This window comes from Massilia sp. 2TAF26, from assembly GCF_052115005.1.
In the GTDB taxonomy this organism is placed as follows: Bacteria; Pseudomonadota; Gammaproteobacteria; order Burkholderiales; family Burkholderiaceae_D; genus Telluria.
Window position 1 is genome coordinate 388,419 of the sequence record NZ_JBFRFV010000001.1, and the last position, 55,440, is coordinate 443,858.

A 55,440-nucleotide genomic window follows, 5' to 3' on the forward strand; every position below is an offset into this window, starting at 1 on the left:
GGCCTACCTGCTGGCGCCGATGTTCGGCGACCATTTCATCACCATGCTGGTGGCGGGCATGCTGATGGCGGCCGCCTTCGGCTTCGTGCTCGAATGGGTCTTCTTCAGCTTCCTGTACGGGCGCGACCACCTGCAGCAGGTGCTGATGACCTATGCGCTCATCCTGGTGTTCGAAGAGCTGCGCAGCATCCTGGTCGGCAACGAGGTGCACGGGGTGCAGGCGCCATCCTGGCTGGCCGGCGGCATCTCGCTGGGCGGCATGATGACGTATCCGGCCTATAACCTGTTCGCCTCGGCGGCCTGCCTGGCGGTCGCCTTCGCGCTGTACTGGGTGGTCAACCGCACGCGCCTGGGCATGATGGTGCGCGCCGGCGCCAGCAACCGCGACATGACCCGCGGCCTCGGGATCAATATCCGCCTGCTGTACCGCGCGGTGTTCGCCGGCGGCGTGGCGCTGGCCGCCCTGGCCGGCATGATCGCGGCGCCCGCCGCCTCGGTCTATCCGGGCATGGGCGGCGGCGTGCTGATCATGTGCTTCGTGGTGGTGGTCATCGGCGGCATCGGCTCGATTTCCGGCGCCCTGCTGGCGGCGCTGCTGGTCGGCTTCGTCGATACCTTCGGCAAGGTCTTCTTCGCGCAACTGTCGGGCATTGGCGTCTATGTGCTGATGGCGGTCATCCTGATCTGGCGCCCCCAGGGCCTGAGAAACAAAGGATTTTGAGATGCATTCTTCCGTCCCCCTCGCGGCAGGCGCCGTCGCACCGCGTGCGCGCTGGCGCGGCGACTGGCTGGCGCCGGCCGCCGTCGCCGTCGTCCTGGCCTTCGCGCCGCTGGTGCTCGAGACCTATTACCAGGAACTGGTGATGAAGATCGTCATCTACGCGATCTTCGCCCTCAGCCTCGAACTGCTGGCCGGCACCACCGGCCTGGTCAGCCTCGGGCACGCGGCCTTCTTCGGCATCGGCGCCTACGCCACCGCGCTGGCCGCGCCCCAGTACGAGGCCGGCTCGCCGCTGCTGCTGCTCGGACTGTCGATGCTGGCCGCGGCCGCGTATGCGCTGCTGGTCGGCGCGCTCAGCCTGCGCACGCGCGAAGTCTATTTCATCATGGTGACCCTGGCCTTCGCCCAGATGGCCTACTTCGTGTTCCACGACACCCCGATCGGCGGCGGCAGCGACGGCATGTACCTGATGATGCGCCCGGTGCTCAAGGCCGGCGACACGGTGCTGGCCGACTTCGAACAGCCGCTCCACCTCTACTTCGCCGCCCTCGGCCTGCTGGTGCTGTGCTACGCCTTCCTCGCGCTGGTGCTGCGCTCGCGCTTCGGGCATGCGCTGGCGGGCATCCGCATCAACGAGCAGCGCATGCGCGCGGCCGGCTTCCAGACCTACCGCTACAAGCTGGCCGCCTTCGTGCTGGCGGGCGCGCTGGCCGGCGTGGCGGGCTTCCTCTACGTCTCGAAGAACGGCGTGGTCAACCCGGAACTGCTGTCCTGGCACGAGTCTGGCGCGGTGCTGATGATGATCATCCTCGGCGGCCTGGGCTCGCTGCGCGGGGCCGTGATCGGCGCCGCCGCCTTCGTGCTGCTCAAGGAATTCTATTCGTCCGAAGCGCTGCTCGGCCCGGCCATCGCCGGACGCTGGCAACTGACCCTCGGCCTGACCATGATCGCCTTCGTCGCCCTGTTGCCGAAGGGGCTGGTCGGCATCGGCCGGCGCTTCTCCCTCAAGCGGGGCCGCCCATGAGCGACCAGAGCATGAGCGCCACTCCCCTGATGCAGGCCAGCGGCCTGACGCGCCGCTTCGGCGGCCTGGTCGCCGTCGACGGCGTCTCGATCGACCTGCACCGCGGCCAGGTGCACGCGGTGATCGGCACCAACGGCGCCGGCAAGTCGACCCTGATCAACCTGCTGTCCGGCGAGGTCCCGCTGTCCTCCGGCGAGATCCGCCTCGACGGCAGGGACATCACCGGGCTGTCGCAGCCGCGCCGCGCGCGCTCGGGCGTCGGGCGCAGCTACCAGCGCACCACGATCTTCCCGGCCCTGTCGGTGCTGGAGAACTGCCGGCTCGCGGCCCAGGCCACGCGCCAGAAGCCCTGGAGCCTGTGGCAGGGCGCCCAGTCCTGCCGCGCCAGCCTCGAGGCGGCGCGCGCCGCGCTGGACGCCACCGGCCTGTCCGACGCCCTCCACCTGAACGCCGGCAGCATGAGCCACGGGAAGAAGCGCCAGCTCGAAATCGCCATGTGCCTCGCCACCGCGCCCCAGGTGCTGCTGCTCGACGAGCCGCTGGCCGGCATGGGCGCCGAGGAGAGCGAACGCATGCTGGCCATGCTGGAGCGCCTGCGCCCCGGCCACGCCATCCTGCTGGTCGAGCACGACATGGATGCGGTATTCCGCGTGGCCGACCGCATCACGGTGATGGTCAACGGCGCCGTGATCGCCAGCGGCTCGCCCGCCGACGTGCGCTCCAGCCCCGAGGTGCAGCGCGCCTACCTGGGCGACGCCCATGCCTGAAACGTCCACGCCCCGACACCGAGAGGTTTGCCTTGCTCCAGATTAGCGCACTGAACACCTATTACGGCGACAGCCACATCCTGCAGGGGGTCGACCTCGAGATCGCGCCGGGCACCGCGGTCGGCCTGCTCGGCCGTAACGGCATGGGCAAGACCACCCTGATCCGCTCGCTGATGGGCTATGTGCCGGCGGCGTCCGGCACGGTGAGCTGGCGCGGCCGCGAGGTAACGGGCAACGCGCCCGAACGCATGGCGCGGCTCGGCATCGGCTACGTGCCCGAAGGGCGCGGCATCTTCCCCAACCTGTCGGTGCGCGAGAACCTGGTGATGACGGCGCGCCGCGGCCCGGGCGGGCGCAATGACTGGACCTACGAGCGCGTGCTGGACACCTTCCCGCGCCTGGCCGAACGCCTCGGCCACGGCGGCCACCAGCTGTCCGGCGGCGAGCAGCAGATGCTGTCGATCGGCCGCGCGCTGATGACGAATCCGGACCTGATGATCCTCGACGAGGCGACCGAAGGCCTGGCCCCGCTGATCGTGGCGGAGATCTGGCGCGTGATCGCGGAGATCGGCAAGACCGGCATCAGCACCCTGATCGTCGACCGCAACTACCATGCGGTGCTCTCGCATACCGATTCCGCGGTCGTTCTGGAAAAGGGCCAGGTGGTGGCGCGCGGCGGCTCGGCCGGGCTGCTGGCCGAACCGGACACGCTGGCGCGCTATCTGGGGGTGTGATCGCTTCAGGGCTGCGCGGGTCCGACAGCGCCGCCAGCAAGGAGTCAGGCGCGGATCAGGAGCGAGGCAGGGCCCGCTCCTTGATGATGCCGCGGTACACGAGGAAGGTGGCGACCAGGCTGATCGCGCCGGCGAGCGCCATCCAGTAGCCGGGTGCCGCCTTGTCGCCGGTGGCTTCGATCAGCCAGGTCGACACCAGCGGCGTCAGGCCGCCGAACAGCGCCGTCGCCAGGCTGTAGGCCAGCGAGAAGCCGGTGGTGCGCACCTGGACCGGGATGATCTCGGTGAGCGCGGCGATGGTGGCGCCGTTATAGCTGCCGTACAGGAAGGACAGCCACAGCTCGACCATCACCATGTTGCCGAAGCTCGGATGGGCGATCAGCCAGGACAGCGCCGGATAGGCCGTCAGTGCCGCCAGCGCCGAGCAGACCGCCATCACCGGCCAGCGGCCGATGCGGTCCGAGAGCGCGCCCATGACCGGCAGCCAGATGAAGTTCGACAGGCCGACGCACAGGGTCACCAGCAGGCTGTCCGCGGTGCTCAGGTGGAGCACGCTCTTGCCGAAGGTCGGCGTGTACACGGTGATCAGGTAGAAGGCGACCGTCGTCATCACCACCAGCATGGTGCCGGCGGCGACCAGCGGCCAGTTCCAGGCGATGGTGCGCATCATCTGGCGGAAGGTCGGGTGCGACTTTTGCGCCAGGTAGGCTTCGGTCTCCTGCAGCGAGCGGCGGATATAGAAGACCACCGGGATGATCGAGCAGCCGATGAAGAAGGGAATGCGCCAGCCCCAGTCGGCGATGACGTCCTTCGGCATGGCGTTGTTGAGGCCATAGCCCAGCGCGGCGGCGAAGATCACGGCCACCTGCTGGCTGGCCGACTGCCAGCTGACGTAGAAGCCCTTGTTGCCGGGCGTCGCCATCTCGGACAGGTAGACCGACACGCCGCCCAGTTCGACGCCCGCGGAGAAGCCCTGCAGCAGGCGGCCGATCAGCACCAGCAGCGGCGCCAGCAGGCCGATGGTGGCATAGCCGGGCACGAAGGCGATCAGCGCCGTGCCGGACGCCATGATCCCGAGCGTCAGCACCAGGCCCTTGCGGCGGCCGATGCGGTCGATATAGCTGCCCAGGATGATGGCGCCGAGGGGACGCATGAAGAAGCCGGCGCCGAAGGTGGCGAAGGTCATCATCAGCGCGGCGTACTCGCTGGTGCTCGGGAAGAAGGCCTTGGCGATCTGGTGCGCGTAGAAGCCGAACAGGAAGAAATCATACATTTCGATGAAGTTCCCGCTCGTGACCTGGATGACGGCGCCCAGCCTGGACGGGGCGCGCGCCGGCGGGGACACGGCCGGCGCCGCATGGTGCGCGTTGACGGTGGATTCGATGGACATGATGAGCTCCGCGGAAGGTTGATCAGTGGGCCGCGGCGGCCGGTTCCAGCCCGGTCGCCTCGATGGCGCCGGCGTTCGACGGCGCGGCGAGGAAGCGCAGCAGGGCCCGGGCGGCGTCCGGATGGCGGCTGCCGCGCACCACGGCGCCGGAGAATTCCGTCTTCAGCTGCACTTCCTGCGGCAGCAGGCCGACGATGTCGATGCCCTGCACGGGTTTCAGTTCGCTGCGCTGCTGGCAGCCGAAATCGGCCTCGCCGTGGGCGATGATCTCGCCGACCGGGGTCGCCGGAATCTGGGCCGCCCTGCCCTCCATCTGCTTGCGGATGCCGAGCTTGTCGAGCAGCTGGCGCCGGATGTATTCGCCGCTCGCGCTGTCCGAATAGGCCACCCGGGGCGCGGCCAGGAAGGCGGCGCGCAGGGCGTCGACGCTGCCGATGTCCGGCCTGGCGGCGCCGTGGCGGACCGCGCAGGCGATCGGCGAGTTGGCGAGGACGACCTTGCTGCCCGGTTCGAGGCGGCCTTCGGCCATCAGCTTGTCGAGGGCGTCGCCGACCATGATGACGACGTCGATCGGCTCGCCGCGCTCCAGCCGCGCCGGGATCGCGTTCTTCGTCGCGCCCATCGAAGGGCCCCATGCCGAGACGAGGTGGTCGCCGCTGGCGCGCTCGTAAGGCGCGGCCAGGTCCTTGTAGGCCTGGGCGAAACCGCCCGAGCTGACGACGTGGAGATCGGTGGCGTGGGCGGCGTTGGTGGAAGTGGCGACCAGTGCAAGCGCGGCCAGTGCCGTCATTGCCGTGTTTTTCAGGTGATGTGATCGCATGGCGGTCTCCTTGTATCGGTTATTGGTTAAAACTTCTGCATGAGGCCCAGCGTCAGGCCGGTGCCGTGGCGGTCGTTGGGACGGGAAGCGGTCAGGCCCGCGGCGTCGCCGCGCCAGACCGTGTAATCGGCTTCGAGGTAGGCGGTGGTGCGCGGCGCCAGCGTCTCTTCGACGAACAGGAAGCCGCGGTCGAAGCCGTCGTCGGGCAGGCCGGTGGCTTCGCGCCGCACCGCGTACCAGGCGGTGGTCACGAGCAGGCTCTGTCCCAGGGCGCGGCTCAGGCCCGCGGACAGCACGCGCTGGTGCACGCTTTTATCCGTTCCCGTCACGGCCACGTTGCGCGCGGCGTTGGCCTTGAACTGCCAGGCGCCCTGCTTGAGCGCCGCGCCGATGGTCCAGGCGTCGAGCGGCATGCCCTCGCGGCTGCGGAATTGCGTGGTCGCCCCGGAGACCGTCCAGTCCGGGCGCTGGTAGGCCAGGGCCACGCCGTGGCTCGACGATGCCGCCGCGTCGCCCGGCACCTCGCCGAAGGAATAGGCGGCGCGCGCCTGCCAGGGACCGAGATTGCCGGTGTACTTGACCGTGTTGTCGAGGCGGTAGAAGTTGTCCGCGTAGCCGCTGGGACCATACTGGCGCCCGAAGGCGTGGGTACCGAAGGCGGTATTGCTCAGGCCCGCGATGTTGATGTTCGGGTTGAAGGAAGCGTCGCGCTTGCCGAGCGGGTCGACGGGAATGAGCGCATCGGACAGGAGGTTGGTCTGGCGTCCCAGTGCCAACGTGCCGTAGGGGGAATCGAGGCCGGCCCAGGCCAGGCGGTCGAACATGCGGTCGCTCTTGGCCGAGGTGCCGGTATCGGCATTGATGCCGCCTTCGAGCCGGAACAGGGCTTTCCAGCCGCCGCCCAGCGATTCCTGGCCCTTGAAGCCCCAGCGGCTGGTGTTGTCGACGCCGCTGCTGACCGCGGTCGCCGTGCCCGGCGTGGCGGGCGTGTTCTTGGCGCTCAGGCCGCTGGTGGCGCGCAGGCCGAGGTCGGCGATGCCGTACAGCTCGACGCTGCTCTGGGCCAGGCAGGCGCCGCTCGACACGAGCAGGGCCGCAAGGATGCATGATTGACGCACTTTGTCTCCGTATGAAAAGCCTTCTTGGCGAGGCTGGTTGCTTATTGCTTATTGCGCCAATCATGCTTCATACGGGTTCATTTGATAATTGCAATTTTCCAGCGTATTCTTGTGCCATGCGCATCAATTACGAACTCCACGACTTGCAGGCCTTCGTTGCCGTGGCCGAGCGCGGCAGCTTTCGCCAGGCCGCGGACGACCTGTTCCTGTCGCAATCGGCGCTCAGCCGCCGCATCGACAAGCTGGAGGACAGCCTGGGCGTGAAGCTGTTCGAGCGCACCACCCGCCGCGTGCGCCTGACCAATGTGGGCCAGACCTTCCTGGTGAACGTGCGCACCGCGCTCGACGACCTCGAAGACGCGGTGCTGGGCGTCGCCGACCTCGCGGCCCACCGCACCGGCACCGTTACCCTCGCCTGCGTGCCGACCGCCGTCTGGCATTTCCTGCCGGAGGTACTGAAACGCTTCAGCGCGCGCTTCCCGCGCATCCGCGTGCGCGTGCACGACGAGAGCGCGCAGGACGTGCTGAACCTGGTGCTGAACGGTGAGGCCGACTTCGGCATCAACTTCGCCGGCGCCGAGAACCCGGAGATCGTGTTCGACCCGATCTACGTGGAGAGCTATGTGCTGGCGATGCGGCGCGACCATCCGCTGGCGACGCGCAAGGTGCTGAGCTGGAAGGAGACGGTCGACGAACGCTATATCTCGGTCGCCAAGTCGAGCGGCAACCGCAGCGTGATCGACGCCGCGCTGGCCGGCGTGGAAAAGCATCCCCTCATCTTCTGCGAGGTCAACCACGTGTCCGGCGTGCTGGCCCTGGTCGAAGCGGGCATGGGCGTGGCCGCGGTGCCCGGCCTGTCCGTGCTGCCGGAGCGGCTGGAGGGCATCGTCGGCGTGCCGCTGGTGAATCCGGAAATCAAGCGCACCCTGGGCCTGATCAGCAAGCGCAATCACAGCATGGCGCCGGCGGCGCGCACCCTGTTCGAGATGCTGTCCGAAGCGCTGCTGAAGCGCCCGGCCGCAAGCTGATTCAGCCCGCCTCCACCGGCGCCGAAGCGGCCAGTGGATCGAGCGTGGAACCGTCCGCCGCCCGCACGTTGCTCACCTCGAGCGTGTACTCGCCGGGCGCGAGGTCGACCACGAGGGCGACCGCCGCCGGGCGCCGCGGATGGACCTGCACCGCCCGCACCGCCGCCGCCGGATGGATGCGGTAGTTGTGCGGATTGCCGGCACCGTGCGGATGCACCGCGTCGCTGAAGGAGATGTTCAGCTGTCCGCTAGCGCCGTCGTAGCTGGCCGACACCACCTGCAGGCCGCCGGGCGTCGGCCCGCCGACGCAGCGCGGCAGTTCCTCGCCCTCGACGGCGGCGCGCATCGCCTCCAGCAGGCATTCCAGTGACTCGACGTCGGCCGGCCGGTCCTGCTTGCCAATCAGCGCCGCGACCAGTTCGCCCAGCTGGCGCGTCCCGGCCTGCATGGTCTCGCGCCAGGCGTTGCCGCCCTGGAGCGCACTGCCGGCGACCACGGCGATGCCTTCGTACAGTGCGCGCCCGGTTCCCGGCGGTTTATCGAGCGGCCGCGAGCCGCCCTGGTCCGCCAGACAGGCGGCGCCGAAGGCCAGCGCCACCGCCATCGCGCCGTCGTACAGGGCTTCCAGGCGCAGGAGTCCACCGCCAATGACGACGGTCTTCTGGCCGTATTCGGTGAACGCGAACACGTTCGGACGCTGGCTGGTCCAGTCGACGTGAAAGCGGATGCCGGGACAGAAGGTCGCGTAAAGACGCGAGTAGTAGGCCGCCATCCAGCGGTTGGTGGCGTCCGACATCGGCCGCGCCGGCACGTCCGGCTCGAGCAGCCGCGCCTCCTGCCTGGGCGTGAACAGCGTCGCCGCGCGCGGCGGGATGACGGTGGCCGACTCGATGTCGGGCACGAACTCCGGATGCACGACCGGACCGGCGTCCAGGTCGACGGCGGCGCCGAAAGCCGAGCGGCACACCGTGGCGTGGCGGGATCGGTAGGCCGCGGTGCCGACCGCCGGATGGTCGGCGCTGGACGCCAGGTGAGGCTGCATCGACTCGGCATGCTGGTAGCGCTGGAGCGCGAAGTCGCCGCAGACGACGCCGTTGACGATGATGAAGTGCTTGTCCAGGCTGCCGCGGAATTCCCCATAGTCCGGCACCTCGGTCGCGATATGGTGCACGGCGCCGAAATAGCTGCCGCTGTGAATGCGCGCGACCGGCACCGCCCGCCCTTGCGGATCGACCAGGCAGTCGGTCCCCGGCACCAGCTGGTCGGCCCGCTTCAGGATGCCGCCGCCAGCCAGCAGGAACAGCTGGTTGGGCGACGCCACCATGGCCTGGCGGCGCTGGCCCGGCTGCTGGCCGCCGTACTCGATGTAGAACATCACGTTGCCGACGCCGGTGGTATTCGGCGGCGAGCCGGCGCTGAACTGCACTTCGCGGGCCGACCATTCCCATTCCACGCCATGCCGGACGGCGGTCAGCACCTGGTTGCCGATCACGATCTCGTCCATCGGCCGGTTGCCGCCCGGGACCGCGACCAATGCGGTGGAAGCGAAGTAAGGCCAGCCGCCCTCGGCGGATTTCAGGCTCCAGGCCTGGCGCTGGCGCTTGCGCTCGTCCCCGCTGTGCGGCGGCCGGTCGGTGGTCGATGTCATGCTGTTTCCCCTTGCTTGATTGACGGCGGACGAACTGTAGGGGAATCGCCGTGCAGATACCTTCCGGTTTCCTTCCGGATGCTAAGCGTTTGATTTCAAAGATTAAAAAAGACACGGGCCACGACAATGCGCGGCCCGTATTTCATGCTGGAAGAGCGAAGCTCAGTGCATCATGGCGGGACCGGGGTGTTGTCTTCCTGCGGATCGAAACGGACCACCGCGCCCGTCAGGGTGTTCGTGTACACGATGAAGAACTTGAAGGTCTCGGCGACGGGCAGGCTCGGGAACAGCGTCATCACCGACTGCCCGGCCGGGCCGGGGATGGTTTCCAGCGCCGGTGCGCCGGCCGGATTCGGCTCGACGCCGGTGATCGTCCAGCCGTTCAGGCTGGACTGGTAATCCAGCAGGAACAGCGTGTTGGTCGCGCGCGTCTGGTCCAGGTGGCACCTCGACGTGGCGGTGCGCGTGACGCCGTCGACCGGCGACCAGTAGCTGTACCTGACTTGGGCGTCGTCCGCGCTGCGGCCGCAGATCGCGATCGTGACGTTGCGTTGTGGTGTAGCCGTCTTCATGACTTCCCTTTCGTTTTGCTTTGTAAAGACAGGAATTGCAGATAGCCGCGGTCGGCGAAGCCGAAGCTCTTGAGGCGCCCGGCCGCCTGCCCGGCGGGACCGTCCTGGCCGAGACAGTAGTTGGCCCTGACCCAGGGCTCGAGCACATAGTAGTCGCGCGAGGACGGCGCGTCCGGCCCCAGCATGTCGACGACGCCACGGCAGGCCGTGCGCGCCGCGGCGCCGTCGCCCGCGGCATTGTCGACGTCGGCCGACACCAGCAAGGCCCGGATCAGGGCCTGGCCCAGGGTCTTGTTTGCCTTGTTGGCGGCGTGGAGTTCACGCAGCCGCGCCAACGCAGCCTGGATTTCTTCGCGTGCGGGCCCGGCCCGGCCGTCCTGCAGCAGCAGTTCCGCCAGCCAGGCCTGGGTCAGGCCCGCCGTTCGCGCCCAGGTGGCGTTTTTCGGATCCCTTGCCGCCAGGCCGGCCATGCGCGCATGCAGATCCCGCATCGCGGCGACGGCGCGGGCGCTGCCTTCGGTGCGCGCCATGATGACCAGCTCCTGCAATTCCAGCCCACCGGCTTCGGCCTGCCAGCCGAGATTCTTCTCGTCCGCCTTCGCAAGTCCTGCCATCAGCAGGCGCGCGGCCCGGTAGTCGTGCAGCGCCGCCTCGTCCTGACCCTGTGCCAGGCGGTTGGCGGCCCGGTGCTGGAGCGCCCAGGCCTCGCTCCTGGCCCACAGCGCCTCGCCCGGCGCCATTGCCCGCAGCCGCTGGACGATCGCCATCTCCTCTTCATACAGTGCGCCCGCGGCACTCAACTCGCCCAGCGCCTGTCTGGCGGCGCCCAGCCACGAAACGCTTCCCGCCAGCTCTTTCAACAGCGGCCAGTCGTTCGGCTGGCGCTCGAGCACACGGCGCTTGAGGGCGATCGACTGTTCGAATTCACGCGCCGCGGTCTGGGGATCGCCACCCGAAACCGCCAGCGAGCCGAGATTGTTGTGGGCGTAGGACTGCTCCATCCACCACGTCACGTTGCCGGGCTCGAGGCGGCTCAGGTCGTCGCTGAAGCGGCGGTAGTCCTGCCAGTGCGCGGCAGCCTTGTCGAAGTCGCTGCGGTCCTTCGCCACCTGCCCAAGCCAATACGCATTCACACCCAGGTTCTTGAGCACCTCGACGTTCGCCGGCGCGCGGCCATGCTGTTCCATGAGAATGCGCTGGCCCGCGTCCAGCGCCTGCACCGCGCCTTTGGAATCGCCGCGCGCGCGGCGCACTTCGGCGATGACCTGCAGCGCCTGCGCGCGCTGCGCCAGCGCGGTCATGCTCGACTCCTGTTCGCCCCTGGCGCCGAGGTAGTCGAGGGCCTTGGTGCTGACGCCGTCGAGCAGGTCGAGGCGGCCGAGAGGGCGCAGCTTGTCCGCGAAGTCGCCCAGCATATAGCCCATCAGGCCTTCGGCCTCGAGGCGGCGCTGCTCGGCCAGCTTGCGCGAGGCGGTGGCGCTGATGCCCAGCGCCAGCGCCAGCAGCGCAAGCACGACGATGCTGCCCATGGCCATCAGCCGCAGGCGCTCGCCCCTGCGTGCGCGGTGCAGCGACAGGCGGATCAACTGCGCCTGGTCTTCGCTCAGCGCGAACTGGCCGGACTCCTGCAACGTCCGCGCCGCTTCCAGTTGTTTACCGCGCGGCAGCAGCAGCTCGGCGCTGCGCCCTTCGCGCACCCAGCGCGCGGCCTGGTTGGCCAGCCGCGCATGCTCCAGCAAGGCGCTCTTGTGGACCTCGATCCATTCGCGCATGCGCGGCCAGCGCCGCAGGATGGCTTCGTGGGCGATGCCGAAACCGGGCACCTCGCCCAGCAGCTCGCTGACGAACAGGCGCGATTCGACCAGGGCGTCGACCACCCGGCGCTCGGCCTCGCCGCGCAGCGCCGACCACGGCGCCCGGCGGCTGGTCACGGTCTCCTCGTTGGCGGCGATGACCACCACCAGCGACATGACGCGCTCCAGCGCGGCCTTTTGCGCCTCGTCGAAGCGGGCGACCACCTGCTCGGCGCGCTGGGCGATCGCGCCCTCGACGCCGCCGAGCTGGCGGAAGGCGTCGAAACCCAGCTCGCCGCTGTCGCTGCGCAGGGCATACAGCTCTTGCAGGCAGTACTGCAGCAGCGGCAAGGCGTCCGGGCTGGCGGCGGCGCTTTCGCACAGCACGTCGTCCAGGCGCGCCTGGGTCTGCGGATCGGTACCGAAGGAGAGCCCGGCGGCGGCCACCGGCAGCCGGATGATCTGGGCGATCTCGGCGAAGGTGGGCGGCGCCAGGTCGAAGTGGGCGCCATTCGGCTTCCCGTCCATCAGCAGCGGGTGGCGGGCGATGTGCGGATAAAAATCGTTGCGGCAGCCGATCACCAGCAGGGCCGCGCCGCTGCGCGCCAGGGCCTCGATGGTCCCCAGCAGCGCGTCGCGTTCCGCGTCAAGACAGCGGCCCGGCGCGAACAGGGCCTCGGCGTGGTCGATGAAGATGCCGAAGCGCAGCTGGCCGTAGTCGCCCTGCCCCGCGGCCAGGGCTTGCGCCAGCTGGCGCAGCACGCCTTCGCGGTCCCGCTCCAGTCGGCTGGCGAGGGACATCGCGCTGTCGCCGGGGAACACGCCGTCATCGCCGGCCTGCAGGTCGAGCATGGCGCCGGCCAGGGCGACCAGCAGGCTCTGCTCGCCCTGCTCGGCGAGATCGAAGACGGTGGTGGACAGCAGGGCCGGTCCGCCGCCGCGCAGCGCCGGCGCCAGCGCCGGGAACAGGCCGGCGCGGACCAGCGAGGACTTGCCCGAGCCGCTGGGCCCGAGCACCAGCTGCAGCGCCAGCCCCGCCCCGATCTGGGCGTCCACCGACTTCAGGAGCCGGCGGATGGCCTCGTCGCGGCCGAAGAAGACCTGGGCATGCGTTTCATCGAAGGCGGCCAGCCCGCGGAACGGGGTCCGGTCCGCCCACCTGCCGGCCGTCCCCTGCCCCGATTTGCCGAAGCTGACCGGGGCCAGGGTGCGGTAGCCGCGCTTGCGCACGGTTTCGATGTAGCTGGGCGCACTGGCGGTGTCGCCGAGCAGGCGCCGCAGCTGGGCGAGGATCTTGTGGACGGGATTGTCGCCGTAGACGTCGGTGCGCCAGCATTGCGCCAGCAGTTCATCGGCGCTGACGATCTTGCCGGCCGCCTTGCACAGCACCACGAGCACTTCCATGGCCCGCGGCTCCATCTGCCGGCGTTCCCCCGATTGGTGAATGCTGTTGGTCGAGGGGTCGACCACCCATTCGCCAAAGAGAAATTGCTGTGATTCCATTACGGGGGACAGATGCAAAAAACAAAATAATGATTCTGAGCATCATATCATCCCGACATGTAAAATGGGAAAGGCGGCGTCGCACATTCCACACCCGGCTATAATAGCGGCTGGGTGATCGTACCGCCCGGTACGACAGGATTCGCGCTGGTCGGGCCGCCACGCGGTCAAATCACGCCCATATGACCCGCTTCCTCTCGAATACTTTCCAAGAATTTGCCGCATCCGGAAAAGCCGGCGGCACCGTCCTGATCCTCTGCACCCTCGTCTCCCTCCTGCTTGCGAACTCGCCGCTGGGCGGGCAATACCTGCATTTCTGGCAGCAGCCCTTGGCCGGCCTGACGGTGGAAAACTGGGTCAACGACGCCTTGATGGCGGTGTTCTTCCTGCTGATCGGGCTCGAACTGGAACGCGAGCTGTACAACGGCGAACTGTCCGAGCTGAAGAACGCCCTGCTCCCCATCGTGGCGGCGGCCGGCGGGATCGTCGTCCCGGCGCTCATCCATTTCGGCCTGAACCACGGCACGCCGACGCAGGCGGGGCTCGGCATCCCGATGGCCACCGACATCGCCTTCGCCCTCGGCGTGCTGGCCCTGCTGGGCAGCCGCGTGCCGGCCTCGCTGAAGATCTTCCTTACGGCCCTGGCGGTCATGGACGACCTCGGGGCCATCGTCGTGATCGCTCTCTTCTATACGGCGGAAGTCTCGCTCGGCTGGCTGGCCGCGGCGCTGGCGGTGTTCGTCCTGCTGGTGCTGCTGAACCGGATGGGACGCGTGATGGCCCTGGCGCCCTATCTGCTGGGCGGTGTCCTGATGTGGTTCTGCATGCTGAAGTCCGGCGTGCACGCGACCATCGCCGGCGTCCTGCTGGCCTTTGCGATCCCGTATTCCGCCAGGAGCGACGACGAGACTTCGCCATCGCACCGGCTCGAACACCTGCTGCACAAGCCGGTGGCCTTCCTGATCCTGCCAGTCTTCGCCCTGGCAAACACGGGCGTGACGATCGGCGCGGACTGGGTGCAGGGACTGATGACGTCCAACAGCCTGGGCATCGTCCTCGGCCTGGGCGCCGGAAAACCGGTCGGGATCGTGCTGGCGAGCTTCGCCGCCGTGTCGCTCGGGCTGTGCCGCCTGCCGCCCGGCCTGGCCTGGCGCCACGTGCTCGGCGCCGGCCTGCTGGGCGGGATCGGCTTCACCATGTCGATCTTCATCACCAATCTCGCCTTCACGGGCGAGGCCGGCATCGTCAACGGGTCGAAGATGGCGATCCTGGTCGCCTCGCTGGTTTCCGGCGTGGCCGGCTTCACATGCTTAAGGCTGGCCGGCGCGGCGGCCGGCGATCCAACGACCCCGCGTGCAGTTTGAACACGCCGACGGCGTCCGACAGGTGATGCGCCTCCTCTTCCAGGCTCGCCGCCGCCGCCGCGGCCTCCTCGACCAGCGCGGCGTTCTGCTGGGTGGATTGATCCATCTCGACGATGGCAATGTTGACCTGCTCGATGCCCGTGCTCTGCTCCGCGCTGGCGGCGGCGAATTCGTTCATCAGCGCGGCCACCTTGTTCACCGAGCCGACGATGTCGCTCATCGTGCTGCCGGCCTGGTCGACCAGGCGGCCGCCGGCGTCGACCTTGGCGACCGAGTCCTCGATCAGCGCCTTGATCTCCTTGGCCGCGCCGGCCGAGCGCTGCGCCAGGTTGCGCACCTCGGCCGCCACCACGGCGAAGCCGCGGCCCTGTTCGCCGGCACGCGCCGCTTCCACCGCGGCGTTGAGCGCGAGGATATTGGTCTGGAAGGCGATGCTGTCGATCACGCCGATGATCTCGACGATCTTGGCCGAGCTTTGCTTGATCGCCCCCATGGTCGAGACCACCTCGGTGACCACCTCGCCGCCCCGGCTGGCGTGGTCGGCGGCCGACACGACGAACTGTCTTGCCTGGCGCGCGTTGTCGGCGTTGGTCTTGACGATCGAGGTCAATTCTTCCATCGACGAGGCGGTTTCTTCGAGGCTGCCGGCCTGCGCTTCGGTTCGCGAGGACAGGTTCAGGTTGCCGGCGGCGATCTGCGCCGAAGCCGTCGCGATGGTGTCGGTGCTCGAACGGACCGCGCTCACGGTGTCCGTGAGGCTGGCCACCATGGTCTTGAGCGCCTCCATCAGGCGTCCGGTTTCGCCGCGCGTGACCTCGATCCTCATCGTCAGGTCGCCCTGGGCGACGGTTTCGGCGAGCGCCACCGCTTCGCCGATCGGCCTGGTGACCGACTTCGTGATCAGGTAGCCGGCAAGGGCCGAGACGACCGTCGCCAGGGCCAGCAGCGCCAGCATGAGAACGGTGGCGTCGTGCGACGCTTCGGAGGCCTCCTGGCCCAGCCGGTCCACGCGTTCGGTTTCGTGCTTGAGCAAGGCGTCGAGACGGCCGAAATAGGCGTTTTGCAGCGGGATCACGGTGGCGAACAGGAAGTCGATGGCGGCCGCGCGATCGCCCTTGTTGAACTGGTCGATGGCTAGCGCGCGCTTGGCGGTGAAGGCCGCGAAGGCACTGCCCTGGTCGCCGAGCAGCTTCCTTTCTTCGTCCGAACTCATCAGCTGGCCGAGCTTGCCGGCGGCTTCGCTGCCGACGCGGTCGGCATCGAGCACGGCGTCGAAGAACTTGGCCGATTGCGCCGGGTCGGTTGCCAGCATGGCATTGCGCAAGGCCTGCGCGCCGCGGTTGGCGTAGCTGCGCATGACGTTGGTCTGCTCAACCGCCACATAGCGCTGCTTGACGATCTGGTCGGTGAGCGCGCTGGTGTGACGGATGCGGTTAATGCCGATCAGCGACATCAGCAACATGATGGCGATCGTGATGCTGAAGCCGATCGCCAGGCGCGAACCGATACGGAAATTCGAAAGCATAGGGTCTTTCTTGAGGTGAAGCAGTTCGGGACAAAATGCAACACTTGCCCCGCTGCCGGTACGCGCGGATTTGTCATGATGCTCACATTTTTGCATCGCGCGTATCATGTTGGCATGGTGTCCACTTCCATGAGAGGCCCAATGAACAGTTTGCTGGTCTTCGATTACGAAACGACGGGCCTGGATCCGAGCCGTGACCGGCCGATGCAGTTCGCCTGCGTTCGCACCGATATGGAACTGAAGCTCATCGGCACGCCGATGACCCTGTACTGCAAGCCTTATCCGGACCTGCTGCCCGACCCCGATGCCTGCGTCATCACCGGCATCACGCCGCAGTTGTGCGAGGAAGCGGGCCTCCCGGAACTGCAGTTCGTGGCGGAAGTCCGCCGCCAGATGACGATGCCGGGAACGATTTCTTTCGGCTACAACTCGATCGCCTTCGACGACGAGATCACGCGCTTCATGTTCTGGCGGAACCTCATCGATCCTTATGCCCGCGAATGGAAGGATGGATGCGGCAGGTGGGACCTGATCGGGCTGGTGCGCGCCGTCCACGCCCTGCGCCCCGACACGCTGGAGTGGCCGCGCGACGACCAGGGCAAGCCGTCGTTCAAGCTGGCGCGCCTCAGCAAGGCGAACGGCCTGCCGCACGAACTGGCGCACGATGCGCTGTCCGACGTCGGCGCCACCATCGGGCTCGCACGGCTGATCCGGCAGCGGCAGCCGGCGCTGTACGCGCATTGCTTCTCGATGCGCGACAAGGCCTTGGCGCTACAGGAAATGGACCCGGAACGGCAGGCGCCCTTCCTCCATGTCGGACGCGGCTCGCCGGAAACCGCCGGGGTCAGGATCATGATGCCGGTCGCGGCCCACCCCACCAACAGGAACGAAGTCATCGCCTGGGACCTGGCCGGGGATCCGCGCCAGCTGCTCGACATCGACGCCGAGACCCTGCGCAGGCGCCTGTTCACCAGGCAGGAGGACCAGCCCGAGGGCTTCAGCCGCATGCCCATCCACTGCATCGCCGCGAACAAGTCGCCGGCCGTGTTCAGGAAGCTGGATCTCCTGTCGCCGGAGCGGGCGGCCGAGCTGGGCATCGATCTCGATGCGGCGCTGGCGAACGTCCCCGACATGCGGGAGGTGCTGCAGGCGGTCGACCTGCCCCGGCTGCTGCAGGTGGCGTTTACGCCGCCATCCTTCGACGGCGATCCCGAAGAGGCCCTGTACGCGGGCTTCATCGGCAACGACCGCCGCACCCTCGACCAGCTGTTGACCCTGGATCCGGCCAACCTGGCGTCGGTCAGGCCGGAGTTCAGCGATCCCAGGCTGACCGCCCTCTTCCTGCGCTACAAGGCGCGCCACTATCCGGCCTTCCTGTCCCAGCGGGAGCAGGACAAGTGGGAAGAGCACCGCTTCGACAAGCTGATCTCGGGCTATCCCGGCAGCCGCACGGTCTCGATGGTCCGGGCCGCGGTCGCCGATTGCCGGCGCAGGCTGGGCCAGGCGGGCGAGCCCCTCGATGCCGCCAAAGTTGACATCCTCGACCAGGTGCTGGCGTATGCGAACGGCCTGGCGGCCGCGATCGATCCTTTCGATACCGCCGGCCCGGCCGAGCCTCCGTCCCCTGCTCCGCCGGCGCCCGCCGCGCCCGTACCGTCCGCGACGCCGGTCCAGCCCGACCTGTTCGGCGGCGCGGATGTGACGCCGTCCGCGGGCCGGACCAGGAAACGTCGATAGGCGGATGGCGCCGGCCCATTCGCTCAGGTATTGCGCAGGCGGGCGAGCTCCGGGCTGGCGGCGTAGGCCGATGCGAGTTGTCCGGTCAGCCGCTGGACGTCGAAGCGGCCCGCGTAGCGGCTGCCCTCCCGCAGCTGGTAGCGGATGGTGAGGCGCCCCTGGTCGTCGGCCTCGAGAAGGTAATGGTCGGCCAGCCCTTCGGGCGGCGGCGGAAGCGGCATGCCGATGCGCTCCATGAAGCTCGTCAGCTCGCCCGTCGCCCGCACGCGCACGGAGAAGGCTTTTGCGCGCACCATGGGATCGTCGGGATCGAGTGCGGCAAGGGCAAGCGCCTGCGCGCGCACTGCCGCGCCGAGGCGCAAGCTCAGTTCGTCGTGAGCATGCGCCGGTAGTCCGGTGGCGTAGCGGACCGCGCCCGGGCCGGCGTTGCCTGGCAGTGTGATGGTGTCGAAGAGTGTGGCGACATCTTCGTCCTGCAGGGTTTCGCGGTAGCCTGGATGCAGCGCCGATATGCTTACTTCAGCGTGGGGATCGTCGGCCAGGCAGCGCTCGCGCAGCGCCTGGTAGGCGGGGTCGGCTTCGAGTGCCGGGCCGGGAAAACGCAGCTCGCGCTCGAGCCGCGTGCCGTCGTACTCCGGCACGCGCGCGGCGCGGAATTCCTCGCGGGTCGACCCGGGCGTCGGCCAGCGCTTGTGGTAGGCGGCGAAGGCCTTGCAGATGCCGAGGTAATAGCCCAGGTTGCGCAGGGTTTCGGGCTGGACGAAGGGCAGGTCCAGTTGGGAGGTCGAGGCATTGTTTCGTCTGGTCCTTGGTTTCGTTTGCATGGCGGCTGATTTCAGGACTTGATGGGATATGACGAATCATCCTCCCGATTGCAGACCGCCCGCGCACGAGCGTGCGCGCGGTGGGCGGCTCGGAGACGCATGCCGGAATCAACCGTCCGGCAATGCGGCTTGCGCGAGCTGCCGGATCATGTTCTTCACGGCCGGAGCGCGCTCATTGCGGCGGAACACGGCCGCCAGATCGGAGGTAATCGCGTCTCCGGCGAGCGGCTTGAACACGACGTCGGGCAACAGGACGGTCGTGACCAGCACGTCCGGCACCACCGCGACACCGGTGCGCATCGAGACTTTGGCCAGCACCGCCACCAGGCTGCCGGGCGTGGCGACGATCCTGGGGCTGAATCCGCCGCGCCGTCCCACCTCGCGCGTGCCCAGCTCCTGTTCGGGCACGACGAAGCTCTCGTCGGCCAGCTGCTGCGGCAGGATCGGCGACACCGCCGCGGCAAGCCGGTGATCGGCAGGCAGGGCCACGCAGAACCGGTTACGCTGCAGGACATGGACGCCGAGTTCGTCCGGCAGCGCGATCGGCAGGCGCACGAAGCCGATGTCGACCTGCCCGCCCGCGACCAGGTCGGGCAGCCGCCCCATCGGCACTTCTTTCGCTTCCAGCTGGACTTCCGGCCATGCCGCGCGAAAGCGCAGCATTTGCTGCTGCAGGATGCCGGCAAACACGGCCGAGCCGACATAACCCAGTTTTATCCAGCCGAGCTCGCCGCGGCCGGCGCGCCGCCCGACGTTCAGCGCCCGGTCGAATTGCGCAAGGCTGGCGCGCGCTTGCTCGAGAAACAGCTGGCCGGCCGCCGTCAGGCTCACGCTGCGCTTGGTCCGCTGCAGCAGCCTTGCGTCGAGCACCCTTTCGACCTCCTGGATCTGTACCGTCAGCGTCGACGGCGCGATGCCAAGCCGCTCGGCGGCGCGCGCGAAATGCAGCTCCTCAGCCACGACCACGAAATATCGGAGGTGTCGCAGGTCCATATGCGCTTCCAGCTTTCAGTATTCGATATTAGCGAATTATTTCATCTTTTTGCGTGATTGAAGCTAATTGAATCCTCGGTTGTAATGGCGATTGACCCAAGCAAACGGAGCCCATCGCCATGCCCTCTCGACAACTCGCCCTCGATCTACCGGTGAGCCGCGCCCGTGCTTCTTCCACGGCACTGCTGTTGACCGCATCGCTGGGCTGCGCCGTGACTGTCCTCGACACCAACCTGGTCGGCATGGTCCTCCCAGCCATCGCAAGGGACCTGAACGCCACCTTTGCCGACATCGAATGGGTCGTCAGCACCTACCTGCTGTGCTTTGCAGCCCTGCTCCTGCCGGCCGGCGCGATTGCCGACCGTTGCGGACGCAAGCTCGTGCTGCTTACAGGCCTGACGGGGTTCGCGATTGCTTCGCTGGCCTGCGCCGTGGTCTCCACCGCGCAGGGCCTCTACCTCGCGCGCGCGGCGCAGGGCGTGGGTGCGGCATTCCTGCTCGCCCCTTCCCTGGCGGTGATCGGCCACGCCTTCCACGGCGAGGCGGACCGCGCCCGGGTATGGGCGGTGTGGGGCGCCATCATGGGATTGACGATGGTGCTGTCGCCTCTCGTCGGCGGCGTCATCAGCCATGCGCTGGGCTGGCGCTGGGCCTTCCTGATCAACCTGCCGGTGTGCGCGGGGCTGGCGCTCGCCGTGCTGCGCTGGGTGCCCGAATCGCGCTACCCGGAACGGCGCAGCGTCGACTTCCCGGGCGTCCTGCTGTTCTCGGCAGCGATGTTTGCGTTTACCTGGGCCTTGATCGGCGGCCCGGCGGAAGGCTGGACCAGCGCCCCGGTGCTGCTGCGCTGCCTGGCCGGCGCCAGCCTGTTCGCGCTGTTCGTCGGCGTCGAACGCCGGACGCCGGCGCCGATGCTGGATCTGGCGCTGTTCCGCAACCGCCGCTTCATCGGGGGCATCGTCGCGATGCTGGCGTATGCGGCGTCGGCACAGGTCATGGCCTCCCTTTTGCCCCTCTATCTGCAGAACGCGCGCGGCGCGGTGCCGCTCGCGGCGGCCGTACGCATGCTGCCGTTCGCACTGTCGATGCTGGTGTTTCCCCAGGTGGGGCGCTGGCTCGCGGCGTCCATGCCCGCTTACCGGATCCTGACGCTCGGACTGCTGGTCGTCGGCGCCGGCAACCTGGTCATGGCGTACTCGGCACGCACGACCGGTGCGGGCGTCCTCGACGCCGTCGGGATGGCGATACTGGGGGCCGGCGGCGGCCTGCTCAACGGCGAAACGCAGAAAGCCATCATGGGTGCGGTGCCGGCCGAGCGCGCCGGCATGGCATCGGGAATCAGCACAACCTCGCGCTTCTGCGGCATCCTCCTCGGCTTCGCAAGCCTCGGATCGGTGCTGGCCAGCGGCGTACGCGGCCTGCTGCTGGAAGGCCTGCCGCGGCTCGGCCTGCCTGTGGCGCCCGCCATGGTCGAACGGTTGGTGGCCGGCGACCTCGGGCACGCTGTCGGCGCCGCCAAGGGCCTGCCGGCTCCCGCCCTCGAATCCCTGGTCCACGCCGGCTTCGGCGCCGGATTTGCGCACGCCTTCATGCTTGCCGCCGTGACGGCCGCCGCGGCCGGCCTGCTTGTCCATGGCTGCATGCGGCCGGCTTCACGGGGCCGCGCGGCTGCATGAGTCGGTGTGCAGGGCGGCGTGTATGCCGCGGAAAACGAAAAAGCGACCTGGCGGTCGCTTTTTTGTTTGAATCTCTGGCGGAGGCGGTGGGATTCGCCTACATTCCGCAGGCCGCCCGCGCGCAAGCATGCGCGCGGCTTCGAATCCCACCCGCAGGGCGCGCAGGCGCCCTGCTCGCCTGTTCTGCCGCGGAAAACAAAAAAGCGACCTGGCGGTCGCTTTTTTGTTTGAATCTCTGGCGGAGGCGGTGGGATTCGAACCCACGATACAGGTTTAAGCCCGTATGCTTCCTTAGCAGGGAAGTGCCTTCGGCCACTCGGCCACGCCTCCAGTCAGCTCTTAACAGTGTTGCTCGTTGTCGCTGAGTGCACGCATATTAATGGCCACACTTCATTTGGTCAAGGAAGCACGGCCAATTTTTTTGAAAAAGTTAAGCTTTCTCCAAGTCAAACGCTTTATGCAGGGCGCGTACCGCCAGCTCCATGTATTTCTCGTCGATCAGGACCGAAATCTTGATCTCGGAGGTCGAGATCATCATGATGTTGATGCCCTCTTCCGCCAGGGTGCGGAACATCTGCGAGGCGACGCCGACGTGGCTGCGCATGCCGACGCCGACCGCCGAGACCTTCGACACTTTCGCATCGCCCAGCAGGCGGGTGAAGCCCAGTTCTTCCTTGTTCGCTTCGAGGACGCCCAGGGCGCGCTGGTAGTCGTTGCGCGAGACCGTGAAGGTGAAGTCCGTTTTACCGTCTACCGACACGTTCTGTATGATCATGTCGACCTCGATGTTCGCGTCCGAGACGGGGCCGAGGATGTGGTAAGCGACGCCCGGCTTGTCCGGGACGCCCAGGACGGTGATTTTGGCTTCATCGCGGTGGAAGGCGATGCCGGAGATGACGGCTTGTTCCATGTTGTTTTCTTCCTCAAACGAAATCAGGGTGCCCGAGATGGCTTCTTCTTCGAGCGGCATCAGGGGATCGGTCAGCGACGACAGCACGCGGGTCGGGACGCGGTAGTTGCCGGCGAATTCCACGGAGCGGGTCTGCAGCACTTTCGAGCCCAGCGAGGCCAGTTCCAGCATCTCCTCGAAGGTGATCTTGTGCAGGCGGCGCGCCTCGTCCACCACGCGCGGGTCGGTGGTGTAGACGCCGTCGACGTCGGTGTAGATCAGGCACTCGTCGGCCTTCATCGCGGCCGCGATCGCCACCGCCGAGGTGTCCGAGCCGCCGCGGCCCAGGGTCGAGATATTGCCTTCGTCGTCCACACCCTGGAAGCCGGTGATGATCACGATCTTGCCGGCCTCGAGGTCGCCGCGCACGCGCGAGTCGTCGATCGACTGGATGCGCGCCTTGGTGAAGGCGGAATCGGTCTTGATGCCCACCTGCCAGCCGGTGTACGAGACCGCATCCTTGCCGCGTGCCAGCAGCGCCATCGCCAGCAGGCCGACGGACACTTGCTCGCCGGTCGAGGCGATCATGTCTAGCTCGCGCGGATCCGGCTGCGCCATGATCTCTTTTGCCAGGCCGATCAGGCGATTGGTTTCGCCCGACATGGCGGAGGGGACGACGACGATCTGGTGGCCGGCGTCGTGCCATTTGGCGACGCGCGCAGCGACGTTCTTGATGCGGTCCGTCGATCCCATCGACGTGCCGCCGTATTTGTGGACTATTAAAGCCATGACAGTGGGGATTTCCGCTTGTAAAAATAGAAGGGGTCTTAAACTCTACATGCTGCGGTGCAGAATCACAATACGTGGTAATGCGAAATCTATACCTTATTGGAATAAGGTAATGCAGAAAGTGCATATTAGCGCTTTCCGCCCACCTTCACAGGGCTTGCCAGCGCAGGGCGATGCGCCCTTCCCCTTGTTCGACGTGCCGGCAATCCATCCCCAGCCCGGCGGCGAACAGCAGGTCGAAGCCGGTGCTGACGATCGGCAGGCGCGAACGCTCCCACACCGGCACATTGGCCGCCTGGAACAGTTGCTTCAGGCCGCGGGTCGGACGGTTCGGCGCCAGCTTCAGGCGCTCGCCGCCCTTGCGGAAGTCGATCTCCAGCGGGCGGCCGCGCAGCCAGTCCGGCTGGAGCCCGGTATCGGCCACATCGAAATGCAGCACCCCGCCGTAGTCCGGGAAGGCGATGCTGGGCTCGCCGTTCCAGCGGAAGGCCTGGGCATGCTTGACGATGATGCCTTCGTCGTCGGGATCGCGCAGGCCGGCCAGATCCTTCTGCTTCGGCACCAGGTAGAGACGGTCGCGGTAGCGGCGCGCATCGACTTCCGGATGCGACACCAGCGGCTGCGCATCCTCGCGCGCCGACAGCAGTTGCGCCACCATCTGCTCCAGCCAGGCGGTCGAGGGCATGCCCAGGCGGCGCACCGAGAACCAGTGGCGCAGCAGGTTGTTGACGCGGTCGCGGCTGAAGTTGCGCAGGCGCGCCAGGTCGAGGCCCTCGCCCACCAGGCAGGCCGCCAGGTCCTGCCCGGCCAGCTCGTCCAGCAGGCGCTGGGCGGACTGCGCATGGGCGCCGCTGCGGGCGATGCGGCGCTGGAAGCCCGGGAAGGCCTGGGCCAGCACCGGCATCACCTGGCGGCGCAGCGCGTTGCGGGCGTAGCGCGGATCGCTGTTGGATTCGTCCTCGACCCAGGCGATCTGCTGCGCCGCGGCAAACGCTTCCAGTTCGGCGCGCGCCACCGCCAGCAGCGGACGCGCCATCACCAGCCGCTCGTCGCCGAGCAGGCCTGGTGCGCGGTTGGATGCATCCATGCCGGACAGGCCGGCCGGCCCGGAGCCGCGCATCAATTGCAGCAGCACGGTCTCGGCCTGGTCGTCGAGATGGTGGGCGGTCAGCAGCAGGTCGACGCCATGGGCGCGGCACATCTCGCCCAGCGCCGCGTAGCGCCGTTTGCGGGCCGCTGCTTCCAGCCCGCTCCTGCCCTTCTCTACCATGACGTCGCGATGGTCGAAAGGCACGCCCAGCGCTGCCGCCGCGTCCGCGCAATGCGCGCGCCAGGCATCGGCGTTCGGGCTCAGGCCGTGGTGGACGTGGAAGGCGAACAGCGGCAGGCCGGCGGCACTGGCGGCTTGGTGCGCCAGATGCAGCAGGACCATGGAATCGAGGCCGCCGCTGAGGGCGACCGCGATGGAGGATGGGGAATGTTCTGCGCGCAGCTCATCGCGTAACTGAGCGAAAGCCTGCGCAAAGGATGCCGCGGCAAGGGCGGCCGGACCGGCGTCGTCGTCCGGTCCGTTCTTACGGGAGCTCACTCTTCGCGCGGCAGGGTTTCCTTGAATTTACCGTAAGCCATCAGCTTCGCGTGACGGGCTTCCAGCAGATCCTTGGTCTTCATGCCCTGGAACTGGCGCAGGGTGTCGGCCAGCGCGCGCTTCAGGCCCTGGGCCATGGCGGCCGGGTCGCGATGGGCGCCGCCCAGCGGTTCGCTGACGATTTTGTCGATCAGGCCGATGGCCTTCAGGCGGTGGGCGGTCAGGCCGAGGGCGTCGGCGGCGTCGGCCGCGCGCTCGGAGGTTTTCCACAGGATCGAGGCGCAGCCTTCCGGCGAGATCACCGAATAGGTCGCGTACTGCAGCATCAGCACGGCGTCGCCGACGGCGATCGCCAGCGCGCCGCCCGAACCGCCTTCGCCGATGATGGTGGCGATCAGCGGCACTTTCAGCTCGGCCATGACGTACAGGTTATGGCCGATCGCTTCGGACTGGCCGCGCTCTTCGGCGTCGATGCCCGGGAAGGCGCCCGGCGTGTCGACGAAGGTGAAGATCGGCAGGTTGAATTTCTCGGCCAGCTTCATCAGGCGCATCGCCTTGCGATAGCCTTCCGGACGCGGCATGCCGAAGTTGCGCATCGCGCGTTCCTTGGTGTCGCGGCCCTTCTGGTGGCCGATCACCATGCAGGCCTGGCCGTTGAAACGGGCCAGGCCGCCGATGATGGACTGGTCGTCCGCGAAGGTACGGTCGCCGTGCAGCTCATGGAAATCGGTGAAGATCGCGTTCACGTAGTCCATCGTATACGGACGCTGCGGGTGGCGCGCGATCTGGGAAACCTGCCATGGCGTCAGCTTGGCGTAGATGTCTTTCGTCAGTTGCTGGCTCTTCTTGGCCAGGCGGTCGATCTCTTCCGAGATGTCGACAGCCGAATCGTCCTGCACGAAACGCAGCTCTTCAATTTTGGAATCGAGCTCGGCGATCGGCTGTTCAAAACTGAGGAAAGTTGTTTTACTCATTGTACCTCCGGGTTGTTCGTGGCCGCGACCGGGATCGACCGGTGCTGCGGCGGCAAGGGCGCTATTCTAACCGGAAATTATCCGGAAATCGGGTCCAAACTGCGCCATAAATACCAAGTGGCAACGGTCCGCCAGGGTTCCCAGTTGGCCGCCACTTCGCGCGCATCGCTGCGCGATACGGGTTCGCCCGAAAAATAATTCTGGCTGATGCCCTGGATCAGGCCGGCGTCGTCGAGCGGTAGGACGTTCGGCCTGAGCAGATTAAATATCAAAAACATCTCCGCTGTCCAGCGGGTGATGCCGCGGATACGGACCAGCTCGGCGATCACCGCCTCGTCATCCATCTGCGACCACAGGTCGGCATGGACCCGCTTGGCCTTGAAATGGTCGGCCAGGTCGAGGATGTATTCGGTCTTGCGTTTCGAGAGTCCGCAGGCGGACAAGGGATCAAAGCCGGCCTTGATCACCTGGGCGGGCGTCATCTTCGGACACAGTTCGCGCAGCTTGAGCCAGGCGCCTTCCGCGGCCTTGACCGTGACCTGCTGGCCGACGATCGAGCGGGCCAGGGTCGTAAACGGGTCCGGATGGCCGCGCAGGTGCATGTCGCCGAACTGCGGGATCAGCTTGTTCATGATGCGGTCCCGCTGCATGAGCTCGGCCTTCGCCTCCGCCCAGTAAGGCGGGACGTCGGGCAATGTCGATGCCGAGCCCATGAGGTCCTTGGAAAGTGCCATTCCGGATCGTGCCGCTCAGGCGCGGCGCCAGTTGGTCGTGCCGTCGGGCTTGTCTTCGAGCACGATGCCGGCGGCCGTCAGCTCGGCGCGGATGGCGTCGGCATCAAGGAAGTTGCGCGCCTTCTTGGCGGCGGCGCGGCGGGCGATGGCCTCCATGATCGCGGCTTCATCCATGCCGCCTTCGCCCGGGGTGCCGGCGCGCAGGAATTCCTGGGGCGAGCGTTCGAGCAGACCGAGCACGGAGGCCAGCGCCTTCAGCTGGCGCGCATCCTTGACCGATTTGCTGCGATTCACTTCCGAAGCCAGGTCGAACAGCTCGGCTACCGCCAGCGGGGTATTGAAATCGTCGTCCATCGCTTCGCGGAAACGGAGCGCATGCGCCTCTTCCCAGTCGACCTCGACCTTCTCGCCGCCGAGGTCCACGTCCGCCAGGGCCGTGTACAGGCGGGTCAGCGCGCCCCTGGCGTCGTCGATGTGGACGTCCGAGTAATTCAGCGGGCTGCGGTAGTGGGCGCGCAGGATGAAGAAGCGGATCACTTCGGCATCGTATTTCTTGAGCACGTCGCGGATCGTGAAGAAATTGCCCAGCGACTTGGACATCTTCTCGTTATCGACGCGCACGAAGCCGTTGTGGACCCAGTAGTTCGCCATCGGCGGGCCAAAAGCGCCTTCCGACTGGGCGATCTCGTTCTCGTGGTGCGGGAACTGCAGGTCGGCGCCGCCGCCGTGGATGTCGAAATGTTCGCCCAGCAGCGCGCAGGACATGGCCGAGCATTCGATGTGCCAGCCCGGGCGGCCGATGCCCCATTTCGAATCCCACTTGGCTTCCGCCGGTTCGGATTCCTTACCGGCCTTCCACAGCACGAAGTCGAGCGGATCGCGCTTGCCGGTATTGACGTCGACGCGCTCGCCGGCGCGCAGGTCGTCCAGCGACTTGCCGGACAGCTTGCCGTAGCCGGGGAATTCGCGCACGGCGTAGTTGACGTCGCCGTCCTCGCCCTGGTAGGCCAGGCCCTTTTCTTCCAGCTTCTCGATAATCGCCAGCATGTGCGGCACGTGCTCGGTGGCGCGCGGCGCGAAGTCCGGCGGCAGGATGCCGAGGGCGGCGGTGTCCTCGTCCATCGCCTTGATGAAGCGGGTGGTCAGCTGGGACATGGTTTCGCCGTTGTCGACGGCGCGCCTGATGATCTTGTCGTCGATGTCGGTGATGTTGCGGACATACCTGACCTCGTAGCCCGAGGCCTTGAACCAGCGGTAGATGACGTCGAAAGCCATCATCATCCGGGCGTGACCGACGTGGCAGTAATCGTAGACCGTCATCCCGCACACGTACATGTTGATCTTGCCGGGTTGCTTGGGAACGAATATCTGCTTGTCACGCGCGAGCGTGTTGTAAATCTTTAGTTGGCTCATCGGATGGTGTTCTGGATGGTTGGAGCTTGACGCTCGGACGCACTTGCAGCTAGGCAACGTGCCGGGGATGACCCAAGTCGCGACCGTCAGGACTTGATTTCGCTGTTACTTTGATAAAATCAACAGTCCATCGCAAAGTATAGCATTGATAAAATCCTGTCTGGCCGCATATGCCACAGGTTTATTTTTCTGCAAAAGTCTTGACATCACTTTGCGTTTGCCCACAGAGAGGAAGCCACGATGCACATCATGAAACCGTCCCCTACCCGCCTCCTGGCCCGCATGGCGGCCGCCGCTGCCGGCGCCCTGCTGCTGTCGACGGCGGCCTGGGCGGCCGACCCGCAGGTCTCGCTGAAAACCACGATGGGCGAGATCGTGCTGGAGCTGAACCAGGAAAAAGCGCCGAAGACGGTCGACAACTTCCTCAAGTACGTCAAGGCGGGATTCTACAAGGACCTGATCTTCCACCGCGTGATCGACGGCTTCATGATCCAGACCGGCGGCATGGACGCCAAGCTGAACGGCCGCAAGACCCGTCCGCCGGTCAAGAACGAATCGGACAATGGCTTGTCGAACGCTGCCTATACCGTCGCGATGGCGCGCGAATCGAACCCGGACACCGCCACCTCGCAGTTCTTCATCAACGTGGTCGACAACCCCGGCCTTGACTATCCGAACATGAACGGCTCCGGCTATACGGTGTTCGGCAAGGTCGTGAAGGGACAGGAAGTCGTCGACAAGATCAAGGGCGTGCTGGTCGACGACGTGCGCGGCATGGAGAACGTGCCGGTGACACCGGTCGTGATCAAGTCCGCGACCATCCTCAAAGCGCAGTAAAATACGGAACTCTTAACAATAAGGCACAGGACAAACCATGACCACCGTACTCATGACCACCAACAAGGGCAACATCAAGATCGAACTCGACGACGCCAAAGCGCCGAAGACCGTTGCCAACTTCGTCGAATACGTCAACCAGGGTCACTTCACCAACACGATCTTCCACCGCGTGATCAAGGACTTCATGATCCAGGGCGGCGGTTTCGAGCCGAACATGAGCCAGAAGCCGGCCGACAAGACCGTCGAGAACGAAGCCAAGAACGGCCTGAAGAACGACAAGTACACCATCGCGATGGCCCGCACCATGGCCCCGCACTCGGCCTCGGCCCAGTTCTTCATCAACACCAAGAACAACGACTTCCTGAACTACCCGGGCCAGGACGGCTGGGGCTATGCCGTGTTCGGCAAGGTCGTCGAAGGCCAGGACGTGGTTGACCAGATCAACACCGTCAAGACCGGCCGCTCGGGCATGCACTCGGACGTGCCGGCCGAAGCCGTGATCATCGAGAAAGCCGAAATCGTTTAATCAAGTAGTCTATTCAAGCAAGGCGCGTGGGGCACGTCCACCGTTAATCCGATGAACAGTCCCGCGCGCACGCTTGCGCTCTTCATTTCCGACCTGCACCTGCAGGAATCGCATCCGCACACGGCCGAAGCCTTTTTCCGCTTCCTGGCCGAGCACGCGTCTCATGCCGAATCGCTCTACCTGCTCGGCGACATCTTCGAATACTGGGCCGGCGACGACGATATCTCCACGCCCTTCCACCAGCGCGTCGCCGACGCGCTGCGCGCCCTGTCCGACGCCGGCGTGGCCGTGTACTGGATGGCCGGCAACCGCGACTTCCTGGTCGGCCGGGACTTCGCCCGCGCCGCCGGCCTGAGCCTGCTGGCCGAACCCCATGTGGCTAGCTTCAAGGGCGAAAAAGTTGCCCTGATCCACGGCGATGCGCAGTGCACCGGCGACCTCGAATACATGGCTTTTCGCGCCCAGGTGCGCGACCCGGCCTGGCAGCAGCAGTTCCTGGCCATGCCGCTGGCGCAGCGCAAGGCCATCATCGCCGGCCTGCGTGAAGGCAGCCGCCAGGCCCATGGCGAGAAGTCCTACGAGACCATGGACGTCACGCCGGATGCGGTGTCCGCCCTGCACGACGCCACCGGCGCCGACATCATCATCCACGGCCATACCCACCGCCCCGCCCTGCATACAGACCCGGCGACCGGCCGGCGCCGCTACGTGCTGCCCGACTGGGAACTGGATGCCGAACCGGCGCGCGGCGGCTGGATCGCGATCGATGCGCACGGCCGCATCACCCGCTACGGCCTCGACGGCCAGCCCCTCTACCCCCCCAATCCGGGCTGAACGACATCGTTCAAATTCTGTCTTGACGCGTTGCGAACAGGTGTTATACTTCACTACAACACCACTTCAATACCTCACCGAAGTAGTGCCCCATCAACGAGGAGGCAGGCATGGATGTCCAGGCTGCACCGCAAGAACAAGGAGCCGGCAATGACAATCGGCTGGAATGACAATGCGCCGATTTATCGGCAATTGAAGGACCGGGTGATCGGGATGATGCTCGACGGCGTGCTCAAGGCCGGCGATCCGCTGCCCTCGGTACGGCAGATCGCCGCCGAGTACCAGCTGAACCCGATCACGGTCTCGAAGGCTTACCAGGAACTGGTCGACGATAACTTAGTAGAAAAAAGAAGGGGGATCGGCATGTATGTCACTGAAGGCGCCAGCGAAAAACTGCTGGCAAGCGAAAGGGAGCGCTTCCTGCGCGAGGAATGGCCGGCGATGCTGGAGCGCATCCGCCTGCTCGGCCTGGACGTCGAGCTTTTGATGCGCGCCCAGCCGCTGAACAGCGGGCACGGAGGCCAGGCATGAACGCCGTCCTCTCCGCCCGCGGCCTGTCCAAGCGCTACGGCAAGCGCGTCGCCGTCGACGGCATCGACTTCGAGATCCCCGCCGGCCGCATCGTCGGCCTGATCGGCCCGAACGGTTCGGGCAAGACCACCACCCTCAAGGCCGCCCTTGGCCTGATCCCCTTCGACGGCGAGCTGTCGGTACTGGGCTTCGACCCACGCACCCAGCGCGACGACCTGATGCAGGACGTCTGCTTCATCGCCGACGTCGCCATCCTGCCGCGCTGGATGCGCGTGAAGGATGCGATCGACTTCGTGCAAGGCGTGCACCCGCGCTTCAACCGCGCCAAGGCCGAGCGCTACATCGCCGCGACTTCCCTGAAGCCGTCGATGAAGGTCAAGGAGATGTCGAAGGGCATGATCGTGCAACTGCACCTGGCCCTGGTGATGGCGATCGAGGCCAAGCTGCTGGTGCTGGACGAACCGACCCTGGGCCTGGACATTCTCTACCGCAAGCAGTTCTACCAGAACCTGCTGGAAGATTATTTTGACGAGCACAAGACCATCGTCATCACCACCCACCAGGTCGAGGAAGTCGAGCACATCCTGACCGACCTGATGTTCATCCGCGAAGGCAGGATCGTGCTGGCCGCCTCGATGGAAGAGATCGGCGAGCGCTATGTCGAGGTGATGGTCTCGCACGACAAGATCAGCGCCGCCAACGCCCTGTCGCCGATCGACCGCCGCACCGTGTTCGGCAAGGCCGTGATGCTGTTCGATTCGGCCGCGCCGGGCAGCGCCTCGCGCCAGCAGCTCGCCGCCCTCGGCGAAACCCGCAATCCCAGCGTCGCCGACCTGTTCGTCGCGACCATGAAAGGAAGCTACGCATGAACACCATGACCATGAAATGGCTGCTCCGCCGCGAGTTCTGGGAGCACAAGGGCTCGATGTTCTGGGCGCCTGCAATCGTCTCCGCGCTGCTGGTGCTGCTGGTCGGCGGCACCATGGTCTACGGGATGGCCGTGCACGGCGCGCCCGGCATCGTCCACGTCAACGGCCAGGCCGTGAGCAGCGGCGCCTTCGCCGCGGCAATGCCGGCCGAGTCGCGCGCGATGGTCGCGAAAGTCGCGAGCGGCATGTACATCGCCGCCGGCTCGCCGCTGTTCCTGATCCTGACCTTCGTCGTGTTCTTCTACTGCCTGGGCGCGCTGTACGACGAGCGCCGCGACCGCAGCATCCTGTTCTGGAAGTCGCTGCCGGTATCGGACGGCATGACGGTGCTGTCGAAGGCCATCACCGCACTGTGCGTGGCGCCGGTGATCTCGATCGCCTTCGCCGTGGTCGCCTCGCTGGCCCTGCTGCTGATCGGCTGCGTCGCCATGGCGATCGGCGGCGTCCACCTGGGCGGCACCATCCTCACCCAGCCGGACCTCTACCTGCAGCCGCTGCGCCTGGCCGCCCTGCTGCCGGTCTACGTGGTGTGGGCACTGCCGACCATCGGCTGGCTGCTGCTGGTGTCGTGCTGGGCCAGGACCAAGCCCTTCCTGTGGGCCGTGGGCGTACCGCTGATCGCCCTGCTGCTGGTGAAGTGGATCAGCTATACGCTGGAGAACTTCTCGGGCTCGCCGCTGAACATCATGCCGCTGGCCCAGGAGATCGTCGCCCGCCTGCTGACCGGCATCGTGCCCGGCATCTGGTTCAGCTTCACCGGCGGCATCCCGCCCGGCATGCACCAGAACGCCCAGGGTCCGGACGTGCAGGTCCTGTTCGAAGCCTCGTGGATGACCCTCGCCACCGCCCAGGCCTGGATCGGTGCGCTGTGCGGCGCGGTCATGATCTTCGGTGCGATCCGCCTGCGCCGCTGGCGCGACGAGGGCTGAGGCGATGATGCGTTCCGCCATCCTCCTGCTGCTCGCCATGCTGGCCTGCGCCGCCGTCCCCGCCGGGGCGGCGGAACCGGACAAGGACGACACGCGCACCGTCCACGTCAACGCCATCAGGAACCCCGAGCTGCACAGCTACCGCGCCGTGGTGGCCGGACTGGACAAGTTCGACGAACTGCACGCGCTGGCGCCGAACGTGCCGCAGCTGCGCTTCCAGGTCGAGGCGCGCAGCGGCAAGGTGCTGGGCGACGAGCCGCTGGTGGCGCGCATCGCCGCCGACGAGTTCTCGATTCCGCTGAGCCTCGACCAGGACCTGCGCTTTACGGTGCCGCGCAGCGAGGCGGCCTACGACGCCAAGGCCGAGATGGTCCTCAACCGGAAGAAGCGCCAGGCCCGCTTCCAGACCTGGGTGCGCAGCCCGGGACTGGCCGACAACCGGTACCGGATGGGCGACGTCCGCCTCGATTGCCAGGTCAAGATCGCGATCGCCAAGGAAGAGATTCCGTTCTGGGTCAATGGCCTGATCAACGGCTTCATGCTGACCACCGACTGGTGCTCGTGGTTCAAGGGCGAAACGCCGAAGGGCGGCGATCGCACCTGGTCGCACGACGCGCCGGCAAAGCTGAGCGCGGCCACCCTGCGCGACGGCGAGCGCAGCATGGCGCTGAAGATCGAAGGCAAGCGCTTCAAGCTGCCGATCGGCGACACCAGCTGGAGCAATGACGCGCTCGTCGAGCTGGAATTCGCGCCGCCGGCGGAACCCGCGCAGCTGGCCCAGGCGGCGGAGTCGGCGCCGGCCGCGAAGGAAACGGCGCCGTAAGGTCCGGCCTTACTCGAACTGCTGGCGGAAGGCGGCGAACTGCGCCTTGAGTTCGTCGATCTCGCCGCGCAGCGCCGCCACTTCCTGCTCCAGCTGGCCGATGCGGCCGCCGGACGCCGCGCTGGATGAGGCCGGGGCGCCGCCCGCATCCGCTTGCGCGACGTCGATCTCGCCGCCCAGCAGCTGGCCGTAGCGCGGTTCCTTGGTCCCGGGCGCACGCTCCAGGCGCGCCACCAGCGGCGGGTATTTATCGATCAGGAACTGCAGCGCGCTCTCCGCCTCGGCCACCGACTTGAACTCGTGCAGGCGGCCGCTGCGGGTGCGGATTTCGCCGGCGGTCTGCAGGCCGCGCAGCATCAGCACGGTCAGCACGGCCAGCTTGTCCTGCTCCAGCGACCACTTGACGCGCATGCGGTGCTCGTACTTGACCACGCGCGCGCCGGCCTGGGACATGCTGCCCACCAGCTTGCGCTGCATGAGGCGCTGCAGGGTGTCGTGGACCACGTCCTCGGACAGCTGCATGACCGGATCGCGGCTGGACAGCTGGTTACAGCCGTTCATCACCGCGTTCAGCGACATCGGGTAGTTGTCGGGCGTGAGCGCTTCTTTCTCGGCAAGCACGGCCAGTACGCGGATTTCGTTGGGGTCCAGATCGGATGCGGGGTCGAAGCTGCCGGGGATGTCGCTGTTTTCGCTCATCTGCTCATCTGCTCATTTGAGTAGTTTCAGTTGCTCATTCGACCAGGCGATTCAACTGCGCCTGGTCGAGCTTGTCGTTCTCTGCAATGCCGGCGCAGGAAATGCCGGCCGCCTTGATGGTCGAGCACAGGCGCTCGATCTGTTCGTCCTGCTGGGCCACGTGGTTGATCAGGTTGCGCAGGGCCTTCGACAGCGGATCGTCGCCGTTCGGGGTGACGCCATAGGCCGCGAACATCTGCGCGCTCCTTACCTGGTCTTCCTTGCGCACGATGTGGGCCGGGTTGCCGACCGCGGTGGCGCCGCCGGGCACCGGCTTGACCACCACCGCGTTCGAGCCGATCTTCGCGTACTCGCCCACCGTGAAGGCACCCAGCACCTGGGCGCCGGCGCCGACGATCACCCCGCGCTCGAGCGTCGGGTGGCGCTTGGTGCCGGCCACCAGGGTGGTGCCGCCGAGCGTGACGCCCTGGTAGATGGTGCAGTCGTCGCCGACCACGGCGGTTTCGCCGATCACCACGCCGAAGCCGTGGTCGATGAAGACCCGGCGGCCGATGGTGGCGCCGGGGTGGATCTCGATACCGGTAATGATGCGGGCGATGTAGGAGATGAAACGGCCGAGCCACTTCAGGCCGGCCTGCCAGCAGGCATGCGCCCAGCGGTGCATGACGACCGCATGCAGGCCGGGGTAGCAGGTGAGCACCTCCCAGCCGTTGCGGGCGGCCGGGTCACGTTCGATGATGCTCTGGATGTCTTCGCGCAGCTTGGAAAAAAACATAGGCCGAATGGTAGCCTATCCAGGCGGTGTTTGCTGATGGCGGGGTGATTCCAGCCGCCTCGTCGTTCCCGGCATTGCCGGAAACGACTTCCCGGCATTGCCGGAAACGACTTCCCGCGAAACGGGAACGACGGGTGCGCTTATTGCTTGGCTTCCAGTGCCAGGCGCTGGCGGCGCGCCTCGTACAGGCAGACGCCCGAGGCGACCGAGACGTTCAGGCTCTCGACCGAGCCGAACATCGGGATGCTGACCAGCACGTCGCAGGTTTCGCGGGTCAGGCGGCGCATGCCCTCGCCTTCCGACCCCATGACCAGCGCGGTCGGGCCGGTGAAGTCGCCTTCGTACAGGCCCTTGTCGGCGTCGTCCGAGGTACCGATCAGCCAGACGCCGCGGTCCTTCAGGTCGCGCATGGTGCGCGCCAGGTTGGTCACGGTGATGTAGGGCACGGTTTCGGCAGCGCCGCTGGCGACCTTGGCCGCGGTGGCGTTCAGGCCCACCGAGCGGTCCTTCGGCGCGATCACGGCATGCGCACCGACGCCGTCGGCCACGCGCAGGCAGGCGCCCAGGTTGTGCGGGTCGGTGATGCCGTCCAGGATCAGCAGCAGCGGCGGGCCTTCCACCGCATCCAGCAGCTCGTCCAGGTTGCGCGCCAGCGAGAGCTGGCTGGCGAAGGCGATCACGCCCTGGTGGCGGCGGGTACCGACGATCTTGTCGAGGCGCTCGGCATCGACCGGCATCACGCGCACACCGTGCTGCTTGGCGTGGGCGATCAGGTCGGTCATGCGGCGGTCGTTGCGGCCGGCGTCGACGAAGATCTCTTCCACCGATTGGGCTTCGTGGCGCAGCCGCGAAGTGACCGCGTGGAAGCCGAAAATCATTTTATTTTTCATTGATGCTTACTTCTTTTTACTGGTTTTGGACGTGGCCTTGGGGGCCTTGGCGGCGCTCTTGCGGGGAGCGCTCTGTTTTGCTGCGGCCTTCTTTGCGGCCGGCTTTGCAGTCGGCTTCGCAACCGGCTTGTCAGCCGCTTTCTTCGGCGCGCGGCTGGCGTTCCGGCGCGTCGGCGGCACGAAGACGATGTCGTCCTCGCTCTCGTCGCTGGCGCTGAAATCCGGCGGCACCGGCGGATCGCCCTTCATGCCGTGCACCTGCTGCGGCGAAGCCGGCACCGCGCCTGCGCTTGCCGAGGTCGCGGCTTGCTTTGCCTTCCTGCGGCGCGGCGGCTTCGGCTCCAGGGCTTCCAGCGCGGCGCTGCGGGCCCGCTCCAGCGGCGCCGGCACCTCTTTTCCGGCCTTGGTCTCGGCCAGCACCAGGTCGATCTTGCGCGCCTCGAGGTCGACGCGCGCCACCTGCACGGTCACCTGGCCGGTCAGCGCGAACACCTGGCCGCTGTTCTTACCGCGCAGCTCGTGGCGGGCTTCGTCGTACTCGAAATAATCCTGGCCCAGGCCGCTCACGTGCACCAAGCCCTCGACGAACAGCTCGTCGAGCTGCACGAAGATGCCGAACGGGGTCACGCCCGAGATCACGCCGGTGAATTCCTCGCCCAGGCGGTCCTTCATGTAGTAGCACTTGAGCCAGTTTTCGACGTCGCGCGAAGCTTCGTCGGCACGGCGCTCGTTGGCCGAGCAGTGCACGCCCAGCGCGTCCCAGACCGTCAGGTCCTTCGGATCCTTCTGCGTGCCGGCGGCCTTGTCCTTGGCCTGCTGCTTGCGGGTCGCGTTCGACACCGTGGTGTTCAGCTTGGACAGGTCGATGCCGGTCGGCTCGTACCTCTTGCCCTGCAGGACAGCCTTGATCGCGCGGTGGGTCAACAGGTCGGGATAGCGGCGGATCGGGCTGGTAAAGTGGGCATAGTGCTCATACGCCAGGCCGAAGTGGCCGACGTTGTCCGGGCTGTAGACCGCCTGCTGCATCGAGCGCAGCAGCATGGTCTGCAGCAGGGTCGCGTCCGGACGCTCCTTGATCTTCTGCATCAGCTCGGCGTAGTCGCGGGCTTCCGGCTTGTTGCCGCCACCCAGGTTCAGGCCGACCTGCTTCAGGAAGGTGCGCAGCTGGTTCAGCTTTTCCTCGGTCGGCACCGCGTGGATGCGGAAGGTGCTCGGCTGGTCGTGGCGGATCAGGAAGTCGGCCGCGCAGACGTTTGCCGCCAGCATGCACTCTTCGATGAGGCGGTGCGCGTCGTTGCGGGTGCGCGGGATGATCTTTTCGATCTTGCCCATCGCATTGCAGACGATATAGGTCTCAGTGGTCTCGAAGTCGATCGCGCCGCGCGCCTGGCGTTGCTGCAGCAGCGCGCGGAACACCTCGTTCAAATTCAACAGGTGCGGCACGATGCCGGGACGGCGGCCGGCTTCCGGCCCTTTCGTGTTGCCGAGGATGGCGGCGACCTCGTTATAGGTCAGGCGCGCCGCCGAGTGCATCACGGCCGGGTAGAACTGGTAGGCCGTGACTTCGCCTTGGCTTGTCACGACCATGTCGCACACCAGGCAGAGGCGGTCGACGGCCGGATTCAGCGAGCACAGGCCGTTCGACAGCTTCTCCGGCAGCATCGGGATCACGCGGCGCGGGAAGTAGACCGAGGTCGAGCGCTCGATCGCATCGCCGTCGAGGCCGTCGCCCGGCCGCACGTAGTGGCTGACGTCGGCGATCGCCACCAGCAGGCGGTAGCCGCGGATAGCGCCGATCTTGACCGGTTCGCAGTAGACGGCGTCGTCGAAGTCGCGCGCGTCTTCGCCGTCGATGGTCACCAGCGGCACGTCGCGCAGGTCGACCCGCTCTAGAAGGTCGCTGTCGCGCACTTCGTTCGGCAGCTTGTTGGCCTGCTTCAGCGCGGCCGGCGAAAACACGTGCGGCACGCCGAACTTGCGGACCGCGATCTCGATCTCCATGCCGGGGTCGTCGAGCTCGCCCAGCACCTCGACCACGCGGCCGATCGGCTGGCGGAAGCGCGAAGGCTGCTCGACCAGTTCGACGCTGACCACCTGTCCCGATTTCGCCTTGCCCGGCGAGCCGTCCACCAGGATATCCTGGGAGATGCGCTTGTCTTCGGGGGCGACGATCCACACACCGTTTTCCTGCAGCAGGCGGCCGATGATGTGGGTATTCGCGCGCTCGGTGACTTCGACGATCGTGCCTTCGGGGCGGCCGCGGCGGTCGGTGCCGACCACGCGCGCCAGCACCTTGTCGCCGTGCAGGACCTTCTGCATTTCCTTATCGGGCAGGAAGAGGTCGTCGCCGGGTTCATCGGGGATCACGAAGCCGAAGCCATCGCGGTGGGCGCTGATGCGGCCGGAGATGAAGCTCGAATGGTCCGTCAGTGCGTACTGGCCGGCGGGATTGGCGCGGATCTGGCCGTCACGCTCCATCGCATTCAAGCGGCGCGTGAGCACGCCTTCCGCTTCGGGATCGACTTGCAGGGCACGTGCCAGTGCGCCGCTGTCGAGCGGCCCCTTGGCATCGCGGAAAACGCCGAGAATCTCCTCGCGGCTTGGAATGGTATAGGTTGGGTGCTTCAAATCGTCTTCTATTCTTGTTGAGCCTGTGTAACGCGCCGCTTGCATTGCAAGCGGCGCAATATTGGTTGGATTGACACCTTGACAGGCGTAGTGTAACGGAGGACCGGGGGATTCGCCTAACGCCGCCCTTCCAAGCGTGCTGCGGAATCCTGCCGAGGGGACTTTGACTTTTGCCATTCATCCGCTATACTTTCGCTCTCTTCGCAAACGGCACAGCCGAAAGCGAAGCTACTGCGAAGGATGCGGTCGGCGCAAAAGCCAAACGAAAGTTGGTCTAGCGCAAATCGGCAAAGCCTGATATCGTAGCGGAATTCGACGGCAACGTCGAGCGATGATTGCAAGACCCGGCCCACGTGGCGGAATTGGTAGACGCGCATGGTTCAGGTCCATGTGCCGCGAGGTGTGGGGGTTCGAGTCCCTCCGTGGGCACCAAAGCCGGTCTTGCAGGATTCATGGTGGTTGTTATGCCCACGTGGCGGAATTGGTAGACGCGCATGGTTCAGGTCCATGTGCCGCGAGGTGTGGGGGTTCGAGTCCCTCCGTGGGCACCAAAAGCTACCTTGTTGTTGGYTGTACYGTTGTACCKGTTGTTTGAYATGCCCACGTGGCGGAATTGGTAGACGCGCATGGTTCAGGTCCATGTGCCGCGAGGTGTGGGGGTTCGAGTCCCTCCGTGGGCACCAAATGCTACCCGACCTTCAAGAAGGTCCCCGGAATACCGGCGCAAAACGCCGCAATCTTTGCAAAAGGATTGCGGCGTTTTGCGTTGTGGCGTTCAGGGACTGGCCAGCGCCTGCCCCGCCAGATGGTGGGCAAGGAAGCCATCGATGCGTCGCTCGTACTCGGCCGGCGCGTATTCATGCAGGTCGACGTGTTCCGCACCCTCCACCACCCACAGCGATTTCGGCTCGCGCGCGGCGGCGAACAGGCGCATGGTTTCGGGCAGGGTCGTATGGCGGTCGGCGCTGCCGGCGGCGATCAGCACCGGCGCCGGCAGCCCGGGCAAGCGCGCGATCGGATGCAGCTGGGCCGGAGCGATGTCCAGCCGCAGCGGCAGTTGCCACAGCAGGAGGTTCGCGAGCGGCCTGCCGAACGGGCCGAGGCGCATGCGCAGCCTGTCCTCGATCGCTTCCTCGATGGTCGGATACATCGATTCGCGCACCACCGCATCGACCGGCGGGCAATCGCGGCACAGGACCAGCGAGGCCGCGCCCTGGCCGGGCAGGTCGACAAGCAGCACCGCATAACCCTGCGCGTGCAGGAAGCGCGCCCGCGCGAGCATCGAACGGCGGTCGCTCCCGATCCCGTGCAGCAGCAGGACCGCGGCGCGGCCGGCTGCGCCTGCGGCCATGGCGCCGGACCGACCTGCTGGCGCCGCACCGCGATCAGCGAGGACCCGGCCAGCCAGCTCGCGGCGGCACCGAGCAGGATCAGGGCCAACAGCGGGACGAACAGCGCCAGCAGCAGGGTCTGGATGCACATCGGCCGCCCCGCAGTAGCTGCTCAGTGGGTCGCCAGGTCGTCCAGGATCGGGCAGTCCGAGCGCTGGTCGCCGTGGCAGGAGTGGGCCAGCGTCTCGAGGGTGCGTTTCATCGCCTGCAGTTCCTCGATCTTGCGATTCAGTTCGGCGATGTGCTGCCGGGCCAGGACGCGCACGTCGGCGCTCGCGCGGCCCTGGTCGCGCCACAGGGCCAGCAGCTCGGCGATCTTCTCCAGCGGGAAGCCGAGTTCGCGTCCGCGGTGGATGAACTGCAGCATGCGGACTTCCTGCTCGCCGTAGACGCGGTAGCCGGAGGCCGTGCGCTTTGCCGCCGGCAGCAGGCCGATCGATTCATAATGGCGGATCATCTTGGCCGATACGCCCGATGCCTGCGCCGCTTCGCCGATATTCAACATCTCGCCTCCTCCCATGTTTGCCACAGAATACACCTTCCCATCGTGGGAAGGTCAAGCGCCGCTTCCATGCTTGACTTGAGGCGCCGGGCAGGTCAAGCTCGGCATATGTCGAAGACGCTCATTATCCTGCTTGGCCTGGCCCTGGCCAGCCCCGCCGTCCTGAACGCCGCCCCTGCGCCCTGGTACCAGTGGCGCAGCAAGAGCACCGGCGCCCTGGCCTGCTCGCAGACGCCGCTCGGCCCGGGCTGGGAGAAGTTCGCCGGGCCCTACCGCGACGCACGTTGCGAAATACGCAAGACCGAGAAATAATGTAAAAAGCAAAACATTGAGTACGCCGCAGGAAAACCAACCGAGGAGATACCGATGTTCACGAACCCCGAACAATTCGCCAACGCCACCAAGACCCTGTTCGATCTGCAGGTAGAGACCTTCAATGCCCTGGCCAGCAAGGCCGTGCAGGGCGTCGAACAGGTGGTGGCGCTGAACATGGCCACCGCCAAGAATTCGATGGACAACGCGCTGGCCGCCGGCCGCCAGATGAGCCAGGCCAGCGATCCGAAGACGGCCGTCGACAACCTGCAGGCGCGCCTGCAGCCGGGCGTGCAGAACGCCCAGGCCTATGGCGAACAGCTGCGCCAGATCGTCGCCGACATCCAGAACGACTTCCAGCAGGCCGCCGACACCCACCTGGTCGAAGCGAAGAATACCCTGTCGGCGCTGATCTACGACGTCACCCAGAACGTCAAGCCGGGCCAGGAAAACGCGGTCGAGATCATCAAGGCCGCGATCGACAACGCCTTCAAGGGCTATGAACAGGTGACCATGTCGACCCGCGAGGCCATGCGCCGCGTCGAGGAGCAGGTTTCACGCGCCACCGCGCAACTGGCCGCCGCTTCCGGCCAGGCCCCGAAGACCTGAGTCCCGCTCCTTTCGCGCCGTCAGCCCTTCGGCTGCGGCGCGACGCCCAGCATCTCCTCGATGTGGGCGAAGGAGGCATCGTCCTTCACCACCGACCGCAGCCACACGTGCAGGGGCTGTTCGCCCCAGTGCGCGGCCTTGTCCGCCAGGTAGGCGACCGGGCTGTGCGGCTCGGTGCGGCGGAAGAACTCGGCAACCTCGCGCAGCTGGGCCAGGGCCTGGGCGCGCGATTGCAGCGGCCCGCCCAGTGCTTGCTCCGCCGGCGCCGGTGCCGGTATCAAGGCTGAGCCCGGGGCCGGCGCAACGGACGCCGCCGGTTTTGCGGCCGACGGCGCAGCCCCGCCCTCCTTCGCCATCGGCTTCACGAACAGCATAACGCTCTGCAGGCCGGACTTGGCGGCGCTGAAGCTCGGTCCGTCCACGCCCAGGCGCGCGTCGACGCTATGCTCGATCCGCTCGAGCGCCCCGGCGCAGTGCTCGCAGTCGCGCAGCAGGGTCTCGTGGAAGGCGGGACTGGTGCGCGCCCTGGCCGTCTCCAGCCTGGCCAGCTCGTCGCCGCCGTGCATGCGGGCGACGTCGAAATCGCGCAGCGCATGGCCGGGCTGGCCGCCCTGGCCCTCCGTCAGCGGGATCTCGCGCAGCAGCGGCGCGATGCGCGCTGCCATCCAGGACAGGTTGCCGATGCGCCGCTCGTGGCCGTCCTCGTCGGGCAGCGGATACAAGCCGTCCCAGTAGCGGTCGCACAGGGCCGCGATCAGGACCAGGCTGTCGGCCAGGCCGCCCAGGCCGCTGGTGCGGGCCTCGGCCTCGGCCAGCCAGACCGCCAACTGCAAGTCCTTGCTGCGCTTTTCGATCAGCTGGGCGCACTGCTTGGCAACGAACTTCCAGTCGGCCTCCTTCAGCTCGGTGACCCAGGCGCCCTGCTCGATCGACGGGTCGTCGGCCTGGCGCGCGCGCACGATGTCGTCGATCTCGCGCGAAAAGGCCAGGTCCTCGCCGCAGGGCCGGCCCTCGCTCACCGGCGCCAGCAGCATTTCCATGTTCAGCATGCCATCCTCCTCAAGCCGGTTCGACGGCGTACTTGATCTTGCCGCCCCTGGTGGCGCCGACCTTGATCGCCCTGACACCGCCGCCGGCCGCCATCGCCGCCAGCACGTTGTCGGCGATCTCCGGCAGCAGCGTGCCGTTCAGGATGGTGTCGACGTTGCGCGCACCGGAGTCGACCTCGGTGCAGCGCGCCAGCACGGCGGCCACCAGCGCCTCGTCGTACTGGAAGCTGGCGTTGTGGTTGGCGGCCACCCGCGCCTTGATGCGCTCCAGCTTGAGGCGGATGATGTTGGCCAGGACCTCGTCGTCGATCGGATAGAACGGCACCACCGTCAGGCGCCCGAGGAAGGCCGGCTTGAAGTGCTTCATCAGGCCGGGCCGGATCAGTTCCGACAACTGCTCCGGCGTCGGGCGCTCGGCCGCCGGCTTGTTCAGGCAGGCCTGCATGATCTGCGGGGAGGCCGCGTTCGAGGTCAGGATGATGATGGTGTTGCGGAAGTCGATCTGGCGGCCTTCGGCATCGTCCAGCACGCCCTTGTCGAAGACCTGGAAGATCAGCATCCGCTTCTCCGGTTTGTTTCTAATTGGCATTGGTGTCCAATCTTAGGAGGTACACGGTGCGCCCTACAGATGAAGATCAATCCGGCTCGCGGCGTCCGAACCTGATGTCCTCGACGCGGCGCTCGGCGAACGAGATCAATATTCTCGCCATGCTCGACCGCCACGAGTCAGCCGGACTGCCGCAGCGCATGCTGCGCTGCCTGCGGCGCATGCCGGCCCTGTTCTGGTACGGGACCGCCGGCGTGCTGGTGGTCGGCCTGGTCGGCACGCTGGCCTGGCTGGCGGGGGATGGCGGCGCGCCCTCCCCGACCGCTGCCGCGCTGGCCGGTGCCGGCGCGGAGGGCAAGTCGGCCGCCGCCGTCGCCGCGCCGCCTGCCCCGGCGCTCCCAGCGCCCGGAAGGACAGGCGCCGCCGAACCCTTGGCGGAGACCCTGCCGGCCGGCGGCGCGACCGTCGTCGAGGTCGCCCCCGCGCCCGTGACCGACGCGCCGGCGCCGGCCCCGGTACATACGCTGCCGCCGCAGCAGCACGCGGGACGCATCGCCCCGCGCGACGCCCAGCGCGATCCGCCACGCCTGGCCGCCCACGCCGCTGCCAAACCGGCGCCGCGGACCGTGGCGGCCAGGGCGCCTGCCCACGCCGAAACGCGCCGCGGCCGCCAGGCGCCGTCCGCCAAACCGGCCCAGGACGCGGTCGATACCGACGTCGCCCTGATCTCGGCCATCATCCAGCACGCCAGCAAGCGCCAGGAAGCAGAGGACGCCGCCAGCAAGCCTTAGCAAGCTTGGCAAAAGAGCACGCCGCGGTAAAAAAGCCACACAATGGCTGGGTAAAGTCATGCCGCGTCGCTATACTGTACAAAGCCACAGTATGGTGCGACATGAACAGGGTTCTGGAAAACGAGTTTTATTATCTGGATAATTTCCAGCGCGTCCTCGACTGGATCGCCCAGCGCTACGCCGATCTGCTCGACGACGGCGAGCAAGCCTTCATCCAGGCCTTCGCCCAGCTGCCCCGCCCTTCCCAGGCCCTGTTCGTGCGCATGGTGATGCGCAAGGGCAGCCTGTTCCGTGCCTCGAAGATGAACTATCCGGAGATCGGCTGCCCGCTCGCGGCCGCCGAGGCGCTGCTGCCGACCGGCTGGATCGCCCTTGATCCGGTGCTGGACATCGCCGAGCTGTTCGAACTGCTGGTCAAGCCCGAGATCGTCGAGGCCTTCGGCTTGACGGCGCCGCTGAAGGCGGCGCGCAAGGACCAGCAGCTGGAAGCGCTGCGCGACGGGCATGCCGAAGCGCGCCCCTTCTCGCAGTGGTATCCCGGTTCGAAGGACACCCTGTTTTCGATCGCCGTGAAGGCGCTGTGCGACCGCCTGCGCCTGCTCTTCTTCGGCAACCTGCACCAGGACTGGACCGAGTTCGTGCTGTCCGACCTCGGCCTGTTCCGCTACGAGCAGGTGGAATTTTCGGAAGCCTCGCGCGGCTTCCGTTCGCGCCAGGACATCGAACATTACCTGCAGCTGCACGCCTGCCGCGAACGCTTCGAGACGCTGGAGCCGGGCTCCCCGGAATTGCGCGAGCTGGTGCAGGAAGTGCCACGCCACAGCTTCGGCAACGACTGGCTGGACAGCCGCCGCGAAAAACTCTTGTACCGCCTCGGCCAGCAGCTCGAGAAGGACAAGGATTGGGAGGCCGCCCACGCCGTCTATGCCGGCTGCCGCTTCCCCGGCGCCCGCTCGCGCGCCATGCGCGTGCTGGAGAAGGACGAGAAGTTCGACCAGGCTTATGCCCTGTTCTGCCAGGCGAACGAGGCGCCGGAAAACGAAGCCGAGCGCCAGCACCTGCTGCGCATCGGCCCGCGCCTGGCGCGCAAGCTAGGCCACGTCACGCCGAAGGCGCGGCGCACCAGCAAGGCCGCGCGGCTGGACCTGAACCTGCCCGTCCCGAGTGGAGAATGGCGGGTCGAGGGCGTGGTGCTGGGCCACCTGCACCGCGACGAAGCGCCGGTCTACTACGTCGAGAACACGCTGGCGAATACCCTGTTCGGCCTCTTGTGCTGGCCGGCGGTGTTCGCGGCGATTCCCGGCGCCTTCTTCCACCCCTTCCACCGCGGTCCGGCCGACCTGTACAGCCCCGACTTCCACCAGCGCCGCGCGCGCGAGTTCGAGGCCTGCCTGGCGCGCCTGGACGACGGCAGCCACGTCGACGCCATCCTCGCCACCTGGGAAGACAAGGCCGGCATCCAGTCGCCCTTCGTGGCCTGGGACTGGCTCGACCGCGAGATCATCGAACTGGCGCTGCGCTGCATCCCGGCCGCCCACCTGAAGCTGTGGTTCCGCCGCATCCTGCAGGACGTGAAGGACAACCGCACCGGCTTCCCCGACCTGATCCAGTTCTGGCCGGGCGAAGGCCGCTACGACATGATCGAAGTGAAGGGTCCCGGCGACCGCCTGCAGGACAACCAGCTGCGCTGGATCGACTTCTGCGCCGAGCACGGCATGCCGGTCACGGTGTGCTACCTGCAGTGGCAGGAGGCGGCTTGACCGCTGCCGCGAAAGGATACACGGTGGCGGTGCGGGCGCTGTGCGAGTTCACCGCCAAGCAGGGCGACCTCGACCTGCGCTTCACGCCCTCGCCGACCGCCCTCGAAGGCATCGCCGGCCACGCCGTGGTGGCGTCGCGGCGCGGCGAGCATTACCGCGCCGAAGTCGGCTTGGCGGGCGACTACGGCCTGCTGCACGTGCGCGGCCGCGCCGACGGCTACGACACCGACCAGAACCTGATCGAGGAGGTGAAGACCTTCCGCGGCCGCTTCGACAGCATCCCCGACAACCACCGCCACCTGCACTGGGCCCAGCTGCGCATCTACGGCCACCTGATGTGCGAACAGCTCGACATTGAGGCGGTGAACCTGGCCCTGGTCTACTTCGACATCGGCAACCAGCACGAGACCGTGCTGCGCGAGACCCGCACCCGCGCCGAGCTGAAAGCCATCTTCGACGACCATTGCGGCCGCTTCATCGCCTGGGCCGAACAGGAGATGCGCCACCGCGAAGGACGCAACGCGGCCCTCACGAACATGCGCTTTCCGCACGCGGATTTCCGCCCGGGCCAGCGCCAGCTTGCCGAAGCCGTGTTCCGCGCCAACGCCGCCAAGCGCTGCCTGCTGGCCCAGGCCCCGACCGGCATCGGCAAGACCCTCGGCACCATGTTCCCGGCCCTGAAGGCGGCGCCGAAGGAGAACATCGACAAGCTGCTGTTCCTGGCCGCGAAGACGCCGGGACGCCGCCTTGCCCTGGATGCGGCGGCGACGCTGAAAGCCGGCGCCACGATGCCCTTGAGGGTGCTGGAACTGACCGCGCGCGACAAGGCCTGCGAGCATCCGGACAAGGCCTGCCACGGCGAATCCTGCCCGCTGGCGCGCGGCTTCTACGACCGTCTGCCGGCCGCGCGCGCGGCATGCCTGGACGCGCCGCTGCTGGACCGCGACGCCCTGCGTACCGTCGGCCTCGAACACGATGTCTGCCCCTACTACCTGGGCAGCGAGATGGCGCGCTGGAGCGACCTGATCGTCGGCGACTACAACTACTGGTTCGACGGCGGCGCCATGCTGTACGCGCTGGCGCTGGAACGCGGCTGGCGGGTCAGCGTGCTGGCCGACGAGGCCCACAACCTGGTCTCGCGCGCGCGCGGCATGTACAGCGCCTCGCTGGCGCGCGGCAGCCTGCGCGCGGCCCGTGCCGTGGCCCCAGCCGGCGTGCAGAAGCCGCTGGAAAAGCTCGGGCGTGCCTGGCTTGACGCGGGGAAGTCCGCGCCCCTGCCCTACCAGGTATTGGAGGCCATCCCGCAGAAGCTGCTGGACAGCCTGCAGAACGCCACCAGCGCAATCACGGAGCACCTCGCGGAACACATGGCGGGATCGGCGCTCGATCCGGCCCTGCAGGAGTTCTACTTCGACGCCCTGCAGTTCCTGCGCCTGGCCGAGAGCTTCGGCGAGCACTCCATGTTCGACCTCACGCGCGCGGACCAAAGGGACACCGTGCTCGCCATCCGCAACCTGGTGCCGGCGCCCTTCCTGAAGCCGCGCTTCGAACTGGCCCATTCGACCACCCTGTTCTCGGCCACCCTGAGTCCCTGGCATTATTTCGCCGACCTGCTCGGCATGCCCGAGCACACGGCCTGGATCGACGTCGACTCGCCCTTCGTCGCCAGCCAGCTGAAGGTCGAGGTGGCGCGCGGGATCTCGACGCGCTACCAGCATCGCAAGGCCTCGCTGGCGCCGATCGCCGACCTGATGGCGCAGCAGTACGCGCAACATCCCGGCAACTACCTGGCCTTCTTCAGCAGCTTCGACTACCTCGAACAGGCCGCCGACATGCTGGCCCGGCGCCATCCGGAGATCCCGGCCTGGCACCAGTCGCGCCGCATGAGCGAGCTGGAACGCACTGCGTTTCTGGACCGCTTTACGTCCGAAAGCAGAGGCATCGGTTTTGCGGTGCTGGGCGGCGCCTTCGGCGAAGGCATCGACCTGCCGGGGGCGCGCCTGATCGGCGCCTTCGTCGCCACCCTCGGCCTGCCCCAGGTGAATCCGGTCAACGAACAGCTGCGCGAACGCCTGCAGGCCATGTTCGGCGCCGGCTACGACTACGCCTATCTCTATCCCGGCCTGCAGAAGGTGGTGCAGGCGGCCGGCCGCGTGATCCGCACCGAACAGGACCAGGGCACGGTCTGGCTGATCGACGATCGCTTCGCGCGACCCGAGGTGCTGGAGCTGCTGCCGCGCTGGTGGCATGTCCACACCACGAACTAACGCATCGACTCCCTGAGTTTTTGATAGCCGCTGCGGCTCACCGGAATCCGCGCCCCGCCGCGCAGCACCGCGCAGTGACTGTCCTTGCCCACCGCATCGATGCGCTCGATGGCCGCCAGGCTGACGATGTAGGAACGATGCACGCGCAGGAAGGCGCCGGGGTCGAGCTGCTCCTCGAGCTCCGACAGGCGCTGGCTCTTCAGCCAGGGCTTGCCGCCGGCGACCACCTGCACGTAGTCGTCCTGGGCCTCGATATAGTCGATGCTCGCGGCCGGGATCACCTGCACGCGGGCGCCGTCGCGGATCAGGATGCGTTCCAGCGGCACGCGCCGCTGCGCCGCCTCCGAAGCGGCGGCGACGGCCTCCCGCGCCGCGGCGCCGGCCTGCGGACTGCCGATGCGTTCGCGCGCATGCGCCAGCGCCTGCCCGAGACGTTCGCGTGTGAAAGGCTTGAGCAGGTAGTCGAGCGCATGCACCTCGAAGGCGCGCAGCGCGAACTGGTCGTAGGCGGTGACGAACACATACTGGCTCTTCGCGCCCGCCAGCTCGACCACTTCGAAGCCGTCCAGCTTGGGCATCTGGATATCGAGGAAGACCAGGTCCGGCGCCAGTTCGGCGATCGCCTTGACGGCCTCGAAACCGTTGGCGCATTCGCCGACGATCTCGACGCCTGTTTCCGTCTCCAGGTACTCGCGCAGCACCGCCCGCGCCAGCAGCTCGTCGTCCACGATGATCACCCGCATGCTTCTACGCCTCCTGTTCCACGTTCAGTTCGACCGGTTCGGCCGGCAGCGCCAGCTCGACCCTGAATGTATTCCCTTCCCTGCCCCAGTGCACGCTGGCTTCGATCCCATAGGCCGCCGCCAGGCGCCGCCTCACGTTCTCCAGGCCGGTGCCGGTGCCCGTGTCGATTCCCTTCCTGCAGGGCGTGTCCGGATCGACGTCGTTCTCGACGGCGATACGCAGCAGCGAGCCGGCGCGCACCGCCTTGATGCGCACCAGGCCGGGTTCGATCATCTGGCCGATGCCGTGCTTGACCGCGTTCTCCACCAGCGGTTGCAGCAGCATCGGCGGCACCAGGCAGGCCTCGGCCCCGGGGCTCACCTCGGCCTCGAAGCGCAGGCGCTCGCCGAAGCGCACCTGCTCGATCGCCAGGAAGTCTCGCACCAGGGCCAGCTCCCTGTCCAGCGCCACCTTGCGGTCGGCGTGCAGGCCCAGGCTGAGGCGGAAGAAGCCAGCCAGGCGCAAGGTCATCGCGCGCGCCGCGGCGGGGTCGATCGAGGTCAGCGCGCTGATCGAATTCAGGCTGTTGAACAGGAAATGGGGGTCGACCTGGGTGCGCAGCATGCGCAGCTCGGCGTCCTGGGCCATCAACCGCGTCTCCAGCTCGCGGGTCTCGAGCTGGCGCACGCGCTCGGCTTCGATCAGCAGGTAGTTGACGGCGGCCGCCAGCCCGTACAGGATCACGCCCAGCGCGAACATGGTCGCCAGCCGCGCCGCATCCAGTTCGATCGCCATCCCCGCCGGCGCCAGCGCGCGTATCAGTGCCGCCCAGGCCGAGCCGATCGCGCACCACAGCAGCGCCGCGCAGCTTGCCGTGGCGCCGATGCCGCCGACGATCGCGGCCGGGTGCTTCTGGCCGATCGGGTAGGCGCGGCACACGTAGTAGGCCGAGAACGCGGTGGCGTTCGCATACACGATCGCCATCGGCACCGCGAACATCAGGCTGGCGCCCCAGCCCGCCCCGCCGGCGGCCAGCAAGGCGCTGGTCGCCAGGCCCAGCATCAGCCAGGCCAGCAGGTAGAGCAGCGCCGCATACCACCGCGAGATCACCCCGTGCATGCCGCATGCGCCTTCAGTTGCGGACCTCGACGCCGCCCATGATGGCGTAGCCGGTCACCACCAGGCGCTTGCTGTTGTCGGGCGGACGCGCGGTCTTTTCCGTGAAGCCGCCCATCACCGGCGTGCCGTGCAGGATCACGGTCCATTCAGGCGGGACCTTGATCGTGATCCCTCCCCAGACCGCGAAGACGTTGATCACGGCTTCGGTGGCCAGGGTCGCTTCGCGCAGGTCGAGCTCGCAGCCGCCCATGATCGCGGTGATTTCGCCGCCGCGGAAGTCGGGCGCGCTGACGCGGCGTTCGAAGCCGCCGAGGATGGCGGTGATGTCGACCACGTTGTCGCTCTTGGCGTCGTCCTTGGTGTAGGGAGTGGTGCCGACATGCACGACGCGGCCGCCGCCGAGCGTGCGGAACACGATCAGGCCGCCCATGGCGATCATCACCAGCGGCCAGAAGGTGCGCCAGCTGATGAACTCGTAGCCGAGGCGGTTGCCCAGCATCGCAACGCCGATCGCGACCAGGACGATGCCGGTGACGCGCCCGCTGCGCGGCCCGTCGCTGCACAGGGCCACCAGGCCCGAGGCGATGAAGGCCAGCGGCCAGAAGAAGATCACGTGGCGCAGGTAGATGATGTTCAGGTTATCGAGCAGGAACAGCACGCCGAAGGCCGCGACCAGCAGGCCGATCACGACCTGGGCCGAGACGCGCGAGTTGGAGCGGGTGGTTTCATTGGCCATGGCGGTCTCCCTGCTTCTCGAAGCAGCCGTTGCGGCCGCGGTCCGGATTGGCGCCGAAGCGGCGCTCGGCGATCGGCTTCACGGCCATGCCGATGCCGCCGACAATGATGAACAGCGGCCAGCTGTTGAACCAGTTCAGCCCGAACAGTCCCTCGAACACGGCGAACAGCCACAGGCCGATGAAGACGGTCCACAGGCCGCCCACGAATTCGCGCGCGCTCGGATAGCCGATGGTCTGGTTGATGCCGACCACGACCAGCAGCAGCGGCGCGTAATGCCACAGGTGGTCGATCTCGTAGACGTCGAACTGGTCGAGCAGGAAGGCCACGCCGAGGCCGATCAGCAGCAGGCCCCACAAGACCTGGCGCCGCAGTTGATAGGATGCTTCGCTGTTCATATGTCCTCCAGGTTGGAATGAGGACAAGATAACCGGGACGGCGCGGACAGCGGAAGGGGTTTTCGGTGAATGGCGGACAAACGGCGGCGAACGGCGCGGGCGGCGGCGAACGGCGAAAAAAAACCCGCCGCGTTGCCGGGGCGGGCATGGCGACGGGTCGCCGGATTCAGCGTTCCGTCACGGTGTGGGCGAAGCCATGGCCATGGTCGGCTGGCCCTTCTGCTGGTTGCGGTACTTGGCCCTGGCGATGGCCTGCTTGACCGCTTCGCGGGCGATATTGGTCTTGCGGATCTCCGCACGTTCCTTCTTGCCGCGGTGCTGGGCCACGTGTTTGCTGCCGATTTTCTTGGTCATGCTGTTCTCCTGTGATGTCTCATGAACGGGACGAACCCATCTTGTCGTCGTCGCGCGAGTCCATCAGCATGCCCCAGCCGAGCTGGCGCCGGATCTCTTCCGGTGTCGGCGGCGGTGCGCTTTCCTTCGTGCGGCGCTCGAGGTACTCGCGCACGAGGTGCTTCGGTGGATGGCTCGTCGTTGGCATTGACATGGGCTACCTCGCTTCCCGAAAGGCGTGGAATCTGGTGCCGATCCTCGAGGCGACCGGCTGACCTGTTGAGGTGGTTGAAGTCCTGCGGAAGATCGCTGGCGTCCTCACTCAACGCCTCCATCTTATCGAATCGCCCGCGCCCGCACCGTTAGGTGACGCACACTGTGCATGCGGCCGGGTCCTAGGCGAAAAAAGGGGAGCCGGAGCTCCCCTTTTCATGCTGCGTCAGGATTAGCGAACCTTAGAACTTGTACTTCAGGTTCAGGTAGTACTGGCGGCCGCTGACGTCCAGTTTCTGCTGCTCTTCCTCGCTGTAACGGTACTGCGCGCGGCGCACGTTGGTCAGGTTGGTTGCATCGAAGGTCAGCACCAGGTTCGGCGTGATGGTGTAACTGGCGTTGAAGGCCAGCGTGGTCACCGGTGCCGCCATGGTCGGCGCCGACGGCATCAGGATGCCGTTGATGTTCGACAGGCCCTGGCTGTTGGCGTTGGCGGCCGGCGCGGTACTGGTGTTCACGTACTCGCTGCGGTAGTTCGCCACCAGGCGCGCCGACAGGCGGTCATTCTCGAAGTAGCCGCCCAGGTTGGCCGCCCACTCGGAAGCGCCGACCATCGGACGGCCGTCGTCGACCTTGGTCTTGGCGCGGCTCACGTTCGAGGTGAAGCCGAAACCGGTGTTCCAGAGCGGCTGCTCATACGAGATCTCGAGGCCGGCGATGCGCGCGCCCTGCTGCGACGACGTCTGCACCTGGAAGGTCTTGACCAGCGAATCCTTCGGGTCGACCAGGGCGATGCTGTCGGTACCCACGCCGGTCTTCGCATAACCGTCGATCTTGGAGTAGAACACGTCGACCGCCACCAGCGAACGCTTGGCGAAGAACCAGGACCAGGACGCATCCAGGTTCGTTGCCGTCATCGGCTTCAGGTTCGGGTTCGGGCCCGTGACCGTGCAGCCGTTGTCGCTGCAGGTCGGCGTGCCGTAACCGGCGCCGTACAGGTTGTAGTTCTGGCGGCCGAGGGTCTTGCTGGCGCCGAAGCGGGCCAGCATGTCCTTGTTCAGCTCGTAGCGGATGTTCAGGCTCGGCAGCACATTGGTGAAGGTGCGGTCGGACGCCAGCTTGTAATAGATCAGGCCGGCCAGCGGGTTGAACTTGGTGTCCTTGTTGGTCTGGTCGTCGTAGTACGGCTGCGCTTCGCCGACGTCCGTGATCGCGTTCGGGAATCCCGGGCACGGGATCGGCGCCTGGCCCGGGGCCGAGCGCTGGCAGACCCCGATACCGATCGGCATCGGGATGTTCGCGTTCACGCGGGTACGGACATAGCGCACGCCGACGTTACCCGACCAGCGCTCGCCTTCCAGGTTGGCCATCACATAGGCCGCGGTCTGGCGCTCGCGCATGTCGAGTTCGGACGAGATGCGGCGCTCCCACTGGTCGGTGGTGGCCTTGGTGTTGGCCTCGAAATAGGCCTTCATCGTTTCCGGGCTCATGGTCCAGCTGGTGTTGTCCCAGCCGGCCGGGCCGCCGAGTCCGTTGCCGAAGTCGGACGGATACGGGATGAACGAGGTCACGCCCATGGTGCTGGTGTCCAGCGGGGTGCGGAATGCCGGATAGCGGCGCGCGCTGTCGCGGTGGTGGTCGGAGAAACGCGCGCCGGTTTCGATCGACTGCACCCAGCCCTTGTCAAGGCGGTATTCGGCGTCGATCTGGCCGCTATGCTCCTTGTCGTTGGTGACGATGCCGGACGCTGCGCGGCCGCTCAGCACGTAGCCGCTGCCGTCGGCGTTGCGGCCCGGGACGTTCGGGCCGGTGCCCAGCCACTGCACGTAAGGCGCTTCGTCGACCTCGCCCAGGCGGTAAGACACGCCGGTGCCGTAGCGCGAATAGGTCAGGCCCTGGTCGAGGCCGGTCTTGCCGACGCCCTTGGTGGTCGACAGCAGGGTCTTGACGGTCAGGTCCTGGCTGACGCGGTACTTGGCGTCGAGGTCGAGGAAGGCCGAGGTGGCGCGCGCGCCGTCGCGGTAGGCGCCTTCGGTCTCGCCGATGTACTGCGGAGTGGTGCCCGGCGCGTAGACGATGTCGGCGGCCTTCAGCACTTTCAGCTGGTCGCCATACATCGTGGTCTCGGTGACGATGACCGGGTTCTTGATCGTCGCATAGACGCGCTGGCCGTTCGAATTGGTCGGCGCGGCACCGCCCTGCAGGCCGCCGCGGCCCAGCAGCATGCTGAACATGGCGCCGGCGTTCAGGCGGCCGTAGTTGTTCGCATTCATGCCGGAATGGAAGCCGGTCATGGTCACGTCGAGGTCCTGGTTCGGCTTGAACTGCAGCGAGAACATGCCGCCCTTGCGGTCGCGCACGCTTTCGACGAACTCCATGCTCATCGAACCCGGGATACGCACGCCGTTCAGGTCGGCGGCCTTGTAGCCGCTACCCTTCAGCGACTCGTCGGTGATGCCCAACATGGTCGAGGTATTGATCACGTCCCAGCCGCTGCCGCCGCTATAGGCGAAGCGCGAGACGGAATCGCGGCGAACATAGCGCTTCTCGGCGAAGCCCTGGACGATGAAGCCGAAGGTGCCGGCCTCGTTCTTCCAGTTGAACATCGCGTTCAGGTCGGGCGCGCTCTTGCCCGGCAGGTCGGCGTAGCTGGCACCGCCGCTGATCACGCCGCCGAAACGCTCTTTCTGCGCCAGCGGCTTGCGGGTGGTGACGTTGATCGTGCCGGCCAGGCCGCCATCGACGATATTCGCCTGCGAGGTCTTGTAGACCAGCGCCTGGTTCAGCACCGAGGACGGCATCAGCGACAGGCTGGTCGAACGGCTGCTCGATGCCTGGTCGGCGACGTACCAGTCGCCGCCGGAGACGGTATGGCCGTTGAAGATGATGAGCGACATGTCGGGGTTGGTACCGCGCATCGACACCTTTTCCGCTTCGTCGTAGTCGGTGCGCACCGCCACGCCGGGCAGGCGCTGCAGCGAGTCGGCCAGGTTCTTGTCGGGCATCTTGCCGACGTCCTCGGCGGTGATCACCTCGACGTTGGCGGCGGAATCGCGCTTGACGGCCAGCGATTTCGCCATCGAGGCGCGAATGCCGGTGACTTCGACGGTCTGCATGGTGGTGGCGCCGGCCGAGGCGTCCTGCGCCAGCGCGGGAATTGCAGCCAGACCCAGCACTGCCATCGATACAGCGGCCGCGAGCGGCTTCTGTTTGAACATTCTCACTCTCCTGAATAGTTTTCCGAGGGCAGGTGTATCCCTGCCGCGCGCACAGTATTGACGAGCAAGAAACTTTTGAATAATGATTAGTATTGGAGAATCCATAACCCTAGGGAATGATTGCTGTCGGGTGAGAACGGCGGGTTATACTCGCCCGCATAATTTTCATTTCGCAAACACACGCCCGCCACGGTAGCGTGGCGCTTTGCATCCGCTACCGGAGACTCCATGCGTTACGCCTGCCTGCTGTTCGCCGCCGCCCTCGCCGGCTGCGCCACCCCGTCCGCGCCGCCCTCCACCGCGGCGAAATCCGCCACGCTCCAGCCGCAGGCCACGGCGCCGATCGAGACCATCCTGCAGAAGCAGCTCTACCAGATGAGCCCTGTCGAAGCGGGCCGCTACGTGGCCTGGGTCCACCAGGCCGAGCCCGACCTGCGCAAGCGCATCGCGGCGATCGGCCGCAAGAACATCGGCCAGCCCTACGACCTGAACCTGCTCGGCGAATTTCCGTTTGAAGTGCACGACAACCTGCCGATGTTCAGTCTCGATCACAGCGACTGCGTGGTGTTCGCGGAACACACTTACGCGATGGCGCTGTCGCAGTCGTGGGAAGAGTTCTTCTGGATGCTGCAGCGGATCCGCTACCGCGACGGCGTGATCGGGGTCGCCACCCGCAACCACTACACCGAGATGGACTGGAACGTGGCCAACCGCTGGCTGGTCACCGACATCAGCGCCGAGCTGGCCGGCCCCACCGGACCGGCGTATTCGATGACGGTCGACCGCGCGCGCTTCCTGAAGACACGCCACCACACCGAGCGCAATATCCCGGTCGAGACCAGCCGCCAGGCCTATGTGGCGAAAGACCAGGTGGCGGCGATCGCCGGCCAGTTGCAGGAAGGCGATTTCGTGAACGTGATCTCGACCCGCAACGGCGAGTACTGGGCTTCCCACGTCGGCCTGGTGGTGCTGGGCCCGAACGGCGAGCGCCACTTCCTGCACTCCTCCGAACCCCAGGTGCGCGAAGAGACCTTCGAGTCCTTCATCGCCCGCGCCGCGGCGCGCGAGGAACGCAACCGCAAGGAAGGCAAGAACGGCCAGGTGCTGGCCGGCTTCAAGTTCCTGCGCCTGAACGACAACATCGTGGTGCCGCCGATGGCGCCGCAGCCTCGTCCCGGTTCGGGCGCCTGATCCACCACCCGCTGCGGCGGGCCGCTCATCCCCTCCACGGGCCGCTTCATGCGGCCCGTTGTCTTTTCCGCTTCCGTATTTCTTTCCTATTTGTGCAATCAAGAAATTAATTTAATTGAGGAATTAATTTCCTATTTTTACAATAACGGCGAAATATTTAATTCCCTTATGCCGGTTGAGCACAGTCAAACCCGTCAATCTTTGCGAACCGGATAATAAATTTACTCAGCAATAAGCAATCTAAACAGCGGCAT

49 protein-coding genes, 4 tRNA genes and 1 pseudogene (1 of these 54 cut by a window edge) are annotated in these 55,440 nt (G+C 66.8%); 24 read left to right on the forward strand and 30 right to left on the reverse strand.

What is annotated here, in order from left to right:
• The 4 genes in view from AB4Z32_RS01840 to AB4Z32_RS01855 are tightly spaced (at most 32 nt apart) and all read left to right on the forward strand, a layout consistent with a single transcriptional unit that may run on beyond the window.
• Window positions 1–721 carry the 3' portion of a branched-chain amino acid ABC transporter permease gene (locus AB4Z32_RS01840; protein ID WP_441933792.1) on the forward strand. 152 nt of this gene lie to the left of the window's left edge, so only the last 721 of its 873 coding nucleotides appear in the window; its start codon lies beyond the left edge, outside the window; it ends in the stop codon at window positions 719–721.
• Window position 722: 1 nt separating this feature from the next.
• Window positions 723–1,745: a branched-chain amino acid ABC transporter permease gene (locus AB4Z32_RS01845; protein ID WP_441933794.1), complete on the forward strand. Its 1,023-nt coding sequence runs from the start codon at window positions 723–725 to the stop codon at window positions 1,743–1,745.
• Window positions 1,742–2,512: an ABC transporter ATP-binding protein gene (locus AB4Z32_RS01850; protein WP_441933796.1), complete on the forward strand. Its 771-nt coding sequence runs from the start codon at window positions 1,742–1,744 to the stop codon at window positions 2,510–2,512. The genes AB4Z32_RS01845 and AB4Z32_RS01850 overlap by 4 nt, the downstream gene beginning before the upstream one ends.
• A gap of 32 nt (window positions 2,513–2,544) precedes the next feature.
• Entirely contained in the window at window positions 2,545–3,246 is a 702-nt protein-coding gene (locus AB4Z32_RS01855) for an ABC transporter ATP-binding protein (RefSeq protein ID WP_441933798.1), read from the forward strand.
• A 55-nt stretch (window positions 3,247–3,301) separates the two neighbouring features.
• On the opposite strand, the gene AB4Z32_RS01860 is transcribed toward AB4Z32_RS01855, so the two are convergent.
• The 3 genes from AB4Z32_RS01860 to AB4Z32_RS01870 all read right to left on the reverse strand — a co-directional run bounded on the left by AB4Z32_RS01860 (window position 3,302) and on the right by AB4Z32_RS01870 (window position 6,574).
• Complete coding sequence (locus AB4Z32_RS01860; RefSeq protein WP_441933900.1) at window positions 3,302–4,519, reverse strand: MFS transporter; 1,218 nt, start codon at window positions 4,517–4,519, stop codon at window positions 3,302–3,304.
• A 139-nt stretch (window positions 4,520–4,658) separates the two neighbouring features.
• Complete coding sequence (locus AB4Z32_RS01865; RefSeq protein ID WP_441933800.1) at window positions 4,659–5,456, reverse strand: substrate-binding domain-containing protein; 798 nt, start codon at window positions 5,454–5,456, stop codon at window positions 4,659–4,661.
• Window positions 5,457–5,482: 26 nt separating this feature from the next.
• Window positions 5,483–6,574: a porin gene (locus AB4Z32_RS01870; RefSeq protein WP_441933802.1), complete on the reverse strand. Its 1,092-nt coding sequence runs from the start codon at window positions 6,572–6,574 to the stop codon at window positions 5,483–5,485.
• Between the two features lie 116 nt (window positions 6,575–6,690).
• On the opposite strand from AB4Z32_RS01870, the gene AB4Z32_RS01875 reads away from it, so the two are divergent.
• Complete coding sequence (locus AB4Z32_RS01875) at window positions 6,691–7,602, forward strand: LysR family transcriptional regulator (RefSeq protein WP_441933804.1); 912 nt, start codon at window positions 6,691–6,693, stop codon at window positions 7,600–7,602.
• Window position 7,603: 1 nt separating this feature from the next.
• On the opposite strand, the gene AB4Z32_RS01880 is transcribed toward AB4Z32_RS01875, so the two are convergent.
• The 3 genes from AB4Z32_RS01880 to AB4Z32_RS01890 all read right to left on the reverse strand — a co-directional run bounded on the left by AB4Z32_RS01880 (window position 7,604) and on the right by AB4Z32_RS01890 (window position 13,118).
• On the reverse strand, window positions 7,604–9,250 hold the full coding sequence (locus AB4Z32_RS01880; RefSeq protein ID WP_441933806.1) for a hypothetical protein: 1,647 nt from the start codon (window positions 9,248–9,250) through the stop codon (window positions 7,604–7,606).
• Window positions 9,251–9,420: 170 nt separating this feature from the next.
• Window positions 9,421–9,822 carry a hypothetical protein gene (locus tag AB4Z32_RS01885; RefSeq protein WP_441933808.1) on the reverse strand — a complete coding sequence of 134 codons (402 nt, stop codon included), beginning with the start codon at window positions 9,820–9,822 and terminating at the stop codon, window positions 9,421–9,423.
• The gene (locus tag AB4Z32_RS01890; protein WP_441933810.1) at window positions 9,819–13,118 is read right to left on the reverse strand and encodes an nSTAND1 domain-containing NTPase; all 3,300 of its coding nucleotides are present in this window, start codon (window positions 13,116–13,118) and stop codon (window positions 9,819–9,821) included. The genes AB4Z32_RS01885 and AB4Z32_RS01890 overlap by 4 nt, the downstream gene beginning before the upstream one ends.
• 182 nt (window positions 13,119–13,300) lie before the next feature.
• Here AB4Z32_RS01890 and nhaA point away from each other — a divergent pair, with 182 nt between their 5' ends.
• Window positions 13,301–14,482 (forward strand): Na+/H+ antiporter NhaA, encoded by a 1,182-nt coding sequence (nhaA, locus tag AB4Z32_RS01895; protein WP_441933812.1) that lies wholly within the window; start codon window positions 13,301–13,303, stop codon window positions 14,480–14,482.
• Here the strand turns inward: nhaA and AB4Z32_RS01900 are convergent.
• Window positions 14,421–16,007, reverse strand: coding sequence for a methyl-accepting chemotaxis protein (locus AB4Z32_RS01900; RefSeq protein WP_441933814.1), 1,587 nt, complete (start codon window positions 16,005–16,007; stop codon window positions 14,421–14,423). The genes nhaA and AB4Z32_RS01900 overlap by 62 nt on opposite strands.
• Before the next feature lie 141 nt (window positions 16,008–16,148).
• Here AB4Z32_RS01900 and sbcB point away from each other — a divergent pair, with 141 nt between their 5' ends.
• Complete coding sequence (gene sbcB, locus AB4Z32_RS01905) at window positions 16,149–17,744, forward strand: exodeoxyribonuclease I (RefSeq protein WP_441933816.1); 1,596 nt, start codon at window positions 16,149–16,151, stop codon at window positions 17,742–17,744.
• Window positions 17,745–17,767: 23 nt separating this feature from the next.
• On the opposite strand, the gene AB4Z32_RS01910 is transcribed toward sbcB, so the two are convergent.
• On the reverse strand, window positions 17,768–18,568 hold the full coding sequence (locus tag AB4Z32_RS01910; RefSeq protein WP_441933818.1) for a hypothetical protein: 801 nt from the start codon (window positions 18,566–18,568) through the stop codon (window positions 17,768–17,770).
• A gap of 108 nt (window positions 18,569–18,676) precedes the next feature.
• On the reverse strand, window positions 18,677–19,561 hold the full coding sequence (locus AB4Z32_RS01915; protein WP_441933820.1) for a LysR substrate-binding domain-containing protein: 885 nt from the start codon (window positions 19,559–19,561) through the stop codon (window positions 18,677–18,679).
• Window positions 19,562–19,680: 119 nt separating this feature from the next.
• Here AB4Z32_RS01915 and AB4Z32_RS01920 point away from each other — a divergent pair, with 119 nt between their 5' ends.
• Window positions 19,681–21,237, forward strand: coding sequence for an MFS transporter (locus AB4Z32_RS01920; protein ID WP_441933822.1), 1,557 nt, complete (start codon window positions 19,681–19,683; stop codon window positions 21,235–21,237).
• A gap of 236 nt (window positions 21,238–21,473) precedes the next feature.
• On the opposite strand, the gene AB4Z32_RS01925 is transcribed toward AB4Z32_RS01920, so the two are convergent.
• From AB4Z32_RS01925 to cysS, 6 genes are all read right to left on the reverse strand, one after another.
• Window positions 21,474–21,567 (reverse strand) — tRNA-Ser (locus AB4Z32_RS01925).
• A 100-nt stretch (window positions 21,568–21,667) separates the two neighbouring features.
• Complete coding sequence (locus AB4Z32_RS01930; protein WP_441933823.1) at window positions 21,668–22,915, reverse strand: aspartate kinase; 1,248 nt, start codon at window positions 22,913–22,915, stop codon at window positions 21,668–21,670.
• A gap of 148 nt (window positions 22,916–23,063) precedes the next feature.
• Complete coding sequence (gene tilS / locus AB4Z32_RS01935) at window positions 23,064–24,503, reverse strand: tRNA lysidine(34) synthetase TilS (RefSeq protein ID WP_441933825.1); 1,440 nt, start codon at window positions 24,501–24,503, stop codon at window positions 23,064–23,066.
• Window positions 24,500–25,477 (reverse strand): acetyl-CoA carboxylase carboxyltransferase subunit alpha, encoded by a 978-nt coding sequence (locus AB4Z32_RS01940; RefSeq protein WP_441933827.1) that lies wholly within the window; start codon window positions 25,475–25,477, stop codon window positions 24,500–24,502. Before AB4Z32_RS01940 ends, tilS begins: the two co-directional genes overlap by 4 nt.
• Before the next feature lie 77 nt (window positions 25,478–25,554).
• Window positions 25,555–26,211: a DNA-3-methyladenine glycosylase family protein gene (locus AB4Z32_RS01945; protein ID WP_441933829.1), complete on the reverse strand. Its 657-nt coding sequence runs from the start codon at window positions 26,209–26,211 to the stop codon at window positions 25,555–25,557.
• Window positions 26,212–26,226: 15 nt separating this feature from the next.
• Window positions 26,227–27,624 carry a cysteine--tRNA ligase gene (gene cysS, locus AB4Z32_RS01950; protein WP_441933831.1) on the reverse strand — a complete coding sequence of 466 codons (1,398 nt, stop codon included), beginning with the start codon at window positions 27,622–27,624 and terminating at the stop codon, window positions 26,227–26,229.
• 240 nt (window positions 27,625–27,864) lie between these two features.
• On the opposite strand from cysS, the gene AB4Z32_RS01955 reads away from it, so the two are divergent.
• The 7 genes from AB4Z32_RS01955 (at window position 27,865) to AB4Z32_RS01985 (ending at window position 33,036) form a co-directional block, all read left to right on the forward strand.
• The gene (locus AB4Z32_RS01955; protein ID WP_441933833.1) at window positions 27,865–28,461 is read left to right on the forward strand and encodes a peptidylprolyl isomerase; all 597 of its coding nucleotides are present in this window, start codon (window positions 27,865–27,867) and stop codon (window positions 28,459–28,461) included.
• A 37-nt stretch (window positions 28,462–28,498) separates the two neighbouring features.
• Complete coding sequence (locus AB4Z32_RS01960) at window positions 28,499–28,990, forward strand: peptidylprolyl isomerase (RefSeq protein WP_441933835.1); 492 nt, start codon at window positions 28,499–28,501, stop codon at window positions 28,988–28,990.
• A gap of 51 nt (window positions 28,991–29,041) precedes the next feature.
• The gene (locus AB4Z32_RS01965; RefSeq protein ID WP_441933837.1) at window positions 29,042–29,824 is read left to right on the forward strand and encodes a UDP-2,3-diacylglucosamine diphosphatase; all 783 of its coding nucleotides are present in this window, start codon (window positions 29,042–29,044) and stop codon (window positions 29,822–29,824) included.
• Window positions 29,825–29,974: 150 nt separating this feature from the next.
• On the forward strand, window positions 29,975–30,355 hold the full coding sequence (locus tag AB4Z32_RS01970) for a GntR family transcriptional regulator (RefSeq protein ID WP_441933902.1): 381 nt from the start codon (window positions 29,975–29,977) through the stop codon (window positions 30,353–30,355).
• Complete coding sequence (locus AB4Z32_RS01975) at window positions 30,352–31,224, forward strand: ABC transporter ATP-binding protein (protein WP_441933839.1); 873 nt, start codon at window positions 30,352–30,354, stop codon at window positions 31,222–31,224. Before AB4Z32_RS01970 ends, AB4Z32_RS01975 begins: the two co-directional genes overlap by 4 nt.
• Window positions 31,221–32,213 (forward strand): hypothetical protein, encoded by a 993-nt coding sequence (locus tag AB4Z32_RS01980; protein WP_441933841.1) that lies wholly within the window; start codon window positions 31,221–31,223, stop codon window positions 32,211–32,213. The genes AB4Z32_RS01975 and AB4Z32_RS01980 overlap by 4 nt, the downstream gene beginning before the upstream one ends.
• Before the next feature lie 4 nt (window positions 32,214–32,217).
• The gene (locus AB4Z32_RS01985) at window positions 32,218–33,036 is read left to right on the forward strand and encodes a hypothetical protein (RefSeq protein ID WP_441933843.1); all 819 of its coding nucleotides are present in this window, start codon (window positions 32,218–32,220) and stop codon (window positions 33,034–33,036) included.
• A gap of 9 nt (window positions 33,037–33,045) precedes the next feature.
• Here AB4Z32_RS01985 and AB4Z32_RS01990 read toward each other — a convergent pair whose 3' ends face one another.
• The 4 genes from AB4Z32_RS01990 to rnr all read right to left on the reverse strand — a co-directional run bounded on the left by AB4Z32_RS01990 (window position 33,046) and on the right by rnr (window position 38,073).
• The gene (locus tag AB4Z32_RS01990; RefSeq protein WP_441933845.1) at window positions 33,046–33,735 is read right to left on the reverse strand and encodes a YceH family protein; all 690 of its coding nucleotides are present in this window, start codon (window positions 33,733–33,735) and stop codon (window positions 33,046–33,048) included.
• Window positions 33,736–33,769: 34 nt separating this feature from the next.
• Entirely contained in the window at window positions 33,770–34,510 is a 741-nt protein-coding gene (gene cysE, locus AB4Z32_RS01995; RefSeq protein ID WP_441933847.1) for a serine O-acetyltransferase, read from the reverse strand.
• Window positions 34,511–34,650: 140 nt separating this feature from the next.
• Window positions 34,651–35,400, reverse strand: a complete 750-nt coding sequence (gene rlmB / locus AB4Z32_RS02000) for a 23S rRNA (guanosine(2251)-2'-O)-methyltransferase RlmB (RefSeq protein ID WP_441933849.1) — start codon at window positions 35,398–35,400, stop codon at window positions 34,651–34,653.
• Between the two features lie 6 nt (window positions 35,401–35,406).
• Window positions 35,407–38,073 (reverse strand): ribonuclease R, encoded by a 2,667-nt coding sequence (rnr, locus tag AB4Z32_RS02005; protein WP_441933851.1) that lies wholly within the window; start codon window positions 38,071–38,073, stop codon window positions 35,407–35,409.
• 302 nt (window positions 38,074–38,375) lie between these two features.
• Between rnr and AB4Z32_RS02010 the strand changes: the two genes are divergently transcribed.
• The 3 genes from AB4Z32_RS02010 to AB4Z32_RS02020 all read left to right on the forward strand — a co-directional run bounded on the left by AB4Z32_RS02010 (window position 38,376) and on the right by AB4Z32_RS02020 (window position 38,711).
• A tRNA-Leu gene (locus AB4Z32_RS02010) sits at window positions 38,376–38,460 on the forward strand.
• Window positions 38,461–38,494: 34 nt separating this feature from the next.
• A tRNA-Leu gene (locus tag AB4Z32_RS02015) sits at window positions 38,495–38,579 on the forward strand.
• 47 nt (window positions 38,580–38,626) lie between these two features.
• Window positions 38,627–38,711 (forward strand) — tRNA-Leu (locus tag AB4Z32_RS02020).
• 92 nt (window positions 38,712–38,803) lie between these two features.
• Here the strand turns inward: AB4Z32_RS02020 and AB4Z32_RS02025 are convergent.
• A complete protein-coding gene (locus AB4Z32_RS02025; RefSeq protein WP_441933853.1) occupies window positions 38,804–39,379 on the reverse strand; it encodes an alpha/beta hydrolase in 576 nt (191 codons plus the stop codon).
• 152 nt (window positions 39,380–39,531) lie between these two features.
• Window positions 39,532–39,921 carry a Cu(I)-responsive transcriptional regulator gene (gene cueR / locus AB4Z32_RS02030; RefSeq protein WP_441933903.1) on the reverse strand — a complete coding sequence of 130 codons (390 nt, stop codon included), beginning with the start codon at window positions 39,919–39,921 and terminating at the stop codon, window positions 39,532–39,534.
• A gap of 108 nt (window positions 39,922–40,029) precedes the next feature.
• Here cueR and AB4Z32_RS02035 point away from each other — a divergent pair, with 108 nt between their 5' ends.
• Together AB4Z32_RS02035 and AB4Z32_RS02040 are read left to right on the forward strand one after the other, a co-directional pair.
• Window positions 40,030–40,233 (forward strand): hypothetical protein, encoded by a 204-nt coding sequence (locus AB4Z32_RS02035; protein ID WP_441933855.1) that lies wholly within the window; start codon window positions 40,030–40,032, stop codon window positions 40,231–40,233.
• A gap of 54 nt (window positions 40,234–40,287) precedes the next feature.
• Window positions 40,288–40,842: a phasin family protein gene (locus tag AB4Z32_RS02040; protein ID WP_441933857.1), complete on the forward strand. Its 555-nt coding sequence runs from the start codon at window positions 40,288–40,290 to the stop codon at window positions 40,840–40,842.
• A 20-nt stretch (window positions 40,843–40,862) separates the two neighbouring features.
• Here AB4Z32_RS02040 and tssA read toward each other — a convergent pair whose 3' ends face one another.
• Both tssA and AB4Z32_RS02050 read right to left on the reverse strand, forming a co-directional pair.
• A complete protein-coding gene (tssA, locus tag AB4Z32_RS02045; protein ID WP_441933859.1) occupies window positions 40,863–41,891 on the reverse strand; it encodes a type VI secretion system protein TssA in 1,029 nt (342 codons plus the stop codon).
• A gap of 10 nt (window positions 41,892–41,901) precedes the next feature.
• Window positions 41,902–42,447 (reverse strand): annotated as a pseudogene (locus AB4Z32_RS02050) (AAA family ATPase); the annotation flags it as partial.
• 59 nt (window positions 42,448–42,506) lie between these two features.
• Here AB4Z32_RS02050 and AB4Z32_RS02055 point away from each other — a divergent pair.
• The 3 genes from AB4Z32_RS02055 to AB4Z32_RS02065 all read left to right on the forward strand — a co-directional run bounded on the left by AB4Z32_RS02055 (window position 42,507) and on the right by AB4Z32_RS02065 (window position 47,256).
• On the forward strand, window positions 42,507–43,229 hold the full coding sequence (locus AB4Z32_RS02055) for a hypothetical protein (RefSeq protein WP_441933861.1): 723 nt from the start codon (window positions 42,507–42,509) through the stop codon (window positions 43,227–43,229).
• Between the two features lie 101 nt (window positions 43,230–43,330).
• Complete coding sequence (locus tag AB4Z32_RS02060) at window positions 43,331–44,989, forward strand: VRR-NUC domain-containing protein (protein WP_441933862.1); 1,659 nt, start codon at window positions 43,331–43,333, stop codon at window positions 44,987–44,989.
• A complete protein-coding gene (locus tag AB4Z32_RS02065; RefSeq protein WP_441933864.1) occupies window positions 44,986–47,256 on the forward strand; it encodes an ATP-dependent DNA helicase in 2,271 nt (756 codons plus the stop codon). Before AB4Z32_RS02060 ends, AB4Z32_RS02065 begins: the two co-directional genes overlap by 4 nt.
• Here AB4Z32_RS02065 and AB4Z32_RS02070 read toward each other — a convergent pair.
• From AB4Z32_RS02070 to AB4Z32_RS02100, 7 genes are all read right to left on the reverse strand, one after another.
• Entirely contained in the window at window positions 47,253–47,999 is a 747-nt protein-coding gene (locus tag AB4Z32_RS02070; protein ID WP_441933866.1) for a LytR/AlgR family response regulator transcription factor, read from the reverse strand. The two genes, AB4Z32_RS02065 and AB4Z32_RS02070, sit on opposite strands and share 4 nt — an antisense overlap.
• Before the next feature lie 4 nt (window positions 48,000–48,003).
• A complete protein-coding gene (locus tag AB4Z32_RS02075; RefSeq protein WP_441933868.1) occupies window positions 48,004–49,098 on the reverse strand; it encodes a sensor histidine kinase in 1,095 nt (364 codons plus the stop codon).
• A gap of 13 nt (window positions 49,099–49,111) precedes the next feature.
• Window positions 49,112–49,834, reverse strand: coding sequence for a LiaI-LiaF-like domain-containing protein (locus tag AB4Z32_RS02080; protein WP_441933870.1), 723 nt, complete (start codon window positions 49,832–49,834; stop codon window positions 49,112–49,114).
• Window positions 49,824–50,231, reverse strand: a complete 408-nt coding sequence (locus tag AB4Z32_RS02085; RefSeq protein ID WP_441933872.1) for a LiaF transmembrane domain-containing protein — start codon at window positions 50,229–50,231, stop codon at window positions 49,824–49,826. The genes AB4Z32_RS02080 and AB4Z32_RS02085 overlap by 11 nt, the downstream gene beginning before the upstream one ends.
• 177 nt (window positions 50,232–50,408) lie before the next feature.
• Window positions 50,409–50,585 carry a hypothetical protein gene (locus AB4Z32_RS02090; protein ID WP_441933874.1) on the reverse strand — a complete coding sequence of 59 codons (177 nt, stop codon included), beginning with the start codon at window positions 50,583–50,585 and terminating at the stop codon, window positions 50,409–50,411.
• 19 nt (window positions 50,586–50,604) lie between these two features.
• Window positions 50,605–50,772 carry a hypothetical protein gene (locus AB4Z32_RS02095; protein ID WP_441933876.1) on the reverse strand — a complete coding sequence of 56 codons (168 nt, stop codon included), beginning with the start codon at window positions 50,770–50,772 and terminating at the stop codon, window positions 50,605–50,607.
• A 247-nt stretch (window positions 50,773–51,019) separates the two neighbouring features.
• Window positions 51,020–53,995 carry a TonB-dependent receptor gene (locus AB4Z32_RS02100; protein ID WP_441933877.1) on the reverse strand — a complete coding sequence of 992 codons (2,976 nt, stop codon included), beginning with the start codon at window positions 53,993–53,995 and terminating at the stop codon, window positions 51,020–51,022.
• 228 nt (window positions 53,996–54,223) lie between these two features.
• Between AB4Z32_RS02100 and AB4Z32_RS02105 the strand changes: the two genes are divergently transcribed.
• Entirely contained in the window at window positions 54,224–55,186 is a 963-nt protein-coding gene (locus AB4Z32_RS02105) for an N-acetylmuramoyl-L-alanine amidase-like domain-containing protein (protein ID WP_441933879.1), read from the forward strand.
• Window positions 55,187–55,440: the final 254 nt, after the last annotated feature.

What these genes read in the sequence shown, in the direction of transcription:
- AB4Z32_RS01845 (WP_441933794.1), top strand. Translation starts at nt 723, where the DNA reads ATGCATTCTTCCGTCCCCCTCGCGGCAGGCGCCGTCGCACCGCGTGCG.
- AB4Z32_RS01850 (WP_441933796.1), top strand. Translation starts at nt 1,742, where the DNA reads ATGAGCGACCAGAGCATGAGCGCCACTCCCCTGATGCAGGCCAGCGGC.
- AB4Z32_RS01860 (WP_441933900.1), bottom strand. Translation starts at nt 4,519, where the DNA reads ATGTATGATTTCTTCCTGTTCGGCTTCTACGCGCACCAGATCGCCAAG.
- AB4Z32_RS01865 (WP_441933800.1), bottom strand. Translation starts at nt 5,456, where the DNA reads ATGCGATCACATCACCTGAAAAACACGGCAATGACGGCACTGGCCGCG.
- AB4Z32_RS01875 (WP_441933804.1), top strand. Translation starts at nt 6,691, where the DNA reads ATGCGCATCAATTACGAACTCCACGACTTGCAGGCCTTCGTTGCCGTG.
- AB4Z32_RS01880 (WP_441933806.1), bottom strand. Translation starts at nt 9,250, where the DNA reads ATGACATCGACCACCGACCGGCCGCCGCACAGCGGGGACGAGCGCAAG.
- AB4Z32_RS01885 (WP_441933808.1), bottom strand. Translation starts at nt 9,822, where the DNA reads ATGAAGACGGCTACACCACAACGCAACGTCACGATCGCGATCTGCGGC.
- AB4Z32_RS01890 (WP_441933810.1), bottom strand. Translation starts at nt 13,118, where the DNA reads ATGGAATCACAGCAATTTCTCTTTGGCGAATGGGTGGTCGACCCCTCG.
- nhaA (WP_441933812.1), top strand. Translation starts at nt 13,301, where the DNA reads ATGACCCGCTTCCTCTCGAATACTTTCCAAGAATTTGCCGCATCCGGA.
- AB4Z32_RS01900 (WP_441933814.1), bottom strand. Translation starts at nt 16,007, where the DNA reads ATGCTTTCGAATTTCCGTATCGGTTCGCGCCTGGCGATCGGCTTCAGC.
- sbcB (WP_441933816.1), top strand. Translation starts at nt 16,149, where the DNA reads ATGAACAGTTTGCTGGTCTTCGATTACGAAACGACGGGCCTGGATCCG.
- AB4Z32_RS01910 (WP_441933818.1), bottom strand. Translation starts at nt 18,568, where the DNA reads ATGCAAACGAAACCAAGGACCAGACGAAACAATGCCTCGACCTCCCAA.
- AB4Z32_RS01915 (WP_441933820.1), bottom strand. Translation starts at nt 19,561, where the DNA reads ATGGACCTGCGACACCTCCGATATTTCGTGGTCGTGGCTGAGGAGCTG.
- AB4Z32_RS01920 (WP_441933822.1), top strand. Translation starts at nt 19,681, where the DNA reads ATGCCCTCTCGACAACTCGCCCTCGATCTACCGGTGAGCCGCGCCCGT.
- AB4Z32_RS01930 (WP_441933823.1), bottom strand. Translation starts at nt 22,915, where the DNA reads ATGGCTTTAATAGTCCACAAATACGGCGGCACGTCGATGGGATCGACG.
- AB4Z32_RS01940 (WP_441933827.1), bottom strand. Translation starts at nt 25,477, where the DNA reads ATGAGTAAAACAACTTTCCTCAGTTTTGAACAGCCGATCGCCGAGCTC.
- AB4Z32_RS01945 (WP_441933829.1), bottom strand. Translation starts at nt 26,211, where the DNA reads ATGGCACTTTCCAAGGACCTCATGGGCTCGGCATCGACATTGCCCGAC.
- cysS (WP_441933831.1), bottom strand. Translation starts at nt 27,624, where the DNA reads ATGAGCCAACTAAAGATTTACAACACGCTCGCGCGTGACAAGCAGATA.
- AB4Z32_RS01955 (WP_441933833.1), top strand. Translation starts at nt 27,865, where the DNA reads ATGCACATCATGAAACCGTCCCCTACCCGCCTCCTGGCCCGCATGGCG.
- AB4Z32_RS01960 (WP_441933835.1), top strand. Translation starts at nt 28,499, where the DNA reads ATGACCACCGTACTCATGACCACCAACAAGGGCAACATCAAGATCGAA.
- AB4Z32_RS01965 (WP_441933837.1), top strand. Translation starts at nt 29,042, where the DNA reads ATGAACAGTCCCGCGCGCACGCTTGCGCTCTTCATTTCCGACCTGCAC.
- AB4Z32_RS01970 (WP_441933902.1), top strand. Translation starts at nt 29,975, where the DNA reads ATGACAATCGGCTGGAATGACAATGCGCCGATTTATCGGCAATTGAAG.
- AB4Z32_RS01975 (WP_441933839.1), top strand. Translation starts at nt 30,352, where the DNA reads ATGAACGCCGTCCTCTCCGCCCGCGGCCTGTCCAAGCGCTACGGCAAG.
- AB4Z32_RS01980 (WP_441933841.1), top strand. Translation starts at nt 31,221, where the DNA reads ATGAACACCATGACCATGAAATGGCTGCTCCGCCGCGAGTTCTGGGAG.
- AB4Z32_RS01985 (WP_441933843.1), top strand. Translation starts at nt 32,218, where the DNA reads ATGATGCGTTCCGCCATCCTCCTGCTGCTCGCCATGCTGGCCTGCGCC.
- AB4Z32_RS01990 (WP_441933845.1), bottom strand. Translation starts at nt 33,735, where the DNA reads ATGAGCGAAAACAGCGACATCCCCGGCAGCTTCGACCCCGCATCCGAT.
- cysE (WP_441933847.1), bottom strand. Translation starts at nt 34,510, where the DNA reads ATGTTTTTTTCCAAGCTGCGCGAAGACATCCAGAGCATCATCGAACGT.
- rlmB (WP_441933849.1), bottom strand. Translation starts at nt 35,400, where the DNA reads ATGAAAAATAAAATGATTTTCGGCTTCCACGCGGTCACTTCGCGGCTG.
- rnr (WP_441933851.1), bottom strand. Translation starts at nt 38,073, where the DNA reads ATGCAAGCGGCGCGTTACACAGGCTCAACAAGAATAGAAGACGATTTG.
- AB4Z32_RS02025 (WP_441933853.1), bottom strand. Translation starts at nt 39,379, where the DNA reads ATGGCCGCAGGCGCAGCCGGCCGCGCCGCGGTCCTGCTGCTGCACGGG.
- AB4Z32_RS02035 (WP_441933855.1), top strand. Translation starts at nt 40,030, where the DNA reads ATGTCGAAGACGCTCATTATCCTGCTTGGCCTGGCCCTGGCCAGCCCC.
- AB4Z32_RS02040 (WP_441933857.1), top strand. Translation starts at nt 40,288, where the DNA reads ATGTTCACGAACCCCGAACAATTCGCCAACGCCACCAAGACCCTGTTC.
- tssA (WP_441933859.1), bottom strand. Translation starts at nt 41,891, where the DNA reads ATGCTGAACATGGAAATGCTGCTGGCGCCGGTGAGCGAGGGCCGGCCC.
- AB4Z32_RS02060 (WP_441933862.1), top strand. Translation starts at nt 43,331, where the DNA reads ATGAACAGGGTTCTGGAAAACGAGTTTTATTATCTGGATAATTTCCAG.
- AB4Z32_RS02070 (WP_441933866.1), bottom strand. Translation starts at nt 47,999, where the DNA reads ATGCGGGTGATCATCGTGGACGACGAGCTGCTGGCGCGGGCGGTGCTG.
- AB4Z32_RS02075 (WP_441933868.1), bottom strand. Translation starts at nt 49,098, where the DNA reads ATGCACGGGGTGATCTCGCGGTGGTATGCGGCGCTGCTCTACCTGCTG.
- AB4Z32_RS02080 (WP_441933870.1), bottom strand. Translation starts at nt 49,834, where the DNA reads ATGGCCAATGAAACCACCCGCTCCAACTCGCGCGTCTCGGCCCAGGTC.
- AB4Z32_RS02085 (WP_441933872.1), bottom strand. Translation starts at nt 50,231, where the DNA reads ATGAACAGCGAAGCATCCTATCAACTGCGGCGCCAGGTCTTGTGGGGC.
- AB4Z32_RS02090 (WP_441933874.1), bottom strand. Translation starts at nt 50,585, where the DNA reads ATGACCAAGAAAATCGGCAGCAAACACGTGGCCCAGCACCGCGGCAAG.
- AB4Z32_RS02095 (WP_441933876.1), bottom strand. Translation starts at nt 50,772, where the DNA reads ATGCCAACGACGAGCCATCCACCGAAGCACCTCGTGCGCGAGTACCTC.
- AB4Z32_RS02100 (WP_441933877.1), bottom strand. Translation starts at nt 53,995, where the DNA reads ATGTTCAAACAGAAGCCGCTCGCGGCCGCTGTATCGATGGCAGTGCTG.
- AB4Z32_RS02105 (WP_441933879.1), top strand. Translation starts at nt 54,224, where the DNA reads ATGCGTTACGCCTGCCTGCTGTTCGCCGCCGCCCTCGCCGGCTGCGCC.